Here is a 56,039-nt window from a genome sequence, read left to right as displayed (position 1 = left end):
ACGCGTGTAAACGCTATCTGCGATAGCCCTGGGCTGGCGTGCGGCCGAATCGGGCCGTCAGTTCGAGGCGATCGCGCGGCTCAGTCGCTCGGGCATGATGTGCTTCAGACAGTGCGTGTGCCCCAGTGGGCAGGTGCGCTGGAAACAGGGCGAGCAATCAAGCTCGAGATCGTGGATGACGGCGTTATCGCTCAACGGTGGCGTGTAGACCGGCGACGACGAGCCGTAGATGGCCTGGATGCGTGTGCCCACCGCGGCGGCGACGTGCATCAGCCCCGAATCGTTGGTGACCACCTGCTTGCAGGCGGCCAGCAGATCCACGGCGTCGCCCAGCTTGGTCCGGCCGCACAGATTGACAACGCCATCGAGTCCCCGGGCGATCTGCTCGCCGTCATCGGCATCCCTGGGCCCGCCCAGCACCCAGACGCCATAACCGCGCTTCGTGAGCACCTGGGCAAGTTCGCGGAAATAAGCCAATGGCCATTGCTTGGCGGGCCCGTATTCGGCGCCGGGCATCAGGCCGATGGCCGGGCCGTCACCGAGCCCGAAGGTCTCGCGAAGACGCCGCTGGCGGCCCGGGTCGACCCGCAAACGCGGCCGGGGGATGGCGAAATCGCCGCGTGCCGCCTGTTTTTCGTCGAGCCCCAGCGAGACGAAGCGCTTGACGGTCTGATCGAGCGTCGCCTTGTCGAGCTTGCGGCGCCGATTCAGCAACACCACGCGCTGCTCGCCGGTAAAGCCGATGCGCTCGGGGATCCGTGCCAGAAACGGCACCAGCGCCGACTTCCACGAGCGTGGCAGGACCAGTGCCCGATCGAAGCGACCGCGCAGCGAGCGGGCCACCGCGCGGCGCGCTTGCCAGCCGAACTCGCCATGCCCGACCTCCAGCGCGATCGCCTCGTCGACTTCGGGCATGCGCGCCAGGATCGGCTGCGACCAGGCCGGCGCCAGCACCCCCAGGGACGCTTCCGGGTAGCGCGTCTTGAGCGTCATGAACAGGCTCTGGGCCATGACCATGTCACCGACCCAGGAGGGGCCGACGATCAGGATGCGCGGCGCGGATGCGTCAGCCATTCAGCCAATCCAGGTAGGCGCCGACGCCCTCGCGCACGGTCTTGAACTCGGCGGTGTAGCCCGCCTCGCGCAGCCGCGAAATATCCGCGCGGGTATAGCTCTGATAGCGCCCCTTGAGCTCGTCGGGGAAGTCGATGTACTCGATCTCGCCGCGCCGGTAATGATCGATCACCGTCTCGGCGATCGCCTTGAAGGGCTCCGCGCGGCCGGTGCCCAGGTTGTAGATGCCCGAGACCTCGGGGTTGTCGAAAAACCACAGATTGACGTCGACCACGTCGCCGACGTAGACGAAGTCGCGGCTCTGCATGCCGGCATCAAAGCCTTCCCAGGCACCGAACAGCCGCGGATTCTGCCCCTGACTGACCTGGGTGTGGTGATGGTAAGCCACGCTGGCCATCTTGCCCTTGTGCTGCTCGCGCGGACCGTAGACATTGAAATAGCGAAAGCCCACCACCTGGCTGGTGAAGCTGCCCCAGCGTGCGCGCACGTACTGGTCGAACAGCAGCTTCGAGTAGCCATAGACGTTGAGCGGTTTCTCGTGCTCCGGCGCCTCGACGAACACCTCGCTGCCACCGTAGGTGGCCGCCGACGAGGCATACAGAAACGGGATGCGCTTGTGCTGGCAGTACGCCAGCAGCATCTTGGAGTACTCGAAGTTGTTGTCGAGCATGAACTGGCCGTCCCACTCGGTGGTATCCGAACAGGCGCCCTCGTGGAAGATCGCCTCGATCGGCGGCAAGTCGCTTTGCTCGCCGCGCAGCGCCGCTTCGACGCGCATGCGAAAATCTTCCTTGTCCAGGTAGTCGCCGAGGATGCAATCGGCGAGATTGACGAACTTGGTGCCATCGGTCAGGTCGTCGACCACCAGCACGTCGTCGCGGCCCCGTGCATTGAGCGCCTTCACCAGATTGGCGCCGATGAACCCGGCGCCGCCCGTCACTACGATCATTCGCGAATCCTCTTGATGGTTGCGACCCGCCACGGCCATGCGGCAGGCAATTCGGCGCGGTGCCTATAACCGATTACCCGCTAATTGTATACTTGGCGGTCCGCGAATTCATGGGCCAACGGTGACCCGCAATGACACAGTCGACGCCAGACGTCACAACCTTTCAGGGTTTGATCCTCGCCCTGCAGCAATACTGGGCCGGAAAGGGCTGCGTGATCATGCAGCCACTGGACATGGAAGTGGGCGCCGGCACCTTCCATCCGGCCACCTTCCTGCGCTCCATCGGTCCCGAGACCTGGAACGCCGCCTACGTGCAGCCTTCGCGCCGCCCGACCGACGGCCGCTATGGCGAGAATCCCAATCGCCTGCAGCACTATTATCAGTTTCAGGTGGTGATGAAGCCCTCGCCGGCCGATCTTCAGGAACTCTACCTCGGCTCGCTGGAGCGGCTCGGCATCGACCCGCTGGTCCACGACATTCGCTTCGTCGAGGACAACTGGGAGTCGCCCACCCTGGGCGCCTGGGGACTGGGCTGGGAAGTCTGGCTCAACGGCATGGAGGTGACCCAGTTCACCTACTTCCAGCAGGCCGGAGGCATCGAGTGCTTCCCGGTCACCGGCGAGCTGACCTATGGACTTGAGCGCATCGCCATGTACCTGCAGGACGTCGACAGCGTCTACGATCTGAGCTGGGCAATCGCCCCCGACGGCTCGCGGGTCACCTATGGCGACGTCTACCTGCAGAACGAGCGCGAACAGTCCGCCTACAACTTCGAGCATGCCGATGTCCCGGCGCTATTCGCGAGTTTCGATCACCTCGAGGGCGAATGCAGCAAGTTGATCGCGGCTAACCTGCCGCTGCCCGCCTACGAGATGGTGCTCAAGGCCTCGCACACCTTCAATCTGCTCGATGCTCGCCACGCCATCTCGGTCACCGAGCGCCAGCGCTACATCCTGCGCGTGCGCACCATGGCCCGCGATGTCGCCCAGGCCTATTACCAATCGCGCAAGGCCGCAGGCTTCCCGATGGCCCCCGAACCGCTGCGCCAGGAACTGCTGGCCGAACAGCCACTAGCCGAAAAGGGAGACGCTTGAGCATGGCTGCCAATACCCTACTGGTCGAACTGGGCGTCGAAGAGCTGCCGCCGGGTGCCATCGATTCGCTGGCCGACGCCTTCGCCGACGCTATCGCCAGCGGCCTGCGCGAGGCCGAGGTCGGCTTCGGCGAGGCTCGGGCCTATGCCACGCCGCGACGCCTGGCGGTACAGATTCAGGCCCTCGAAGCCAAGCAGCCCGACCGGCTGATCGAGCGTCGTGGGCCGGCGTTGGCCGCCGCCTTCAAGGATGGCGAACCGACCAAGGCCGCCCAGGGCTTTGCTCGCTCCTGCGGCGTCCAGGTCGATGAGCTCATCCAGCTCGAAACCGACAAGGGGACCTGGCTGGGCCATCGCTTCGAGCAGCCCGGCGCGACGGTCGATGAGCTGCTGCCGGCAATCATTCGGCAGAGCGTTGCCGGGCTGCCGGTGCCCAAGAACATGCGCTGGGGCGACTCGCGCATCGAGTTCTCGCGGCCGGTGCATTGGCTGGTGGTTCTCCATGGCCGTGATGTGGTCGAGGCCGAGGTGCTGGGATTGCACGCCGGGCGCGAGACTCGCGGCCATCGCTTCCATGCCCCCGCGGCCATCGCCCTGCCCCAGGCCGATGACTATGTGAGCGCCCTGGAGAATGCCTCCGTGCTGGTCGATCGTCAGATCCGTCGCGAGCGAATCCGCGAGCAGGTACTTGCCGAAGCCGAAGTCCAGGCGGCCACTGCGGTCATCGACGAGGATCTGCTCGACGAGGTCAATGGCCTGGTCGAATGGCCGGTGGCACTGGCCGGCAGCTTCGATGAACGCTTCCTCGAGGTGCCCGCCGAATGCCTGATCTCGTCGATGAAGGCCAACCAGAAATATTTCCACCTGCTCGACGCCGACGGTAAGCTCGAGCCCGGCTTCATCACCGTGGCCAATATCGACAGCCGTGATCCGCAACGGGTGATCGAGGGCAATGAACGGGTCATCCGCCCGCGCCTGGCCGACGCCGCCTTCTTCTACGAAACCGATCTCAGGCATAGCCTGGCCTCGCGCCAAGAGGGGCTGGCCAGCGTGGTCTTCCAGCAGCAGCTGGGCACCCTGGCCGACAAGGCCCGGCGCAGCGAAGCCCTTGCCCGCTACATTGCCGAGCGCATCGAAGGCGACCCGGAGCATGCCGCCAGGGCCGCGCAGCTCGCCAAGTGCGACTTGGCCAGTGAAATGGTGCTCGAGTTCCCCGAGCTGCAAGGCATCATGGGCTGCTATTATGCCCGCCACGATGGCGAACCCGAGGCAGTGGCTCAAGCGATCCATGAACAGTATCTGCCGCGCTTCGCCGGCGACGAGGTGCCCAGGAGCAAGACCGGGCTGGCGCTGGCATTGGCCGATCGGCTGGATACGCTCACCGGCATCTTCGGCATCGGCGCGCGGCCTACCGGCGCCAAGGATCCGTTCGCCCTGCGCCGGGCGGCAATAGGCGTGCTCAACATCCAGATCAAGGCCGAGCTCGACCTTGATCTGCGCGAACTGCTCGAGCAGGCCGCAGCCCAACATAGCCACCTGCCCCAGTCAGCGGGACTTGCCGAGGAAGTGCTCGAATACATGCTCGATCGCTTTCGCGCCTGGACGCAGGACGAAGGCATCGCCGTCGAGGTCTACCTCTCGGTACGCTCGCGTCCGGTCACGCGGCCGCTGGACTTCGCGCGCCGTATCCGCGCCGTGCATGCCTTCACTCAGCGCGAGGAGGCAGGCGCCCTGGCAGCCGCGAACAAGCGCGTCTCCAACATCCTGACCAAGCAGGCCGACGAGATCGCCGAGTCGGTGGATGCCTCGCTGCTCGCCGAGGACGCTGAACGAGCGCTCGCACAGGCCTTGGCAGAGCGCCGCCGGATAGTCGCCCCACTGTTCGCCGAGGCTCGTTACAGCGAAGCGCTGGACGCCCTGTCGATGCTGCGCGATCCCGTGGATGCCTTCTTCGATGACGTAATGGTGATGGCCGATGACAGCGCCGTCAGACGCAATCGCCTGGCCCTGCTCGCCGAGCTACAAGCTCTGTTCCTCGATGTGGCGGATATCGCGCAACTGCAGCAGTAGATCGTCTCTCGCTTCGGCGACTGCAGTACTTCGTAGACCGGCCCATCGGGGCTGGTCTTTTTGCATGTGTTTCACGTGAAACATTTTTACGCCATGCTTGTTTCACGTGAAACACTCGGATTAGATCAGGCCATGCCTATGCAACCATTATCCGGCCAGTCCCATGACCTGACGCCAAGCAAGGTGATCATTCTCGATCGCGACGGTGTCCTCAATGAGGACTCGGATGACTACATCAAGTCACTCGATGAGTGGCGGCCTTATGCGCAGGCCATCGAGGCGATCGCCCGGCTGACGCGACATGGTTGGACGATTGCCATCGCCACCAACCAGTCGGGAGTGGCCCGCGGTTATTACGATGAAACCACTCTGCAAATGATACACGACGATTTATGTGAGCGCGTATCGGCTGCGGGTGGCACAATCGCCCACATCGCCTACTGCCCCCATGGACCCGACGATGGCTGTGAATGCCGCAAGCCGAAAACCGGTCTTCTCGATCAGATCCAGCATAGCCTGAAGCTGGACAGTCTTCAGAACGCCTGGATGGTAGGCGACAGCCGCAGAGATCTGGAAGCGGGCATTGCCAAGGGCTGCCACCCGGTGCTGGTTCGCACGAGCAAGGGCAGGAGGACCGAAGCCAGGGGCAGCCTCGGGCAGGCACGGATCTTCGACGATCTTGCCGCCTTCGCCGATTATCTGATAGAAAACTGAATGCCCCCTTGGGGGGGCATGTGCGAGCCTCCCAATATGCATTGAGTCGCGACGCTCGATCGAGCAGCCCCACCGCCAACCAACGCGGCCCCATTTCTTGAGAGAGTGAATAAAAAAGCCCAGCGCTTGGCTGGGCTTGCGGTCACTCAACGTTGACCGTGGTGTTTCACGTGAAACATCACACGTCGAGGTTGGCAACCAGCGCGTTCTGCTCGATGAAGAATCGACGCGGTTCGACCTCGTCACCCATGAGCGTATTGAACATCATGTCGGCGGCCACCGCGTCCTCGATCGATACACGCAGCATGCGCCGAGTCTCGGGATCCATGGTGGTTTCCCAAAGCTGATCGGGATTCATCTCACCCAGGCCCTTATAGCGCTGGATGGAAAAGCCGCGCTGCGCTTCGGACATCAGCCAATCGAGCGCTTCGTAGAACGTATCGACTTTCTTGCTGCGTTCGCCACGCGCCACGTAGGCGCCCTCTCCCATGAGATCGTCAAGCGTCTCACCCAGCGCTGCCATTGCGCGGTAGTCGGCACTGCGGAAGAAGTCCGCGCCCCAGACGTACTCGGCAGTCACGCCATGGGCGGTCAGCGATACGCTCGGCAGGAATAAGCCCCGCTCATCGTCCTCCTGCAGATGAAAGACGTAGCGCGGCCCACCCTCGTAGGCAATCAGTGCATCCATCGCTTGCTGCAGGGAGTCAATCCAATGCTGCATGGTGACCCGGTCTCGCAGACTCTCTTCGCCATTCAGCGTCGCCGCGTGAACGATCTTGCGCAGCACTTCATGCGGGTAAACTCGCAGCAGGCGATCGATACGCTTCATCACGTCGCGATACTGATTGACCAGGGCCTCGAGATGCTCGCCGCTGATTCCCGGAGCATCCGCGTTGACATGCAGTCCCGCGCCGTCCAGAGCTGTCGTGGTCAGATAATCGAGCAACGCCTGCTCATCCTTGAGATACATCTCCTGCTTGCCGCGCTTGATCTTGTAGAGCGGCGGCTGGGCGATAAAGATGTGGCCGCGCTCGATCAGCTCCGGCATCTGACGGAAGAAGAACGTCAAGAGCAGTGTACGAATATGCGAACCATCGACGTCGGCGTCGGTCATGATGATGACCGAGTGATAGCGCAGCTTGTCGGGATTGAACTCCTCGCGACCGATGCCGCAGCCTAGCGCCGTGATCAATGTACCGACTTCGGCGGAAGACAGCATCTTGTCGAAGCGGGCCTTCTCGACATTGAGTATTTTGCCCTTGAGCGGCAGGATTGCCTGCGTACGGCGATCGCGACCCTGCTTGGCGCTCCCCCCTGCCGAGTCGCCCTCGACCAGGTACAGCTCGGAAAGGCTCGGGTCCTTTTCCTGACAATCAGCCAGCTTGCCCGGCAGGCCGGCAATATCCAGCGCACCCTTGCGACGCGTCATTTCCCGCGCCTTGCGCGCTGCCTCACGCGCACGCGCCGCATCGATCATCTTGTTGACGATCGACTTGGCTTCGTTGGGGTGCTCGGCCAGGTAGTCGGAAAATTGTCGACCCAGCTCTTGCTCGACAGCCGTCTTGACCTCAGAGGAGACCAGCTTTTCCTTGGTTTGCGAGGAAAACTTGGGATCCGGGACCTTGACGGAAATGATCGCGGTCAACCCTTCGCGCGCGTCATCGCCCGAAGTGTTGACCTTGGCCTTCTTGAGCACGCCCTCGGCTTCGATGTAGCTATTGAGCGAGCGAGTCAGCGCGGCACGGAAACCGGCCAGATGCGCCCCCCCGTCGCGCTGAGGGATGTTGTTGGTATAGCAGAAGATGTTCTCGGCGAAGGTGTCGTTCCACTGCATCGCCACCTCGACGGCAATGCCGTCCTCGCGCTCGACATTGAAGTGAAACACGGGATTCAGCGTCGATTTGTTGGTATTCAGATGATCGACGAAGGCCCGCAGGCCGCCCTCGTAGTGAAAGAGCTCTTCCTTGCCGCTGCGCTCATCCATCAAGCGAATGGCCACACCGGAATTCAGGAACGAAAGTTCGCGCAGCCGCTTGGCAAGAATATCGTAGTGGAATTCTATATGCGTAAACGTCTCCGCCGAGGGGCGGAAATGCACGCGCGTACCGCTCTTCTCGGTCTGCCCCACGACGGCAAGCGGCGCATCGGGCACGCCGTGATGGTAAAGCTGTTCGTGAACCTGACCAGCCCGCCAGATGGTCAGCTTGAGCTCTTCGGAAAGCGCGTTGACGACCGAGACGCCGACGCCGTGCAATCCCCCGGACACCTTGTAGGAATTGTCGTCGAACTTGCCCCCGGCATGCAGGACCGTCATGATCACTTCCGCCGCCGAGACGCCCTCTCCGCTGTGGATATCGGTCGGCACGCCGCGACCATTGTCGCTGACGGTGATCGACTCGTCGGGATGGATGACCACGCGTATCTCGCTGCAGAAACCGGCCAGCGCTTCGTCTATGGAGTTGTCCACCAGCTCGAACACCATGTGATGCAGCCCCGTCCCGTCATCGGTGTCGCCGATGTACATGCCGGGGCGCTTACGCACCGCATCCAACCCTTTCAGGACCTTGATGCTCGTTGAGTCGTAAGCTTGTTCGCTCATTGACTACTCCGTCGTGAAGTCTTTCGTTCCGTATGTCGCAAGCCGACCGTGTTTCACGTGAAACATCGCGACCGTTGTATCTGTCTGCCACAATCCTGCCAGTGCGCTCTGATCGACGCTGGTGATGAACGCCTGGCAGCCCATGCGCTCGAGCCAGCGACAGAAGACGCCGCGATGCTCGGCATCGAGCTCCGCCGGCAGGTCATCGATCAGATAGACGCAGGTGCGCCCCGTGGTCATTTCCAGCAAGCGCCCCTGGGCCAGCTTCATGGCACTGACCACCAGTTTCTGCTGACCTCGCGAGAGCACCTCTACCGCCGGCCGTCGCTCAATACGTATACGAAGGTCGGCACGCTGTGGACCTTGCTGAGTAAACCCCATCTGACGGTCGGTAACTCGCCCCTGGTCGAGGATTTCTGCCAGGTCGCGCTGGCGATCCCAGCCGCGGTAATAACGCAGCGTCAGGTCGGGGAGCGGCAAAAGTTCGGCGAGTGTCTCTTCGAAAATCGGGAGAAAGGCCGCCAGGTAGTCGTCGCGCAGAGCGTCAAGGCGGTTGCCCCAGTGCGCAAACTCGCGCTCCCAGACCGCAATCGATTGCTCATCGATTCTATCATGCCTGAGCAGCGCATTCCGATGTTTAAGCGCGCGCCGAGTACGCCTCCAGGCATCGAGGAAATCGTGTTCCACGTGAAACACACCCCAATCGAAGAACTCGCGCCGCGAAGCGGGTGCACCTTCGAGCAGGCGAAAGGCATCGGGGTTGATCAGTTGAAGTGGCAGCGCTTCGACTAGCTCGGCGACCCGAGCCACACGTTCACCGGCCATGCGCATCTCCAGCTCGCTCTGGGCGCGGTGTCTGCGCACACCCAGCGGCACAGGAGGATCGCCGGCCAGACGGCCATGCAAGGTAACGCTGTCGCCTTCATGATGAATGGCATGGCGGAGCTGTTGTGTCCGAAAGGAGCGTCCCATGCCAAGGATGTGAATCCCTTCAAGCAGGCTGGTCTTGCCGCTACCGTTGTCGCCGACGATGACATTGATCGACGGCGATGGGCGCATGTCGAGCGCCTCGAGGTTACGCAGCCCCTGAAAGGTCAAGTGATCAAGAGGCATCCGGGCACCGACTGAAAGCTCGCCCTGGAACGGTCGAAGCGGGCGAATCAGACATCAAGGTGCGCATTGCAGCACGATCACAGGCGCATCGGCATGACCACGTACAACGCATCCCCGCCGCCCGGCTCTTCCATGATGGCGCTACTGTTGGAGTCGGAGAGGGTCATCTGCACGCGATCCTCGTCGAGCGCGTTGAGCACATCGATCAGGTAGCCGACATTGAAACCGATTTCCAGCGCATTGCCGTCGTAGTCGATGGCAATATTTTCCTCGGCCTCTTCCTGCTCGGGATTGTTGGCCAGTACACGCAAGTTGCCCGCCTCGAGATTGAGACGCACGCCCCGGTACTTCTCGTTGGAAAGTATCGAGGTGCGCGAGAGCACCTGGCGCAGGTCAGCGCGATCGGCGATGAATACCTTGTCCCCGCCGCGGGGTATCACCCGCTCATAGTCGGGAAACTTACCGTCGATCAGCTTGGAGGTGAAGGTGAAGCTGCCGGTATGCGCGCGAATATGGCTGGCGCCCAGCGTTAGCTCGACCGGTTCGTCGCTGTCATCGAGCAGGCGCACCAGCTCGAGTATTCCCTTGCGCGGCACGATGAGCTTTTGCGTCGGCTCGACGCTCACCTCGACGCTGCGCGTGCACATCGCCAATCGATGACCATCGGTAGCCACGGTACGCACCAGGTTGTGGCCCAATTCCAGCAGCATGCCGTTGAGATAGTAACGCACATCCTGTTGCGCCATGGCGAAGGACGTGGCGTCGATAAGCTGCTTGAGACTGCCGCGCGGCAAGGTCAGCTCCTGGCTAGCCTGGCTGTCTTCGATATTGGGGAATTCGGCGACCGGCAACGTCGACAGCGTAAAGCGTGAGCGTCCCGAACGCAGGATCGCCCGCCCCTCCTCGAGAGTGAAGGCTATTTCAGCCTGCTCGGGCAACGACTTGCAGATATCCATCAGTTTGCGGGCCGGCACCGTGGCCGACCCCGGCTCATCGACCTGGCTGGGTTCGACCCGGCCGATCAGCTCGACTTCGAGATCGGTGCCGGTAAGCGCCAGTTGAGTGTCCTGGACCTCGATCAGCACGTTGGACAGCACCGGCAGGGTCTGGCGCCGTTCGACCACGCCGGCGACCAGCGATAACGGGCGCAGCAGGGCTTCACGGGAAATGGAAAATTTCATGAGGGCTCCACTCTTCTCCTGAGTTCCAAAGACGGGAACAGGCTGCGTTGGACGGCGTCATCAGCTGGTCAATAATCGCAGCAAGTTCTTGTAATCCTCGCGAATATCCGCGTTTTCTTCCTGCAGCGCCAAAATCTTGCGGCAGGCATGCAGCACCGTGGTGTGATCGCGTCCGCCAAAAGCGTCGCCGATTTCCGGCAGGCTGTGGTTGGTCAGTTCCTTGGCCAGGGCCATGGCGACCTGCCGCGGACGGGCGACCGAGCGCGAGCGGCGCTTGGAAAGCAGGTCCGCCAGCTTGATCTTGTAGTACTCGGCGACGGTACGCTGAATATTGTCCACCCCGACCTGCTTGTCCTGCAAAGCCAGCAGATCCTTGAGCGACTCGCGAATGAAATCCTGGGTAATCGGCTTGCCCATGAAATGGGAGTCGGCGATCACCTTTTTCAGCGCGCCCTCCAGCTCCCGCACATTGGAGCGTATCTTCTGGGCAATGAAGAAGGCCGCATCGTGAGGCAGCTCGACCTTTGCCTGATCGGCCTTCTTCATCAGGATCGCCACCCGCGTTTCCAGTTCGGGCGGTTCGATTGCCACCGTCAGGCCCCAGCCAAAACGCGACTTGAGCCGTTCCTCCACCCCGCTGATTTCCTTAGGGTAGCGGTCGGAGGTCAGGATCATCTGCTGACCGCCTTCCAGCAAAGCATTGAAAGTATGGAAAAATTCTTCCTGAGAGCGCTCCTTGCCGGCGAAGAACTGAATATCGTCGATCAATAGCGCATCGACGCTTCGGTAAAACCGCTTGAAATCATTGATGGCGTTGAGCTGCAGCGCCTTGACCATGTCGGCGACGAAGCGCTCGGAGTGCAGATAGACCACCTTGGCATTGTCGCGCAGGATAGCCAGCTGGTTGCCCACGGCGTGCATCAGGTGGGTCTTGCCCAGCCCTACCCCACCGTACAGGAACAGTGGATTGTAGGCACCGCCAGGGTTCTCCGACACCTGCCGCGAAGCGGCCCTGGCCAGCTGGTTGGACTTGCCCTCGACGAAGGTGTCGAAGGTGAAGTTGGGGTTGAGTCCGCTCTGGTGCTTGAGGCTGCCTTCCACCTGAACCTGACGCTCGCCCGCGGGCTGCTGAGTGGAACGCCGCGGGCCTTCGCCATTGTGCCTGTCGATTTCGCGCTCCTCGGCGTACTCGTCGCCGCGGGACGGGGTATGCACTGCCGGTGCGGGAGGCTGACGAAAACGACTGGCCGAGACCGGGTTGCCCAGATCCCGCGGTTGCGGACTCGGTGCAACGCGCCGGCTACCCACTGCCAAGCTCACCTTGGGCGGCTTGTTGGGCGCCAGCTCGCGCAGCAGTTCATTGATCCGTTTGAGGTACTTGTCGCTGACCCAGTCACGCACGAAACGATTGGGCGCCAGCAGACTGAGCTCGTTAGGCGTTGCGTCTTCCGCCTGCAGGGGGCGAATCCAGGTATTGAACTGCTGCGAGCTCAGCTCATCCTGCAGATAAGCCAGACATTGTTGCCAAAGAGCGACCGACACGCGACCTCACCATCCCGTTGCGAAAAGACCGAACATTGTATCGCCCTCACCGCAAGTTATCCACACGCGAAACGATGCGAGCCATGCTGTGGAAAACTACAGTATGGCTGGGTGGAGCGATACGGTATGACTGTGCGGATGCGTCTCGGCTGTGGATATTCCAGCAATCGGTACACAGCTTGACGCCCCTCCAGCCACTGGATCCGCGGACTTTGTCCACACCCTTGCTTTTATATTAACTATTTGATTTATAAAAATTAAATAAGGTTATAAACAGAAACCACCCCTACTATCAATAACAACAACTTCCAATGACACCTGTAATTATTGTAAGTGGCGCGGCAGCATCGCATAGCGAGTGCCCAATCCGCGATGCACCGGCACCGCAGGCATTCGCCGGCTATCGTCAACGCCGCGAGCGACAAGGCGGTGTGGAGAATTGCGCGCAGAAATTGCACCCGGCTTGCAAAGCCTCTAGAATTCCCGGCCTTGAACGAAATCCGCCCGGGTTCCATGCGGGAGCCGGGGCATCGGTCAATGTCAAATCAACCACGTGGGAATTCGCCGTCATGAAACGCACATTTCAACCCAGCGTACTGAAGCGCAAGCGTGTCCACGGCTTCCGTGCACGCATGGCCACCAAGAACGGCCGCCAGGTCCTGGCTCGCCGCCGTGCCAAGGGCCGCAAGCGTCTGAGCGCTTGATCGCGGCTCGCGAATGTCCGGTCAGGGCTTTCCCCGGCGACTGCGTCTGCTGACTGCCGGGGACTATCGGTACGTCTTCGAACACGCCTCGTACAAGGTACACGCCAAAGGGTTGCTGGTGTTGGCCAGAGACAACTCCCTGGATCATCCGCGCGTGGGCCTGGTCTTCAGCAAGAAGAACGTTCGCCGTGCCATAGATCGCAACCGTCTCAAGCGCTTGGTGCGCGAATCCATTCGCCTCCGGCAGCATCGCCTACCCGCTGTGGATATCGTTGTCCTGGCCCGCCGTGGCGTACACGAGCTAGACAATCCCACATTGCACCGCCAGCTTCACGGCTTGTGGCGACGTCTTGAAAAGGAGGCTGGCAAGCAGTCAGCTATGGCTTCAACCTCCTGAACCGGAACAGCGTGCCGACCAACCGCAGAATGATCCAATATCCCATCGGGCAGATCCCTAATGGACGTAAAACGACTCCTCCTCGTCATCCCGCTCGCGGTACTCGCCTATCTCTTGGTGATCCAGTGGAATGAGGATTATGGCCAGACCGCCGTCGAGACTGAAGCCCCTTCCTACAGCCAGTCGAACGTCCGCGATACGGATAACACCACCAACACCGAGACCGAGCAGGCCCTGGCGGCGCCTTCCAGTGACGCCAAGCAGGCCGGCAACAGCCCGGACATGGCCGAGAGCGCTCAGGACGACAATCGCCGCAGCCTGATCAGGGTGACGACCGATGCCCTCGATGTGCGTATCGACCCGCGTGGCGGCGATATCGTCTATGCGGCGTTGCCTAAGTACAAGGCGAGCCAGGATACCGAGCAGCCCTTCGTGCTGCTTTCGGATGGACAGGCACGCAGCTACGTCGCCAAGTCGGGCCTGCAACTCGAGGGACAGCAGGGGCGCATCTCGTTTGATGCCGAGAAGACGCGCTATACCCTCTCGGAAGGTCAGGATGCCCTGAACGTCGATTTGAGCGCCACCGTCAATGGCGTCGAGGTCATCAAGCGTCTGACCTTCAAGCGCGACAGCTACGCGGTAACGGTCAGCTATCTGCTGGCCAACCAGAGCGAAACGCCGGTTACCGCGCGATTCATCGGTCAGTTGGCCCGCGACAACAGTCCCGACCCCTCTGCAGGCGGCGGCGTAGGGATGAGCTCCTATCTGGGGGCGGCCTATTCCTCGCCCGACAATAATTACGAGAAGATCGATTTCGAAACGATCCAGCAAGGCCAGTTCAACAACCGCGATGTGCAGGGCGGCTGGGTCGCGATCATTCAGCACTATTTCACGTCAGCCTGGGTACCGAAGGACAACCAGCAGAACCTCTACTATGCGACCACCGACTCGCGTGATCGCAACGTGGTGGCCTTCGCCAGCCCTACCCAGACCATCGCCTCCGGCGGGAAAAGTACCCTCGAGGCGACGCTGTACATGGGCCCCAAGATTCAGGATCGGCTCGAGGCAGCAGCCCCCAACCTGGAGCTGACCGTCGATTTCGGCTGGCTGTGGTTCCTCGCCAATCCATTATTCTGGCTGCTCGATCAGATTCATAATGTACTGGGCAACTGGGGCTGGTCGATCGTCGTGCTGACGGTGATCGTCAAGATCGTGCTTTTCCCGCTTTCCGCGACGGCTTACAAGTCGATGGCCAAGATGCGTAAGCTGGGCCCCGAGATGCAGCGCATCAAGGAGCAGTACGGCAGCGATCGCCAGAAGATGTCCCAGGAAATGATGAAGTTCTACCAGAAGGAGAAGATCAATCCTCTGGGGGGCTGCCTGCCGATCGTCATTCAGATGCCGGTGTTCATCGCCCTGTACTGGATGCTCATGGAATCAGTCGAGCTGCGTCAAGCGCCGTTCATGCTGTGGATCAACGATCTGTCGGTCAAGGATCCATTATTCGTGCTGCCGATCATCATGGGTCTGACGATGTTCGTGCAGCAGCAGCTCAACCCGGCGCCGCCGGATCCGACCCAGGCGAAGATCATGAAGATGCTGCCGATCGTCTTCACCTTCTTCTTCCTGTGGTTCCCGGCCGGCCTGGTGCTCTACTGGATCGTCAACAACAGCATCTCGATCCTGCAGCAGTGGGTCATCACGCGGAAGATCGCCGGCGCGCCGGCGCCTGCCAAGGGCAAGTAGCCGCTCGAGCGTGCCGAGCTCCAGACCCCCGCCTCAGTGCGGGGGTCTGGCGTTGGAGCTTGACATCCGGCAATGGCCGACCGTAATTCAGGAAACGCGCATGCTCGATCAGCCGCTTTATACCCAGGACACCATCGCTGCCTTGGCCACGCCCCCTGGACGCGGCGGGGTTGGCATCATTCGCGTCTCGGGACCGGCCTGTCAGGCGATCGCCGAGGTCATGCTGGGCCACTGCCCGGCGCCCCGCCACGCCGCCTACGGCGCATTCACGGGGGCCAACGGCCAGGTCGTCGACGAGGGAATCGCCCTGTACTTTCCCGGCCCGCATTCGTTCACCGGCGAAGACGTGCTTGAACTGCACGGTCATGGCGGCACGGTGCTCATGGATCTGCTGCTCGAGCATTGCGTCACTCTGGGCGCCCGATTGGCCCGCCCGGGCGAGTTTTCCGAGCGGGCCTTTCTCAATGACAAGCTCGACCTGGCCCAGGCCGAAGCAATTGCCGACCTGATCGACGCCAGCTCGCGCGCCGCCGCGGAAAACGCCCTACGCTCGTTGCAAGGTGAATTCTCGAACCGTGTCGCCAGCTTGGTCGAGCGTCTGATCGAGCTGCGCATGCATGTCGAGGCGGCGATCGACTTCCCCGAGGAGGAGATCGATTTCCTCGCCGATGGCCGGATCGCCGCGAAGCTCGGTGAAGTCCAGGACGAGCTCGGCGAGGTCCGCCAGGCAGCCGGGCAGGGCGCGCTGATGCGCGAGGGCATGAACGTGGTGATCGCCGGCCGGCCCAACGCCGGCAAGTCGAGCCTGCTCAATGCCCTGACCCAGCAGGAAACGGCGATCGTCACCGAGATCGCCGGCACCACCCGGGACGTTCTGCGAGAGTATATCCATCTCGACGGCATGCCATTGCATGTCATCGACACGGCGGGGCTGCGCGACACGCCGGACGCGGTCGAGCAGATCGGCGTGGCACGTGCCTGGGCGGAGATCGAGAAGGCCGACCGAGTCTTGCTGCTGGTCGACGCCGCGACCGATGCGGCGACCGATCCGATGGCCATCTGGCCGGAATTCGTCTCGCGACTGCCCGACCCCGCTCGGTTGACGCTGGTGCGCAACAAGATCGACAGCAGCCACGAGCCGCCCGGAGTAGCGTTATCCACAACCCCGCCGATCGTTCGCCTGTCGGCGAAAACCGGTCAGGGCGTGGATAGTCTCAAGGAGCATCTAAAGTCGATCATGGGCTACTCGGCCACCGCCGAGGGACGTTTCTCGGCCCGCCGGCGTCATCTGGATGCCCTCGACCGGGCCGAACGGGCCCTGAGCAATGGCGAGGCCCAGCTTCAGGTCTACGCGGCCGGCGAACTGCTGGCCGAGGACTTGCGCGAGGCCCAGCAGGCGCTGGGTGAAATTACCGGCGAGTTCAGTGCCGACGACCTGCTGGGCAAGATCTTCGGCGAGTTCTGCATCGGGAAGTGAAACGGCCAAAAAGATCGAAAAGCATCCAACCCGGCGTAAACAACCTAACGGGCGTTTACAAAACAGGCGAGCGAAGGCAAGACAAGGCAGCCATCGTGCTGCTTGTGCTGGTGCCGCAGCTGGTGCTGTTCCTGCCCAACGCGATCTTCGGTCGCTGATGGGAGTGATGCCCGGCCGCTTCGGCGTAGCGTGACCGCCGCCCACCGCCGCATTGGCTAAAATACGCGCCTAAAAAAGCCCGGTCTCGCGACCGGGCCATAAGCGCTGCTTTCCTTGCGGCACATTCACGGGCATCCAGCCCGTGCATCCTTGGCACTGTGAGCCGTCCCGGCTCGGTCTTCCGTGCTGACGCCTTCCTTGCGTCGATGTAAGGCACTCTAGTCTCCCTATCGGGAATTCGAGCTAACCCAGGTTAAATTTCCCTGTAAGCGATTGCCGACAAGATATCTGTCCATGGCAGGAGAGCCCAAGCAAAGCGCGCATTCCATTGATAGTGCTTGCTAACGATGCTAGATGTTTCACGGAAAATCTTTTTTTGATCGCCCGAACAACGCCTTTTTATGTGTCCATATTCGCTTTTCATCGCACTTTCATCCCGGCAGCAGCCAGCGACGCCGCGGCTTGACCGGACGGGCACCGGGAAAGCGCGTCTCGACCAGGCGCATGGCGGCGGTGAGCACCAGGGTCATCGCCAGGTAGATGCCGGCGATCAGCAGCAGCGGCTCGTAGACCAGAAAGGTCTCGTCGCGTACCAGGTTGGCGGCCTTGAGCAGATCCATCATGGCGATCGTCGAGACCAGCGGCACCGACTTGAGCAGCAGGATCATCTCGCCGGTCAGCGTCGGCAGGCACAGCTGGAAGCCGCGCGGCAGCCACAACCGATAGAGGATCTGCCAGCGCGACAGGCCGAAGGCGCGACCCGCGGCCAGTTCGCCGTCCGGCACGCTGAGCAGCGCGCCGCGGATCACCTCGCCGGAATAGGCGCCGACGCTGATCGTGAAGGTCAGCGCGCCGTAGAAGAACGGGTCGCGCAGCAGCGGCCACAACAGGCTGTCCTGCACCCCGGGAATCGCCGGCAGCAGGCGGCCGACGCCGTCGTAGAAGAAGAACAGCTGGACCAGCAGCGGCGTGCCGCGGATCACCGTAGTGAAGCCGCGCACCAGCAGCGCCAGCGGCCGCGGGCCGCGAATCTGCGCCAGCGCCACGCCCACCGCGAGCGTCAGCCCCAGGCTGCCGGAAACGCCGACCAGCCACAGCGTATTGACGAAGCCCGTCCATAGATAGCGCTGATAGAACGGATCGGTCAGCCAGGAAAAGTCCATCGGGGTTCCTTGCGTAGCCCTCAGGCACCGACCTGGCCGCGGCGCACATGGCGCTCGGCACGGGCGAACAGGGCATTGGAGCCCAGCGTCATGACCAGGTAGAGCGCGCCGGCGACGGCATAGAACAGGAAATAGGCGCGGGTACTGGCGGCGGCCTGCTGAACGGTGAAGAACAGCTCCTCGAAGCCGATCACGCTGACCAGCGCGGTGTCCTTGACCAGGATCAGCCACAGGTTGGACATCCCCGGCAGGGCGTTGGGCAGCATCGCCGGGATCACGATGCGCCGGAAGCGGCTGGCGCGCGAGAAACCGTAGGCGTCGGCGGCCTCGAGCTGGCCGCGGGGGATCGCCAGGATCGCGCCGCGGAACACCTCGGTCATGTAGGCGCCCTGGACGAACGCCAGCACGCCGACCGCGGTGGCGAAGCCGCTGATCGCCAGTTGGCCGTCGCCGCCCAGCGCCGCATAGGCGGCGCTCAACGCCTGGCTGCCGGCGTAATACAGCAGGATGATCAGCAGCAGCTCGGGCACCGCGCGCACCAGCGTCGAATAGCCGGTGCCCAGCACGCGCAGCGCCGGCCATGGGCTCAGCCGTGCGCCGGCGCCGAGCAGTCCCAACACCAGGCCGATGGCATAGGCGAGCAGGGCGATCTCCACGGTGGTCAGCGCGCCCTGCAGGATCGGCCCCATCCAGGCCAGCAGGCCATCGCTCGACATGCTATCCATAAGCGGTTGTTCCGGTGGCGTGGCAGCGACGCACCCGGGCCGGGTGCGTCGCCAGGGCACGGCGATTAACTGCCGCAGATGTCGGTGTCGAAGTACTTACGCGACAGCGCCGCGCAGGTGCCGTCCTCGATCACCTGGGCGATCGCCGCGTTGAGGCCCTCACGCAGGGCATCGTCGGCCTGACGCAGGCCGATGCCCACGCCTTCGCCGAAGGCCGGATGACGCGGCGCGGTGGCGCGGATCTCGTAGCCCTGGGCCTCGTCGCGCTTGACGAACTCGGTCATCGCGACCTTGTCGGCGAGGATCGTATCGACACGCCCGGCGAGCAGGTCGCGGTTGGCCTGCTCCTGCTGGTCGTAGATCTTGATCTCGACGCCGCTGTCGGCCAGCGCGCGGCGCGCATAGCTGGCGTTGGTGGTCGCGCCCTGCACGCCCAGCACCTTGCCGTCGAGCCCGTCGGGAATCGCGAAGTCGGCGTCCTTGGCGGCGACATAGGCGCTCGGCGTGTAGTAGTACGGATCGGTGAAGTCGATGACCTTCTTGCGCTTGTCGGTGATCGACAGCGAATTCATGATCATGTCGATCTTGCCGCTCTCGAGCGCCGGGAAGATCCCGCCCCAGCCGGTCGGGGTGACCGCACAGTCGGCCTGCATCGCCTCGCACAGCGCCTGGCCGAGCTCGACCTCGAAACCGGTCCAGTCACCGTCGGCGCTCTTGTAGGTGAACGGCGGGTAGGGTTCGGCGGAGATGCCGATCTTCAGCGGTTCGGCGGCGTTGACGGTCAGCGCGGTCATCGTCGATAGCGCCAGCACGCCGGCGCTCAGGGCAGGAAGCAAGCTACGTTTCATCAAGCTACGTTTCATCAAGCTACGTTTCATCAAGGTTTCCCCTTGGTTGTTGTGACGAGCCGCAGCGGGCGGCCCGGAAAGAGACGCCGCCGAAGCCAGCGACGCTGGAACTCAGACGCTCAGGCGACGCTCGAGACGAACTGCCGGCAGCGTTCGCTGGCGGCGTTCTCGAACACCTCGCGCGGGCTGCCGCACTCCTCGACCACGCCCTGGTGCAGGAACACCACTTCGTCGGAGACCTCGCGGGCGAAGCTCATCTCGTGGGTGACCAGCAGCATGGTGCGGCCTTCTTCGGCGAGGCCGCCGATCACCGCCAGCACCTCACTGACCAGCTCGGGGTCGAGCGCCGAGGTGGGTTCGTCGAACAGCAGCACCCGGGGCTGCATGGCCAGCGCCCGGGCTATCGCCACGCGCTGTTGCTGGCCGCCGGAAAGATAGCCGGGGTAGGCGTCGCGCTTGTCGGCCAGCCCAACTCGTTCGAGGAAGTGCTCGCCGAGCTCGAGCGCCGCGCGCCGGCGCAGGCCGCGCACCCGCAGCGGCGCCTCGATGACGTTGCCGAGCACCGTCAGATGCGGCCACAGGTTGAATTGCTGGAAGACCATCGCGACCTGGGCGCGCAGACGCTGGATCTGGCGACGCTCGAGGCCGACGTTGTTGCCGGCGGCGTCGTGGGTGAAGCGGATCGCTTCGTCGGCGATGGTCAGCTCGCCGCGGTCGGGGGTCTCGAGCAGGTTCATGCAGCGCAGCAGGGTACTCTTGCCAGAGCCGCTGGAGCCGATGATCGAGACCACGCTGGCTTCGCGCACGCGCAGCGAGACATCCCTGAGGACCGTTTGCTCGGCGTAGCGCTTGACCAGGTGGCGGGCATCGATCGCCGGGGCGGTGTCATTGTTGTCGGTATGTTGGGTCATGGACGCTGTCGGGGGTGGCCGGTGGAAAGAGTGCGGCTCGGGGCAAGACGCGCCACGCAGCCGCTCGTTCGTTCAGTCGAGCGCCGTCGCCAGGCAGTCCCGGGCGCAGCGCTCGATGCGCCGGCAGGCCTCGTCCAGGCGCTCGGCGTCGACCGTCAGGCTCAAGCGCACGAAGCCCGCCGCCGAAGGACCGAAGGCCTCGCCGGCGAGCAGCGACACGCCGTGTTCGTCGAGCAGCCTGTCGGCGAAGCCTTGAGCGGTGAGCCCGGTGCGGCGGATGTCGATCATCATGAACATCCCCGCGGCGGGGCGCAGCACCTCGACCGCGCTGCTGCCTGTAAGCGCGCGGCATACCGTGTCGCGACGCGCGCGATAGGTCTCGCGCATCGTCGCCAGCTGCTCGGGCGGGTCGGCCAATGCCGCGCAGGCCGCGTCCTGGATGAACTCGGGGCTGCCGTAGAGCATGCACAGCGCCAGGTTGCTCAGGTGATTGATCAACGCCTCGGGGCCGATCACCCAGCCCAGCCGCCAGCCGGTCATGGCGTGCGACTTGGACAGGCTGTCGATCACCGCGGTGCGTTCGGCCATGCCCGCCAACGTAGCGGGGCACAGGTGCTCGCCCTCGAACACCAGATCGGCGTAGACCTCGTCGGAGATCAGCCACAGATCGCGGCGCTGGCACAGCTCGGCGATGCCCTGCCAGGTCTCGCGGCTCAGGCACTGGCCGGTGGGATTGTGCGGGCTGTTGACCAGCAGCGCCCGGGTGCGCGGGGTGACGGCGGCCTCGAGATCGGCCAGCCGCGGCTGGAAGCCTTCCCCGGCGCGCAGCGGCACGCGCACCAGCGTCGCGCCGGCGGCCTGCAGCGCAGCCTCGTAGGTCACGTACATCGGCTCGGGGACGATCACTTCGTCGCCGGGGTCGAGCAGGCACTGGGCGACCGCGTAGAGCCCGCATTGCGCCCCGGCCATCACCGCCACGTTGTCGGGCCCGGCACTACCGCCGCGGGCGCGGTGGCGGGCGGCGATCAGCTCGCGCAGGCGCGCCTTGCCCTGCACGTCGGCGTAGTGGGTGGCACCGGCGCGCAGGCTGGCGATGGCGCTGTCGACGATCGGCGCGGGAGTGACGAAGTCGGGATCGCCCACCGAGAGGATGATCACGTCGTCGCCGTCGGCCTGGCGCTCGAGGGCGCGATAATGAATGTCCCAGGCGGCGGCGCCTTCGCCGGCGATACGGGTGGTCAGGCTCGAGTAGTGCATGAAGTTCCTCGATTTGAACTGGTTATCGGCTGGGTCGTTGCCTCAGCGGCGTCGCCCCCAGCTCTCGGCATCGACCTCGATCAGCGTGGGCGCCGTGGCGGCCCAACTGGCGGCCAGCGCCTGGCCGAGCGCCTCGGGGTCATCGACCCGCGCCGCGTGACAGCCGAAGGCCTCGGCCAGGGTGGCCAGGTCGGGAGCCGGCAGGTCGACGCCCAACCGGGCGACCGCGTGCATGTCCATGTAGCGGCGAATCTCGCCGTAGCCGTCGTTGTTCCACACCACCACGGCCAGTGGCACGCCGGCGTCGCGGGCGGTGGCCAGCTCGCCGAGGGTGAACATCAGCCCACCGTCGCCGACCAGCGCGATCACCGGCCGCTCGGGGACGGCCAGCGTCGCGCCGAGCGCCGCGGGCAGGCCGTAGCCGAGCGTGCCGTAGCCGGTGGCGGCGTTGAACCAGCGCCGCGGCGCGGGCATCTCGACGATGAAGTTGCCGGCGTAGACCGGCCCGGTGGAGTCGCCGACGATGCTCGCCTCGGGCAGCGCGTCGCGCAGGGTGTCGAGAAGCTCGGCGTAGGGCGCCACGTCGTCGGCCTCGCGCAGTGCCAGGGCGGTCCGCGTCGCGCTGACCTGGGCCGCGGCGTCGCGCGCGGCGGCCACCGGCAAGCGCTCGAGCAGGCCGCGCATGACTTCGCCGGCATCGGCGAGCAGCGCCAGGTCGGCGGCCTGGTTGCGGGCCAGCTGCTGGGCGTCGATGTCCACGCGGATCAGCCGGCCGGTGAGCGCGAAGCCGTCGTCGAAGACCAGATCATAATCGGTTTCGCCGAGTTCGCTGCCCAACGCCAGGATCACGTCGGCCTTGGCGGCGAGTCGTCGCCCGGCCGGCAGGCTGGCGCAGGCGCCCAGATCGAGCGGATGATGCTCGCCGAGTACACCGCGGGCGTTGATGGTGGTCATGGTCGGCGCATCGAGACGCTCGACGAGCGCGCGGGCGTCCGCGGCGGCGTCCACACAGCCGCCGCCGAGCAGCACCAGCGGGCGTTCGGCGCCGGCCAGCCAGGCCGCGGCGGCATCGAGCCCGGCGGCGGCCGCGGCCGGCGGATAGACCGCGGCTCGCTTGATCGGCGTGTCGGCGACCGGCTGGGTCATCACGTCCAGCGGAATCTCGATGTGCACCGGGCCGGGGCGGGCGCTTTTGAACACCGCAAAGGCGCGGGCGACGATCTCGTCCAGCGCCTCGCCGGCGTGCAGGGTGTGGCTGAACACGCTGACCCCGGCCAGCGTGCGCTGCTGGTCGGGCAACTCGTGCAGGCGGCCCTGGCCGCGGCCCAGGGTGTCGCGACGGTTGACGCTGGAGATCACCAGCATGGGCACCGAGTCGGCCAGCGCCTGAGCCATCGCGGTGGCGATGTTGGTCATCCCCGGGCCACTGATGATCAAGCAGGCCGCCGGCTTGCCGCTGGCGCGGGCGTAGCCATCGGCCATGAACCCGGCGCCCTGCTCGTGGCGCGGCGTGACGTGGCGCAGCGGACTGTCCGCGAGGCCGCGGTAGAGCTCGATGGTGTGCACCCCGGGGATGCCGAACACGGTATCGATGCTGTGGGTCTCGAGCAGCTCGAGCAGGCGTTGCGCGCAGGTCGTCATGAGCGCACCTTGGTATCACTGGCCACGCCCGAGGTTTCCGCCGGTGCGTCACCAGGCGGTGCGCCACCAGACGGTGCGCCACCGAACGGCTCACGGGAGAAGATCCGCTCGACCATCGGCACGAAGTATTCCAGTGGCCGCGAGGGATAATCCGGGTCGAAGGCGCGCTGGTCCCACTCGTCGCAGAAGCGCGCGGTGCGCGCATAGGCCGGGTGGTCGCGGTAGGCCTCGCGGGCATGCGGGTCCAGGCCGTAGAAGGCGCGGTAGTGATAGCCCTGGAACAGCTCGTGGTGACGGATCATCCACACGTTGAGCGGATCGATGTAGGGCTCGAGGATCGCCGCGGCGATCTCGGCGTGATTGGCCGGCGCCAGGTCGTCGCCGATGTCGTGGAGCAGCGCGCAGACCACGGTCTCCTCGTCGATACCGGCATCGAGCGCGCGGCTGGCGGTCTGCAGGCAGTGCGCGTAGCGGTCGATCGGGTAGCCGTGGTTGTCGCCCTTGAGGCGCAGCAGATGCTCGAGCACCCGGCGGCTGGCGTCGTTCTGGTAGATCTGAAAGTGCGCGTCGATGATCGCCCAGTCGTCGGCGGTGCTTTCGTCGAAGCGCGTGAAGCGGGCCTGGTTCATCGAACCGGTCCTCCCTGGGTGGCGGCGCGAGGGGCATCGGCGTCGTTGGCGCCGACCGAACCGGCGAGCGTATGGCGCAGCACCTGACGGCGACTGGCGGTGCTGTCGCGATCGACATAGCCCTGGCGCATGTGACGCACGCCACCCTCGAGCTGATAGGCGGTGCGCCCATGCAGCAGCCGGTAGTTGTCCATGATCAGCATCTCGCCGGGGGCGAGCTTGAGGTACACGGTCAGCGCCGGGTCGGTGATCAGCGCATGAAAGCGCTGGCGCGCCGCGTAGTAGCGCTCCAGCGTCTCGGCGTCATAGGCGGCGACACGCTCGGTGCGATTGGAAAAGCGCACCCTGGCGAGCCGGCCGTGGCCGTCGAGCTCAATCAGCGGGCCTTCGCTTTCCAGCCGGGTGGTGGCATCGACGTAGCGAAAGCCGGGCGACAGCCGGGTCAGGCAGTCGAACGCCGTCGGGTCTTCCCGCTGCAAGCGGCGGGCCGCCATGAAGCCGTCGACCAGCGTGCTGTCGCCGCCCGCGGCGGCGTTGCTCAGGCAGTGCAGCCAGATGTAGCCGGGGATCGGATCGCGGTAGGGGTTGTCGGTGTGCGGCTCGAGCCCGCGCTGGGTCATGGTCAGGTCGTAGGCGTTGGCCACCGACTTGACGTCGGCGATGCCGCCCCAGTTGGTGCGCCGCAGCGGGCCGATGCGATCGATCAGCGGCTGCATGCCGTCCTCCTCGCCGGGCACCCCGGCGACGCGCACGAAACCGTAGCGCTGTAACTCGTCGAGCAGCCCCAGCAGCGCCCGGTCATCGGCCAGCGCGGCGGCGAAGTCGGCCTCGGGCAGGTGCGCGAGACTGGCGTCCCACAACAGCTGCGCGTCGTCGGCCGCGCCGCGCGAAGTGTCCCTCGGCGGACGGTCCTCGGCGAGCAGCGTGGATAACGCGAAGGCGGTGCGATGGCCGTCGCTGAACGCCAGGTGCAGCGTCTCGCCGTCGACGGCGGCAGACTCGAGGGTCAGGTCGAGCGGCAACTCGGCGGCCTCGATCAGCCGTTGGCCGGTCTGGGCATCCAGGGTCTCGCCGTCGGGGGCGCGCTCGCGCAGCCACAGCGCGGCGAAGTGCTGTTCGAGACCGGGGCCGCTGAGCGTCAGGCGGCGGCCCTGGGTAGTGACGATGGCGTCGACGGGATTGGACATGGCGGCGCGAACCTCCACAGCTGGCTGGGTCAAGGGAACCGGACGCGAATCCGAAGCGCTGTCGACACCATGACGGGTGCGACCTGATACTACCCTAGAGCCATGCGGAGTCAGTGATTTGCCTAAAATGGCCATATAATCGATCATTTTGGCCATGAAGGAGTTCGATTCGGCCCACTGGGCCCAGGCCTGGCCCTATCCGCGCCCCGATCTGCCGCCAGTGGCGCGCCCCGGCGAGGCCGAGCACACCGTCAGCGTGTGGCTGCTGCCCAAGTTCTCGATGCTGACGCTGTTCTGCCTGCTCGAGCCGCTGCGCGTCGCCAACCGCTTCGGCCGCACGCTGTTCGCCTGGCAGTTGCTGTCCAGCGGTGGCGAGGCGGTGGTCGCCAGCAACGGCGTGCGCATCGATGTCGATGGCGCGCTCGGCGGCGCCGGCGATTGCAAAATGCTGATGGCGATCTCGTCCTACGAGGCGGAGGCCACGGTGACCGCTGCCGACCGCGCGGTGCTGCGTCAGGTCGCCGCGCACGGCGGGCGGGTCGGCGGGCTGGACACCGCGCCGTTCATCCTTGCCCGCGCCGGGCTGCTCGAACAGCAGCGCGTGGCGCTGCACTGGGAGAGCGTGCCGGCGTTTCGCGAAGAGTTTGCGCAGCTGGCGATCAGCCCGGCGCGCTTCGAATTCGCCGGCCGGCGGCTGACCGGCTCCGGCGGCGCGGCGGGCATCGACATGATGCTGCAGTGGATCGAGTCCGATTACGGGCCGGCGCTGGCCAACGCGGTGGGTCGCCAACTCGTCCACCAGCGAGTTTCCGAGGAGGACGCGCTGCAAGGCCAGAGCCAGCATCGCCTCGACCGGCTGCCGCGCACGGTGGTGCGGGCGCTGGCGATCATGGAGACGCATCTCGGCCAGGCGCTGGCGATCCCCGAGATCTGCCGGCTGGTCGGCCAGTCGCAGCGTCAGTTGACGCGGCTGTTCGTCGGCCATTTCGGCGAGACGCCCAAGCAGTGCTACCTGGGCATGCGCCTCGACCTGGCGCGGCGGATTCTCGCCGATAGCCGCTGCCGGGTGACCGAGGCGGCGCTGGCCACCGGGTTCAGCAGCATGGCGCATTTTTCGAGGGTCTATCAGGCGCGCTTCGCCGAGCGCCCGAGCCGGACCGGCGAGCGCGGGACGAGCTGACCGGGCTAGCTACTAGGAAACAGCCTGGCGGTAGCGGGATTCCTCTACGGGACATGCTGCCCCAGCGCCTCGACGCGGCGCTGGCGGGCGGCCCGGCGCAGCATGCGCAGCCGCGAGCGCACTTCGTCGCGCTCCAGATAGCAACCCTGCAGCCAGCGGTGGCCGGACGCGCCTTCGAAGGCGTCGCGGGCATGCAGCAGGCGGCGGTTGTCGAAGATCACCAGATCGCCCGGGCAGTAATTGAAGCGCAGCGCGAAGCGCGGTTCGCGAAGCAGCCGCTGCAGTTGCATCAGCGCCTCGTAGGCCGGCTCGATCTCGTCGTATGGCGCCATCAGCGGCCCGCGCAGGAAGTCGGCAATGCGCACCTCGCTGAGCCGCCCCTCGGCGTCGAGCTGGATCATCGGGTTGAACCACACGTAGTCGCTGGTGCGCGCGGTATTGGCGTAGCACCACTTGACCCGGGTCAGCGTGGCGAACGCCGCGGGGTTCTGCCGGCGCAACGCCTCGGCCACCGCGAAGCCGTCCATCATCACCGCCTGGCCGCCCTCGACGCTGTTCTCCAGGCAGTGCAGCAGCTGCAGGCCCGGCTGGTACTCGCGGGTCGGCAGGTCGACGTGCGGCGGCAGGGCGATCGAGGTGTAGGCGTTGGAGTCCGGGTCGGGCTTGGCGCGCACGTCGAACAGCGTGCCGAAGTTGGTCGGCCGCGGCGGGCCGATGCGTCGGGCGATGGCGTCCAGGCTGCCCGGCGCGGTGGGCAGGTTGCTAAGCCGCACCAGGCCGTGGCTCAGCACGTTGCCGAGCGCTTGCTCGAGCAGCGCCTCGCCGGCTTCGGCGTGTTCGTCCTGGACCATCCACCCGGCGGCGTCGAGGCTCGGCGGGGCGTCGAGTTCGGCGGCGGTCCAGACCTCGACGGCGACCAGCGGCGCGTCGAATGCCTCGGTATTGTCGTAGTCGTGGGCGCGCAGCCAGCCCGGATGGAAACGCAGCGTGCGCGCTTCGGGGGCGAAGGTGACGCCGAGCGCGCCGGCGGCGTCGAGCCAGGCGGCGTCGATGGTCGGCCAGGCGGCGAGCCGCGACAGGTCGAGGATGCGCTCGCGGGTCGCCGGGTTGACGGTAGTCTCGTCGGCGGCGTTCTCGCGCAGCCACACGGCGTGATAGCGGCTGACCCGGCCATCGGCCCAGGTCAGCGTGACAAGCCGGGCGTCGTGGTCGACCCGCGCGAGGCCGACCTCGACCGGCCAGGCGTCGTAGTCCGGAGTCGCTGGCAGTGGCGGTGCGGCGGTGGTGGTCATGGCGGGCGTCTCTGAATGAAATGGCAATCTTCAGGATGCCGAGTCGTCGCGCCGTCGATTAGCCACCAGGCGACGGCTAGTTGTCATGAGTCGTCATCGGCGCGCGTCGCGTGGGCTCTCGGCATAGCGTTGGCGGTAGGCGCGCGAGAAGCTCGACGCCGAGGCGAAGCCGCAGGCCAGGCCGATGCCGAGGATGTCGTGATCGGTTTCCAGCAGCAACTGGCGGGCCCGCGTCAGGCGCAGGTTCAGGTAATGATCGCGCGGGCGCACATTCAGCTCGCGTTCGAACAGGCGCTGCAACTGGCGCAGCGAGATGCCCACCCGGCGCGCCACCGCTTCGATCGACAGCGGCGTCTCGATATGCGCCTCCATCAGCGCCACGGCCTCGATCAGCACGTGCTTGTGGGTGCCCAGGCGCTGGCTCAGCGCCATGCGCTGCTGATCGTGGGGCGTGCGCATGCGGGCGTGGATCAATTGTTCGGAGACCGCGGTGGCCAGCGCCTCGCCGTGACGCCGGGCGATCAGGTCGAGCGACATGTCCATCGCCGCCGCGCCGCCGGCGCAGGAGAAGCCGCGCGGGCCGAGCTCGAACAGCGCCTCGCGGGTCTCGATGGCGGGGAAGCGTTCGCGAAAGGCCGGCAGGCTTTCCCAGTGCAGGGTCACCCGCTGGCCGCGCAGCAGCCCGGCACTGGCCAGCACCACGCTGCCGGTATCGATGCCGCCGAGCACGCAGTCGGCGTTGGCCAGCCGGTTGAGCCAGCGGATCAGCGGCCGGCTCAGCGTCGCCTCGGGCTCGAAGCTGGCGCATACCGCGACGCTGGGCAGCGCCGGGGCGCTGGCGATGGCGTCGTCGGCGAGCAGGGTCATGGCGTTGCTGGCGGTGACCGGTGCGCCGTCCTGGCTGATCACCCGCCAGGCGAACAGCGCCCGCCCGGCGATGCGATTGGCGATGCGCAGCGGTTCGACCGCCGAGAAGAACGCCATCATCGAGAAGCGCGGCATCAGCAGAAAGCCGATCGGCTCGGGCAACGGGCCGGTGTAGTCCAGACGCATGAGTCGCTCGCAACGGGGTGGCCCGACGATGATAAGCGATCGTGCGCTGCGCTGCAGGCGATGGCTCAGTGCGTCGATTGGTTCAGTTAATCCGCGCTGCCGGTCAAAGGCTCCGCGGTGCGGCGCCTATTGGCGAGAATCGGGCTGCCGGTCGCGGGTCGCTGAGCAGCGTGTAGTCGACGTCCTGAAGCGCCTCGCCAAACAGAAGGTCTACAGGCTCACTCCCCGGTAAGCAGGCGTTCTTCAAGGGCGAATATGTGCGGGTCGTCGTGGCCGAGTTCGCGCAGCGCGCTGGCCAGGTTGAGCAGGTAGTCGCGGTTGGGACCGCTGGGTCCGTGAGCGCTGGCGATGCGCCGGGCCAGCGCGGCTTCCGGCTCGGGGCCGGCGAAGGCGGCGTTGTCCTCGCGGGCGATGTAGACCAGTCCTTCGTGACGCGCGCCATCGTCGAAGTAAAGCGGGGTGACGACCCGCAGATAGCCGTTCTTTTCGCGCACGTCGAGCGGCTTGAGGGTCTGCGGGGTGATGCGATAGGCCATGCCGTGGCACGCCGCTCCCGGCGCGCGGATCAACGTCGCCACCCGGCCGGGCGATTCGGGCGTGCCGCGGTGGTCGTGAGAGGCCTGCCAGAAGCGCCGCGCCCAGCCGAGGATATGCGCCGGACGACGCTCCAGGTAAGCGAAGTCGGCCTTCCAGATCAGCGAGCCATAGCCGAACAGCCACAGCGAGTCGTGGCCGTCGAAATGGGTCATCTGCTGGTTGAGCGTGGTGGTATCGAAGGACATGTGCGGCGCGGAACCTGAAAATCAACGGTGCCGTTACTCTGCGACAGGCCAGGGCGGCGGGCAAGCCGACCAAGCGTTAAACCGGGCGGTGCTCGGCGCCGTGTAATTGCTCCGCGGGTCCATTAGGATATTACCCTTTCGACGAGGCTGATTCCGTATCGGGCCGCCCTTCATCCGGCCATGACGGTAGCCGTCACTCATCCACGGGCAGCTTGCATGGCCGCATCGATACTCGACCGACACAGCGTGACCATCACCGGGCAGGGCGAGCGCACGCTGCTGTTGCTGCATGGTTTCGGTTGCGATCAGCGGGTCTGGGTACCGCTGGTTCGCGCCTTCGAGCCCGATTGGCGGGTAGCTCGCTACGATCAGGCCGGCTGTGGTCGCGCCCTCAAGACCGTCTATAGCCGGCACCGGCACGCCGCCCTGCAGGGGTATGCCGAGGATCTGCTGGCGGTCTGCGCGGCGCTCGGGGACCAAGCCGTCACCGTGGTCGGCCACTCGATCGGCGGCATCATCGCCATGCTGGCGGCCATCGAGGCGCCGCAGCGTTTCCGGCAACTGGTGATGCTCTGCGCCTCCAGCCGTTATCTGGACGACCCTCCCGATTACCGGGGCGGTTTCGACGCGGCGCAACTCGGCGAACTGCTGACGATGATGGAGCAGAACTACTTCGCCTGGGCGGGCTCGATGGCGGCCAACGTCATCGGTTCGCAGCGCAAGGATGTCGCCGAGCGTCACCTGCGCAACCAGTTCCTGGCCAATGACGCGCGCATCGCCCGCCAGTTCGCCGAGGTCACCTTCTACAGCGACACCCGCGATGCGCTGGGGCAACTGACGATCCCCACGCTGGTGATGCACACCGACGAGGATGCGGTGGTGCCACCCCAGGCGGCCGAATACCTGCACGCCAACATTCCCGATGCCCGCCTCGAGTGGCTGCCGTGTCGTGGGCATTATCCGCACATGAGCGATCCTGCATTGCTGGCCGAGCGGTTGCGGGCGCATCTGTAGCGCGAGGCGCGACCGGCGCTCCGAGGAAACCACGATGCAAGCGAAACAGGTTGCGGCATACTGGGACGAGTCCCCCTGTGGCATGCTGGTGACCGACCGTGAGGGATGGGTGCTGGCCGTCAACGCCCGGATCGAGGACTGGCTGGGCCGCGCGGATCTGGCCGGGACGTGCTTTGCCGACCTGCTGACGCCCGCGGCGCGTGCCTTCTACCACTGGCATGTGGCGCTCAGCGTCGAACGCCATCAGCAAGGCGATGAAATTCAGCTGGCACTCGCCACGCCTGACGAGCAAACGCTGCCGGTGCTGGGCGGTTTCCGGACCGCCGAGTACCTGGACCAGGCGTGTGTCCATTGGTCGCTGACGCCGGTCCCGCGCAGGAGCGGTCTCGAAGGAGAACTGATCGCGGCGCGCGAGGCGGCCGAAGCGGCACTTGATGAAAAGCAGCTGGCGATAGACGAGTTGCAGCGTCTCCAGGCGGAGCTCGAGGCGCACCATCAGGAGCTGTCTCGCCAGAACCGGCACCTGGAGGCGCACGCCTACAGCGACGGGCTGACGCGACTCAAGAATCGCCGCGCCTTCAGCGAAGCATTGACCGAGCGCACCCGGGCAGGGCCGGCCGCTGGACCTTTCGCATTGGCGTTGCTGGACATCGACCTTTTCAAGACGATCAACGACAGTCTCGGACATGCGGCGGGGGACCAGGTGCTGATGGAGCTCGCCCTGCTCATGCAGCGTGTCTTTCGCGACCAGGACCTGCTGTTTCGCATCGGCGGCGAGGAGTTCGCGATCTTCTTGCCCGGGGCCTCACCGGAACAGGCGTTGGGGGCGCTCGAGCGCTTGCGTCGGGCGGTGCGCGAGCATGCCTGGTCGGTCGCCGCGGTGACCGTCAGCGCCGGCATCGCCAATCACCAGCCTGGCGATGGCAGCGATTCGCTCTACCGGCGCGCCGACGATGCCCTCTACGCCGCCAAGCATGACGGTCGCGATCGCGTGTTGCATGCTGCCCTGCTGGGCCTGGAGCCTGCTCCGACGCGTTGATCGGCGTCCGCCAGGGTTATAGACGCTCGCCCGCTCGCCGCCACGGGGCGCTGCGTCAAGCGTTGCCGCGGAATCGATCCCGGATGCTTGCACATGCGCGGATTCCGTGTCGGCGACTCAGGGAATGCTCGGCAGCTCGATCTCGTCGCTGCGCCGGGCGCCTTCGGTCATCTGCTGGCACAGCCGCAGGAATTCGCGCATGCCGGTGCTCAGGTACTTGTGGCGATGCCAGATGAACGCGAACTGGCGTTTGAGATCGAGCTGCGGAGTGGCGATGGGCACCAGGCTGCCGCGGCGAAAGGCGTCGCGCAGCGCAAGGTGCGAGACGCAGCCGATGCCCAGACCGGACTCGACCGCACGCTTGATGCCTTCGGTGTGCTCGAGCTCGAGCAGGATGTTGAACCGCCCTCGGCGATGACGGGTGGCCTGTTCAAGAGTCAGCCGGGTCCCCGAGCCCTGCTCGCGCATGATCCAGGCCTCACGCAGCAACCGCTCGAGCGAGACATCGGCGGCACCGGCCAGCGGGTGGCGCGGCGAGCAGAAGACCGTCAACTCGTCTTCGACCCAGGGCTGCATGACGACGTCGGCATGCTGGCAATCGCCCTCGATCAGCCCCAGGTCGAGCTCGTGCTGAACGATGCGCTCGATGATCGACACCGTATTGCGCACCTGCAGGCGCACCCGGCTGCCGGGATGGCGCTGCATGAAGTCGCTGATCAACAGGGTCGCCAGGTAATTGCCGATGGTCAGCGTGGCGCCGACATCCAGCGAGCCGACGCCGCGCTGGCCACGCAGCAACTCCTCGATCTCTTCGCCGCGGTCGAGCAAGGCCACCGCTTTGGGCAGCAGTTGAAAGCCCAGCGCGTTGAGCTTGAGGCGCTTGCCGATGCGGTCGAGCAACTGGCAATCGAACTGCCGTTCGAGCTCGGCGAGCGCGGTGCTGGCGGCGGATTGCGAGAGTGCCAGTTCGCGGGCGGCGCGCGATACGCTCTGTTGCTGAGCGACGGCGACGAAGACTTCGAGCTGGCGCAGGGTGTAACGCATGGGAGTCTCGATGGCAAGTGCCATATCAATATTGCCGATAAGCGTTATCCAGACAACCCATTTAACAGATAATCACTACCGACTTAGAATGACGGTAACGAAATTAACGCTTTTTTATGCTTTTATGGAATATATTTGGAGGCTTCGATGAGCAAGTTTGCCCTGGAAGAAGTGCTGAGCGTCCATCACTGGAACGACACCCTGTTCAGCTTCCGCACCACGCGTGAACGCAGCCTGCGCTTCAAGAACGGGCAATTCGTGATGATCGGCCTGGAAGTCGCCGGCAAGCCATTGATGCGCGCCTACTCGATCGCCAGCCCCAACTACGAGGATCACCTCGAGTTCTTCAGCATCAAGGTGCCCGACGGTCCGCTGACCTCGCGCCTGCAGCACCTCAAGGTCGGCGATCAGATCATGGTCAGCCGCAAGCCCACCGGCACGCTGGTCACCGACGACCTGCTGCCGGGCCGCAATCTTTACATGCTCTCTACCGGCACCGGCCTGGCGCCGTTCATGAGCCTGATCCAGGACCCCGAGGCCTACGAGCGCTTCGACAAGATCGTGCTGATTCACGGCGTGCGCAGCGTCAGCGAACTCGCCTACGCCGATTTCATCGGCAAGGAACTGCCGGCGCACGAATACCTCGGCGAGGAGATCAGCGAGAAGCTGGTCTACTACCCCACGGTGACCCGCGAGGAGTTCCACACCATGGGCCGGCTCACCGACCATATCCGCAGCGGCAAGCTCGCCGAGGACACCGGTCTGCCGCCGCTCGATCCCAAGCAGGACCGGGCGATGATCTGCGGCAGCCCGGCGATGCTCGACGAGACCAGCGCGCTGCTCGACGACCTGGGCTTCAAGATCTCGCCGCGCATGGGCGAGCCCGGCGACTACGTGATCGAGCGGGCGTTCGTCGAGAAGTAACCGGCTTCGCCGGAGCTGTAAGCCATAAGCCGTAAGAAAAAGCCAAGTCAAAAGCTTTTTGCTTTTGACTTGGCTAGTGGTTGTGGTGCTATTTTGGCTTATAGCTTCGCGCTTAGACCGCATCCTTGCCGGTCTCGCCGGTACGAATCCGGATGACCTGCTCGAGCGGCGAGACGAAGATCTTGCCGTCGCCGATCTTGCCGGTGTTGGAAACCTGGGTGATGGCCTCGATGACCTGCTCGGCCATGGCATCGTCGACGGCGACTTCCAGCTTGACCTTGGGCAGGAAGTCGACCACGTATTCGGCGCCGCGATACAGCTCGGTATGGCCCTTCTGGCGACCGAAGCCCTTGACCTCGGTCACGGTGATGCCCTGAACGCCGATTTCGGACAGCGATTCACGGACATCGTCCAGCTTGAACGGCTTGATGATGGCGGTCACCAGTTTCATGCTCGTACTCCTCGCTAGGATGCGGGTATCGTCGCGCGCCTGACGGCCGCGCGGCCCCGGTTTGCGTCGGTCAATTTGCTATCAAGCATACACTGCTCGCTATCGGAATAAAAAAGACCCCCGAAGGGGGCCAGGGGAGCACGCCAGCTCACTCGTTGCGCCGGGGCTCGCTTGTCGAGCCCGGACACGCTCACTTGTTGCCGCCGCCGGCGGTAAACTCGGGATAGGCTTCGAGACCGCATTCGGCCAGGTCGACGCCTTCGTATTCTTCCTCTTCGCTGACCCGCACGCCCATGATCGCCTTGATGATCAGCCATACGACCAGGCTGGCGATAAAGACCCAGGCGAAGATGCCGATCGTGCCGATCAACTGCGCGCCGAAGGAAGCATCGGCGTTGCTGACGGGCACCACCATCACGCCCCAGATGCCGGCCACGCCGTGGGCCGAGATAGCACCGACCGGGTCATCGAGCTTGAGCTTGTCGAGGCCGACGATGGCGAACACCACCAGCAGGCCGCCGACGGCACCGATCAGCGTCGCACCCAGGGCGCTGGGTGACAGCGGATCGGCGGTGATCGATACCAGACCGGCGATCGCGCCGTTGAGCGCCATGGTCAGGTCGGCCTTGCGGAACCAGACCTTGGCCAGGATCAGCGCGGCGATGACGCCGCCGGCGGCGGCCGCATTGGTGTTGAGCAGTACCTGAGCCACGTTGTTGGCGGAAGCGACGTCGGAGACCTTCAATTCGGAGCCGCCATTGAAGCCGAACCAGCCCATCCACAGGATGAAGGTGCCCAGCGCGGCCAGAGGCATGTTGGCGCCGGGGATTGCGTAGATGGCGCCGTTCTTGCCGTACTTGCCCTTGCGCGGCCCGAGCACCAGCACGCCGGCCAATGCGGCGGAGGCGCCGGCCAGATGAACGATGCCGGAGCCGGCATAGTCGGAATAGCCCAGTTCGGAGAGCCAGCCACCGCCCCAGGTCCAGTAGCCCTCGATGGGGTAGATGACCGCGGTCATCACCACCGCGAAGGCCAGGAACGCCCACAGCTTCATGCGCTCGGCGACGGCGCCCGAGACGATCGACATGGCGGTCGCCACGAACACCACCTGAAAGAAAAAGTCGGCACGCGCCGAGTAGTAGGGCGCGTCATCGCCGCCAATCAAGACTGCATCGACGCCGTTCTCGCTGCCGATCAGAAAGCCGAGGCTGGGCAGGAAACCGCCGGCGCTGCTCGAATACATGATGTAGTAGCCGACCACCAGATACATCGTGCAGGCGATAGCGAACAGCACGACGTTCTTGGTCAGGATTTCTGCGGTGTTCTTCGAGCGTACCAGGCCCGCTTCCAGCATCGCGAAGCCGGCGGCCATCCACATCACCAGCACGCCACTGATGAGGAAGTAGAATGTATCGAGCGCGTAATTGAGCTCTGTCATCGTTATAGTCTCGCTGAATTCAGGAATGGCCCCGCGCCTCAAACGGCGTCGGCCCCGCGTTCGCCGGTGCGAATACGAATGACGTCTTCAAGCGGCGTGACGAACAGCTTGCCGTCGCCGATCTTGCCGCTGTTGGCGGCCTGGCTGACGGCCTCGAGCACGCCTTCCACACGGCTGTCGTCGACTGCGATCTCGATCTTCACCTTGGGCAGGAAATCGACCACGTACTCGGCACCCCGGTAGAGTTCGGTATGCCCTTTCTGACGACCGAAGCCCTTGACCTCGGTGACGGTGATGCCCTGCACGCCGTTATCGGCGAGCGCCTCCCGAACGTCGTCGAGCTTGAATGGCTTTATGATGGCGGTGATGAGTTTCATCCCTTGTCTCCCGTTGTCGGCTTGCGCCTGAAGCTATCAAGCGCAAGCCGTGCCAGTTCGTTTTTTCTGTAGTAATTTCATAGATCTGAACTGCCATCCGGTCAGTCTTATGGTGCAGTGAATCGCTTTGCTGCACTGCCAATCACCGTTTTGGTGCGCCGCTGCCGCAGCGATGCGCCATAACAGGGCATGCGTTGTCGAATTGCCTTGCGTATGCTGAGGAGAACCGCAACAAGGAGTGGGCCGATGATCAGTAGCGAACGGATCAGCCGCCTCGCCCAGCAGCTGGGCGAGCGCCTTCAGGATGCCTCTCACGCGCCCGAAGAGATCCAGCGCAACGTGCATAACGTGATGCGTGGAGCCTTCGATCGCATGGAGCTGGTGACCCGCGAGGACTTCGACATCCTGATGGATGTGCTTCAGCGCACCCGGGCACGGGTCGAGTCGCTGGAAAAGCAGGTCGCCGCGCTCGAAGCCAGTCTCGACGACAGTGCCGGCGCGCCGGGATCGCCGGCGATGGTCGCCGCCGACACGGCAGCGCCACCCGAGGACACGGCAGCGTCCAGCAAGACCGCTTCCGGAAATACATCATCCGCCAAGGGTACGGCGCCCCCCGAGGATACCGACGCCTCATCGCCCAAGCCGCCATAGCGCGGTCTCTTGCGTTGGCCTCGAGACTTGCAGTCCCCGCGCCGATCTGTATCACTAGGCCTGTATCAATGAACAGGCTGGAACAGGCACTGGGTGCGGGGTCGCTATCGTTTCTGGAAGGTGAACGAGAAACTTGGCATGCGACGTCGCTTGAGCATCCGCCGGGCAAGGAGCGGCCATGGCATTAGCCATCATCACCACGCGTGCGGGGCTGGGGCTGGACGCGCCCGAGGTCCTGGTCGAAGTCCATCTGTCCAACGGCCTGCCAGGCATGACCCTGGTCGGCCTGCCGGAAACCGCGGTTCGCGAGAGCCGTGAGCGGGTGCGCAGCGCACTGCTCAACGCCGGCTTCGAGTTTCCCACCACACGACGCATCACCATCAACCTGGCACCGGCCGACCTGCCCAAGGAAGGCGGACGCTTCGACCTGCCCATTGCGCTGGGCATCCTGGTGGCCTCCGAGCAGGTGCCGGCCACCGCCCTCGAGGGAGTGGAGTGTCTTGGCGAGCTGGCCCTCGACGGCCGGCTGCGTCCGGTTACCGGGGTGCTGCCGGCGGCGCTGGCGGTCAAGGCACGGGGGCGCGGATTGCTGGTCGCCGCAGGTAACGCCGACGAGGCCGCGCTGGCCGGCGACCTGCAGGTGCTGCCCGCCGAGCACCTTTCCCAGGTGGTCGCCCATCTGCTGGGCCAGGCCCGGCTCGAACCGCATTGGGTGACGACGCCGACGCTGCCCGAGCAGCCGCTGGCCGATCTGGCCGACGTGCGCGGTCAGTACCAGGCGCGCCGGGCGCTGGAGGTCGCGGCGGCGGGCGGCCACAACCTGCTGTTCTCGGGCCCGCCGGGCACCGGCAAGACCATGCTCGCCAGCCGCCTGCCGGGCATTCTGCCGCCGCTGTCGCCCGACGAGGCGCTCGAGGTCGCGGCGATCCGCTCGGTGTGCGGGCTCGACCTGCTCGAACGCTGGGGTGAGCGGCCGTTTCGCTCGCCGCACCACACCGCCAGCGGCGTGGCGCTGGTCGGCGGCGGTTCGCGGCCGCGCCCCGGCGAGATCTCGCTGGCGCATCAAGGAGTGCTGTTTCTCGACGAGCTGCCGCAATTCGACCGCAGCGTGCTCGAGGTGATGCGCGAGCCGCTGGAATCGGGGCAGATCCATATCGCGAGGGCCAGCCAGCAACGCAGCTTTCCGGCCAGTTTCCAGCTGGTGGCGGCGATGAACCCGTGTCCCTGCGGGCACCTGGGCGACCCGCGCCAGACTTGCGTGTGCACCCCGGCCCAGGTGCAGCGCTACCAGGGGCGGCTTTCCGGTCCGCTGCTCGATCGCATCGATCTGCAGGTCGAAGTGCCGGCAATCCCGCCCGACCAGCTCACCGCCGATACCCGTGGCGAAAGCTCCGTGCAGGTTCGCGAGCGAGTGCTGGCGGCCCGCGAGCGGCAACGCGCCCGGGGCTTTCTCAACGCACGCCTGCCGGGCCCCGAGCTCGAGGCAGCCTGTGCGCTGAGCGACACCGAGCGCGCCTGGCTGGCCGACGTGCTGACTCGGCTCAAGCTCTCGGCGCGCGCCTATCATCGCGTGCTGCGGGTGGCGCTGACGCTGGCCGACCTGGCCGGCGAGCCGCACCCGGGGCGCAGCCAGCTGCTCGAAGCGATCGGCTACCGTCAGCTCGATCGCCTGCGCAGCGGTCGCGATCGGCCTGCCACGGCGAGTAGTCCATGACATCGGTGTCACGCTAAGCTGATAGCCAGGGGCCAGGGTTGGCCCTTGTGGATCGCTGACGGCTTCTGCGCCATTAAGCGTCAGCCACGCCAACGCCAAGGAGGTTCGATGAACAGCACGGATAGCGATCTTGCAGCGATGGATGCCGCCGCTCTGATTGACGCCTACGAGCGGGGCCGGCTCTCGCCGGTGGAGGCGGTCGAGAACGCGCTGGCGCGTATCGATCGCCACAACCCCGCGATCAACGCCTTCTGTCATGTCGATCACCAGGGCGCGATGGCCGCCGCCCGCGACGCCGAAGCCCGCTGGCGGCGCGGCGAGCCGCTGAGCCCGGTGGACGGGCTGCCGGTGACGATGAAGGACCTGACCCGGGTGCGCGGCATGCCCGCCCGTGAAGGCACGCTGATCTCCGATCCCGCGCCGTGCGCGGAGGATTCGCCGCCGGCACGGCGGATGCGCGAAGGCGGCGCCGTCATCCTGGGCAAGACCACCACTCCCGAATTCGGCTGGAAAGGCGTTACCGACAGCCCGCTGACCGGCATCACCTGCAACCCCTGGAATACGCAGCTTACCCCCGGCGGCTCGTCGGGGGGCGCCGCCGCGGCCTGCGCGCTGAACCTGGGCGTGCTGCATCAGGGCGGCGATTCCGGCGGCTCGATCCGCATCCCCGCCGCCTTCACCGGCACGTTCGGCTTCAAGTCGACCTTCGGGCTGGTGCCGCAGTGGCCGCCCTGTTCATTGCCGTCGATGTCGCATATCGGGCCGATCACGCGCACGGTCGACGACGCGATCCGCATGCTCAACGTCATCGGCCGCTACGACTCTCGCGACAGTTATGCCGTCGCCGCGGCGCCGGCGGACTGGAGGGAGACCACCCGACAGACGCTTTCGGGGCTGCGCATCGGTCTGATCACCAAGGCGCGCCGGGTCGGGGTCGATCCGCAGATCACCGCGGCGATCGAGCGAGCGGCGCATACGCTCAGCGAGCTGGGCGCCGAGGTCGTGCCCAGCGATCTTGATCTGCATGAGGCGGGCGAGGCATTCAAGGTACTGTGGTTTTCCACCACCTGGCGGCTGTGCTATCAGCTGACCGAGGCCCAGCGTCACTTGATCAGCGAGGGGCTGCTGAAGAACGCCTGGCGCGGCGAGGGCTTCGATGCCAATGACGTGCACGCGGCGGAAGAGGCCCGGTGGGTCCTGACCTCGCGCTTCGAAGCCCGCTTTCGTGACGAATTCGACCTGTTCCTGATGCCCAGCGTCGCCGTTCTGCCATTCACCGCCGGCCTCGAAGTCCCGGATGGCAGCAGCATGCAGGACTGGATGGATTGGACGCCATTCAGCTATCCGTTCAACCTGACGCGCCAGCCGGCGGCATCGATCCCCTGCGGATTCAGCCGGGAGGGGTTGCCGATCGGCTGCCAACTGGTGGGGGCACGCTTTCGCGATCGCACCGTGCTGCGTGCCGCGCGTATATGGATGCGGTGCCGACGCATTTCCCCGACGTGCCGGGCGTCGCCACGCCGGGCGTCGCCACGCCTCGCGGCTGACGGAGAAGCCACGCCATGCCGCTGTCCCTCACGAATCTGCCGCTGGCCTGGAGCATCGGCCTGTTCTGCCTCTGTGCGCTGGTGATCGGCGTGATCGGTACGCGCCTGACCCATGTGGTCGACGACCTCGCCGATCGCACCGGCCTGGGCGAGGCCATCGCCGGCGCCCTGCTGCTGGGCGCGACGACCTCGTTGTCGGGCAGCGTCCTCTCGGTGACAGCGGGCTGGGCCGGCCAGGCCGAACTCGCGGTGAGCAACGCCGTGGGCGGCATCGCCGTACAGACGCTGTTTCTCACCGTCGCCGACATGTTCCTGCGGCGCGTCAATCTCGAGCATGCGGCCGCCTCCATCGGCAACCTGATGCAGGGCGCCTTGCTGGTCTGCATGCTGTCGCTGATCCTGGTGGGCAGCTTCTCGCCGGAGTGGACGCTGTGGGGCATCCATCCGATCACGCCGCTGATGGTGGTGGGCTATGCCTACGGGCTGCGCATCGTCAACGAGGCGCGTACCGCGCCGATGTGGATGCCCGCCCGCACCCGCGAGACGCGCGAGGATGTGCCCGACGAGGCGCTCCAGCAGCGCTCGCTGGCCTCCCTGTGGACGTCGTTTCTGATCATGGCGTTGATCCTGGGGGTCGCCGGGTGGCTGCTGCAACGCTCGGCGACGGTGATCGCCGAGGAGACCGGGCTCGGCCAGGTCGCCGTCGGGGTACTGCTGACGTCGATCACCACCTCGCTGCCGGAGCTGGTGACCTCGGTGACAGCGGTGCGGCGCGGGGCCCTGACGCTGGCCGTGGGAGGCATCATCGGCGGCAATGCCTACGACACGCTGTTTACCGCGATGTCGGACATCGCCTATCGCGAGGGCTCGATCTATCACGCCATCTCCAACCAGACGCTGCTGTGGGTGGCGCTGTCGATGGTCATGACCGGGGTGTTGATCATGGGCCTGGTGCGCCGCGAGAAGCATGGCCCGGGACGCATCGGCTTCGAGAGCGTGACCATTATCGGCCTTTATCTGGCCGGTGTGGCCATGGTGGTGTTCGGCGGCGCCAACGGCGGTTGAGAGGATGCTTACAAAAGGGCTGCACTCGGCAATACGGCGTTGAAATTATCCTCGAGCGCGAGTCCGATCAAAATACTCATTTACTATCTGTAAACTCGCGTGCGAGCCCAGTGCGCTTTTTCGTTCAATTTCGCCTTGTCTTGCCATTGTTCGCCTGTTTCGTAGACATCCTCTGAGCCGGGTGGCGTCACGCCGTCAGCGCGCCCTCCAGCGCGCCCAGGCGCCCCGGTTCGAGGGCGGCGGCGAGGGTACTGATGCGCAGCACATGGCCGAGCGCCGGGTGAGCGGGGCGATGGACGAGGGTGCCGGCATCGAGCAACTGGCGATGGATGCTGGCAGCCCGCTCGGCGTCGGCGAGACGCACGGCGATGAAGTTGGTGTCGCTGGGCGGCACGTCGCCGCCCAGACCGCGCAAGCGCTCGGTGAGGCGCTCGCGACAGGCGATGACCGCGTCGACGTGGGCGCGGGTCTCGTCGGGGTTGTCGAGCACGGTCTCGGCGGCGCTCAGCGCCAGCGACGAGACGGCATAGTGGATGCGCACCTTGGCCAGCATGGCCAGGGCCTCGGGCTCGGCGATCGCGTAGCCGATGCGCAGTCCCGCCAGTCCGTGGGCCTTGGAGAACGTGCGCAGGCGGATCGCCCCGGGCCACACCGCACCCGCCGAGGGCGCCGCGGCATCCCGGCGGAAGTCGTGATAGGCCTCGTCGAGCAGCAGCGTGCAGCTATCGGGCAGAGCGTCGCGCAGGGCGAGCACCGCAGCGTCGTCGTGCAGGTGGCCGCCGGGATTGTCGGGGTTGGCCAGATACACGAGATGCGCGTCTTCGCGATGCGCCCGCTCGGCAAGCGCCTCGAGATCGGGGGCGAGCAGCCCGGGAGCGTCCTGGTAGGCGACTTCGCTCAACCGACAACCCTGGCCTGCGGCGAAGTAGCCGAAGGTCGGATAGGTGCCGGCGCTGGCGATCACCGGGCTGCCGGGCTCGCAGCAGGCGCGCAGCGTCAGCGCGATCAGGCTGTCGGCGCCGGCGTCGACCAACAGCGACTCGAGCGGGCTGCCCAGCGCATCGCCCAGGCGCTGACGGACGCCGAGCGCTTCGGCGTCGCCGTAGGCGCGGGCGAGTTCGGCGAATTCGTCGCCGAAGCGCGCCGTCAATGCCCGGTGCGGCATGTCGAGCCCCTCGTTGGAGCCCAGACGATGCGGGATGCGGCGCCCCAGGCGTCGCTCGAGGGCCTTGAGGCCCGGGAAGGGGTTGGTCGGTCCCTGGCGGTCCTGCAGGTGGCGAGCGTAACGCGACATGACGGCTCCTTGTTTTGGCGAACGTGACGCGGCGCGGGCGAGCGATCCCGCTGAAGCCATTGTGACTCGGCTACCGGCCTGACAAAAGCGCCGAGGGCGCGTTTCGGATGCGCTTCGAGTACAAGTTTGGGGCGCGTTTAACGCGGTTGCGGGCGCTCTCCTATAGTGCCGAGGCATCGAGCGCGCCGGTGAGCGTCTGCTGCCAGCGGGGCTCGTCGTTGCCGGGCCGGCGCAGCGCGAGTTCCAGCCGGTAGGGCAGCAGCCGGCGGTCGGAGAGCGTCAGCGCCGGGCCTTCGGCGATCAGGCGGCTTTCCAGCAACCATTGATTGTCCGGTACATCGCGAGTGGTCCTGTCCGGCATCCAGTCGAGCACCTGGGGGCCCGCATCGACGGCCAGCAGGGCGCGGGTCAGGGTTTCGCCGAATTGCTCGGGTTCGATCGACAGCGCGGTATCGACCTCGGTCGGGGCGAGCAACAGTACGCGTTCGCCTTCCGGCACCCGCCACACCGGCGCGGCAAGGGTCGCCTCGGCGGCACGTTCGCCCAGCCCGTAGAGCGCCTGGCGGGCGGTCCTGGGCGGGCCCGGGTCGCTCGCGCAGCCGCTTAGAGCCAGCGCGATCAACAGCGCGATGAGCCATCCTGGCGCGCGCAGCGTCGGTGAATGTCGAGCATGGTATCGAGACATGTTCAGGGCGTCGTGGTGGGTTGATCGGCCGCGGCCGGGGCGCCGTGAAAGCCGGCGAGAAATGCATCGAGCTCGTCGAACAGCGGCTCGCGGATGAACGCCGACTCGTTGACCAGATGGTGACGCGCCTCGGGATGGCGGACCACCCGCGCCTGGGGAAACTTGCCGGTCAGCACTTCGAGATTCCATGCCCAGTCGACGGTCAGGTCCTGCTCGCCCTGCAGGATCAGCACCGGCAGGTCGCTGGCCGGCAGCGCCAGCATATGGCTCATCCAGCGGCGCATCGCGGTGACCCAGGTCAACGTCAGGCGGTCGGGCTGCAGGGGGTCGCTTTCGCGCAGGAAGGCGGCGAAGTCGGCGTCGTTGGAGTTGGCCTGGTAGCTCCGCGGGATCGAGCGGATGAACGGGCTGGCCAGGCGATGCAGCCAGCTCGACTGCGGCCAGCCCCATGGCCGCACCAGCGGCGCGAGCAGGGCGAGCCCCTGCCAGGGCGAGGCCGTGCCGCGACCCAGCGCGTCGGTGGCGAGGATCGCTGCGCCGGTACTCTGGCCGATGCCCACCCAGGGGTGAGGCGCCAGGTCTTCGCCGGTGAGTTGACGCTGCAGCGCCTGCAGGCAGGCGCCGTAGTCCTCGAAGTCGTCGATGGTCGCGCGCGCCCCGCTGGACAGGCCATGCCCCGGCAGGTCCCACAGCACCACGCGCCAGCCCTGGTCGAGCAGCCGTTCGAGCAGGTGGCGGTAGAGCCCCAGATGATCGAAATACCCGTGCACGACGAAGGCCGTGCCGCACGGTTGCTCGGGTGTCCATACCTGCGCCCACAGCCGGTAACGCTCGGTGTCGACGAACCCGGCGTAGAGGCCGACCCGGCGATCGAGCAGCGGCGCCAGACGATAGTGCGCCAGGTAGTCGCTCAACGCGCGCGGCGGCAAAGCGCTTATCCGCGCCAGCGGTCCGAGGGCCTGTAGGGATTCGAATTGGCTCATTGGGCTCCTTGTTGTACGCCTCCATGCTAGCGTCGATTGTGAACCAGCGCAGGCCTTGTGTCGCTAACCGATGACGCTCATTGGCCCTGCTCGCTTGCCCCTTGCGGGATTTTCTGAGCTAATGTGTGGAATGTATTTCCACAATTACCGCATGAAGGGCCATCGCATCGCGACGGCGTCATGCAGTGCAGCAGGAGGTAGCTTGCCATGACTCAACGTGTCACACGTCACCGCCTTCAGGTGGCCGCCGAACTCGATCGCTTCCTCAACGAGGCCGCGTTGCCCGACAGCGGGGTCGATCCCGACGACTTCTGGTCCGGGCTCGATGCGCTGGTACACGATCTGACTCCCAGGAACCGCGAACTGCTCGCCGAACGCGAGCGCCTGCAGGGCGAGCTGGATGCGTGGCACAAGGCACACCCCGGGCCGGTCCGCGATCTACGCAGTTACCGGGACTTCCTCAAGCGGATCGGCTACCTGGTCGATCCGCCAAGCAGCGTCGCGGCCACCACCCGCAATGTCGACGCCGCGGTCGCCGTACAGGCCGGCCCGCAGCTGGTGGTGCCGATGAGCAACGCCCGCTACGCCCTCAATGCCGCCAACGCGCGCTGGGGCAGCCTCTACGATGCACTCTACGGCAGCGACGTGATCGGCGAGGAGGGTGGCGCCGAGAAAAGCGGCGGCTATAACCCCAAGCGCGGCGAGAAGGTCATCGGCTACGCACGCAACGTGCTCGACCAGGCGGCGCCGCTGGCCGAAGGCTCGCATCGCGACGCCCAGCGCTACAGCGTCAGCGGCCGCCATCTCACGGTGACCTTGAAAGACGGGCGCGACGTGGGCCTCAAGCGCCCCGACCAGTTCCTCGGCTATCAGGGCGAGGCCAGCGCACCGACGGCGGTGCTGCTCGCCAATCATGGCCTGCACCTGGAAATTCAGTTCGACGCCGAGCACGCCATCGGCAAGACCGACCCGGCGCACGTCAAGGACGTGGCGCTCGAGGCGGCGGTGACCACCATCATGGACTGCGAGGACTCGGTGGCGGCGGTCGATGCCGAGGACAAGGTCGGCGTCTACGCCAACTGGCTGGGGCTGATGCGCGGCGATCTTACCGAGACCATCGACAAGGGCGGCAAGACCTTCACCCGCCGCTTGAGCCCCGACCGCGAGTACCGTGCGGCCGATGGCAGCGCGCTGAGCCTGCCCGGGCGCTCGCTGCTGTTCGTGCGCAACGTCGGCCATCTGATGACCACCCCGGCGGTGCTCGACGGCGACGGCAACGAGATCCCCGAGGGCATCCTCGACGGTTTGGTGACCAGCCTGATCGCGCTGCACGATCTTAACAAGGCCGACAAAAACGCGAGCGCGGCTTCGGGCGCCACTGACGGCGCCGCGATGAGAAACAGCCGTACCGGCTCGGTCTACATCGTCAAGCCCAAGATGCACGGCCCCCAGGAAGTGGCGTTCGCCAACGAGCTGTTCTCGCGCATCGAGGATGTGCTGGGCATGGCCCGCGACACGCTGAAGATCGGCATCATGGACGAGGAACGGCGCACCACCGTCAATCTCAAGGCCTGCATCGATGCGGCGCGCTCGCGGGTGGCATTCATCAATACCGGCTTCCTCGATCGCACCGGCGACGAGATGCATACCGCCATGGAAGCCGGGGCGATGCTGCGCAAGGGCGACATGAAGGGTGCGGCGTGGATCGCCGCCTACGAAAAGAACAACGTCCAGGTCGGGCTGACCTGCGGCCTGCGCGGACGCGCCCAGATCGGCAAGGGCATGTGGGCGATGCCCGACAAGATGGCGGCGATGCTCGAGCAGAAGATCGGCCATCCCAAGGCTGGCGCCAATACCGCCTGGGTACCGTCGCCGACCGCCGCGGTACTGCACGCGCTGCATTATCACCAGATCGACGTCGACGCCGTCCAGCAGGAACTCGAGCGCCAGGGCGAAGGCGACCTGCTCGACGACCTGTTGACGGTGCCGGTGGTCGAACGCGCCGACTGGGGCCGCGATGAGATCCAGCAGGAGCTCGACAACAACTGCCAGGGCATTCTCGGCTACGTGGTGCGCTGGGTCGAGCACGGCGTGGGCTGCTCCAAGGTACCCGACATCCACGACGTCGGCCTGATGGAGGACCGCGCCACACTGCGCATTTCCAGCCAGCACATCGCCAACTGGCTTTACCATGGCGTGGTCAGCGAGGCTCAGGTACGCGAGACGCTGGAACGCATGGCCAAGGTGGTCGACGACCAGAACGCCGGCGACCCGGAATACACCCCGATGACTGCCCATCTGGCCGACTCCAGCGCCTTCCAGGCCGCCTCCGACCTGATCTTCAAGGGTCGCAGCCAGCCGGCCGGTTATACCGAGCCGCTCTTGCATCACTGGCGCGCCGTGCACAAGGCGAAATCCTGAGCTGCGGGCTACGGGCTACGGGCTACGGGCTATGCAGGCCTGAGCGGGTGGGAGCGAATTTATTCGCGATGAATTGGCTCCATCGGTAACAAGTTCCCTCCCACGGGGCTATGGGTTATGAGCTGCTAGCAATGGGTAGGGGGTATCCTGATGCTCGCGGCTCGCGGTCTGTGCGGCGCTCGGCGCTTGCGCTATCGTGGGCGCAACCGCCGAGCGTCATCGAGCCCGCCAGGAGAAAGCCATGACCGTAATGACCGCCGCCGCCATCGAGGAATTTCTCGACGAGGTATTCCCCCATCGTCAGGGCACCATCGAAGGGGTCGACGAGATGCGCGCCACCATGAGCCTGGCGATCGAGGACGAGCATCTGCGTCCCGGCGCCTGTGTCTCCGGGCCGAGCATGATGGCGTTGGCGGATGTCTGTCTATACGTGGCGATCCTCGCTCAGATCGGTCCCGAGGCGATGGCGGTGACCAGCGACCTGAACTGCCACTTTCTGCGCCGTGCTCGCGGCGATCGCGACCTGATCGCCAATGCCCGGCTGGTCAAGCTCGGCCGGCGCCTGGCGGTGGGCGAGGTCGAGCTGTTCTCGGCCGGCGACGATCAGCCGGTGGCGCTGGTCACGGCGACCTACGTACTGCCCGATCAGGACGAGGACGACTGAATCATCTCGCCGGGCGAGCCCGCCCGGCGCAGACCGCCAGCGCCAGCCAGCCAGCCATCAGCAGCAGCCCACCCAGCGGCGTGACCGGCCCCAGCCAGCGAGCACCGGTCAGCACCAGCAGGTACAGCGAGCCCGAGAACAGCGCGGCTCCCGAAGCCCACAGCGCCAGCACCAGGCGCTGACCGCGCAGCGGCTGGATCTGACGCCAGACCAATACCCCGAGCATCGCCAGGGTATGCCAGACCTGGTAGCGCACGGCCGTGTCGAAGGTCTCGAGCAGACCCGGCGCGACGTCCCCCTGCAGGCCGTGGGCACCGAACGCGCCGGCGGCCACGCCGAGCAAACCGCTCAGCGCGACGCCAATCCAGGTAAACCGATGGGGCATGGCGAAGCACTCCTGACTTGGTGAATCATATAGGCCGTGAAAGCGCATCCGGTCGGCCGCGCAAAGCACCGAGGCTTTCGTCGTCGATGTGGCTCGCTATGATGCCGCCCGTCGACCCGCCTGGCGAGCCGGTATTCGATCCCAAGGTGCGCAACGAGCCCGAACAGGTCGATAGCGATGTCTGGCCGCCGCGAGATATCTGATTGCGGGATGTCTGCGGCAACGTTTGGCGTTAAAATGATGGCCCGTCTTCGGAACGGGCCGTTAACGCTTTGATCATTGGATGCACAGACGTCATGCAGATTCAGCTCAATGGCCAGCGCCATACGCTCGACGGCGAACCGACCCTCGACGACCTGGTCGCGACGCTGGGCCTGACGGGGCGGCGCATCGCGATCGAGGTCAACGAAGCGATCGTGCCGCGCAGCCAGCACACCGCGACCCGGCTGGCCGACGGCGACCGGGTCGAAGTGGTCCACGCCATCGGCGGTGGTTGATCGCCGCGGCAGGACGACCGCAGGTGCGCAGGCCACCGCGACTACTCTCGGAGCCATTATGACCGACCTTCAACTCGACCGGCCTTGGCGGGTCGCCGAACGTACGTTCCATTCGCGGCTGCTGGTCGGCACCGGCAAGTACCGCGATCTCGACGAGACCGCGGCGGCGGTCGCCGCCAGCGGCGCCGAGATCGTCACCTTCGCCGTGCGCCGCACCAATCTCGGCCAGAGTCCCGACGAGCCCAACCTGCTCGACGCCGTGTCCCCCGAGCGTTACACGCTGCTGCCCAATACCGCCGGCTGCTATACCGCCAAGGACGCCGTACGGACCTGCAAGCTGGCGCGGGAACTGCTCGACGGCCACAACCTGGTCAAGCTCGAGGTGCTGGGCGACGACCAGACGCTGTATCCCAACGTGGTCGAGACGCTCAAGGCCGCCGACGAGCTGGTCCGCGACGGCTTCGAGGTGATGGTCTACACCAGCGACGATCCGATCGTCGCCCGCGAACTCGAGGCGCTCGGCTGTAGCGCGGTAATGCCGCTGGGCTCACTGATCGGCTCGGGCCATGGCCTGCTCAACCCGGCGAATCTGGCGCTGATCGTCGACAACGCCAGCGTGCCGGTGCTGGTCGACGCCGGCATCGGCACCGCCTCCGACGCGGCGCTGGCGATGGAGATGGGCTGCGCCGGGGTGCTGATGAACTCGGCGATCGCTCACGCCCGCCACCCGATCGTCATGGCCGGGGCCATGAAGAAGGCCATCGAGGCCGGCCGCGAGGCCTTCCTTGCCGAGCGCATGCCGCGGCGCTCGCGCGCCGAGGCGTCATCGCCGGTCAGCGGGCGGATCAACTCCTGAGTGCATGAGATGAGTGACAACCCTTTGAGCGTCGAGAGCGAGACCTCGTCAGCCGGCGATTCGCCTCCGCGGCGCGGCATCAAGAGCTATGTGCTGCGCGCCGGACGCATGACCGTCGCCCAGACCCGCGGCCTCGAGGAGGTCTGGCCGCGTCTGGGACTGAGCGTCGTCGATGGCCCGCTGGATCTCGATGCCCTGTTCGGGCGCGCCGCGCCGCGGGTGGTGGAGATCGGCTTCGGCATGGGCGCCTCGCTGATCGAACAGGTGCAGGCCCACCCGGAAACCGACTTCATCGGCATCGAGGTGCACGCCCCGGGGGTCGGCAAGCTGCTCGACGAGGCCGACAAGCGCCAATTGAGCAACCTGCGGGTGTACCGCGAGGACGCCCTGGAGGTGCTGTCGCAGTGCATTCCCGAGGCCAGCCTCGACGGTCTGCAGCTATTCTTCCCCGATCCCTGGCCGAAGAAGAAGCATCACAAGCGGCGCATCGTCCAGCCGAGCTTCGTCGAACTGGTGCGCACCCGGCTCAGGCCCGGCGGCACACTGCACATGGCCACCGACTGGCAAGCCTATGCCGAACACATGGCCGAGGTCATGGCCGCGGCCCGCGGCTACCGCAACACCGCGGCCGAGGGCGATTACGTGGCGCGCCCCGCGTTTCGCCCGCTGACCAAGTTCGAAAGCCGCGGTGCGAAGCTCGGTCATGGCGTATGGGACCTGCTTTTCGCGCGGACCGATTGAGAAAAACCGCCGCCGCTGCATGCCGTCCCGAGGCCGCTCATCGAGCGGCCTTTTCATGCGTCTGACAGGGGCGGCGCTCGATAAAAAAACCGCCCGGGAGGGCGGCTGTAAGACCGTGACTAGCTTGATGAGGAGATAACCATGGCAGGAACCTGACATTCGCTGCGATGGTCCGTGGCGCTTTGGCAAACGCCACAATCAAAAGGTAATAGTTCTCATTTGTTCTGTCAATCTAAAAGAGACATATTTTCAACAAGTCCTCGCGCCAATCGCCGGCCGCCGGATTCGCGCTAGCCGGTCAGCGCCAGCCAGGCCGGCAGGCTGAGCATGGCGAGTAGCGTCTGGCCAGTGATCAGCGCCGCCATCAATTCGGCATCACCGCCCAGTTGGCGCGCCAGGATATAGGCCGAGGTGGCGGTGGGCAGGGCGGCGAAGAGCAATGCGACGTCACGGCTGACCGGGTCGAGCCCGGTCAGCCAGGCCAGCGCCAGCACCAGGGCCGGCATCAACAACAGCTTGACCAGGTTGGCGCTCCACACGCCGCGATCGAGGCGCGCCAGCGCGCGTGGGCGAAGCGCCACGCCCACCGCCACCAGGCCGAGTGGCAGTGCAGCGCGACCCAGCAGGCCGACGGCCTGCTCGCTCCACCCTGGCAGCCCAAGGCCCGATAGATTGAGGGCAATGCCAATGAGGCAGGCCAGGATCAGCGGGTTGCGGGTCAGCGCCGCGAAGCTCTTGGCAAGGCTCGACGGGCCCAGAGTGCCGGCGGCGATGAAGCACGCCACGCACAGCACGTTGATCACCGGTACCATCAGCGCCACCGCCACCGCGGCGACCGTCGCCCCGGCGTTGCCATGCAGGGCAGCCGCACCGGCAACGCCGACGTAGGTATTGAAGCGCAATGCGCCCTGGAACACCGACGTGAACGCCGCCGCGTCGAGTCCCAGCGCGGGACGGGCCCACCACAGCGCGACCGCGAAGCCGGCGATGGCACCCAGCAGCACGATGGCCACGCGACCCACCGGAACCTGGGAGACATCGGCGGTGGCCAGCGTGGAAACCAGCATGGCAGGAAACAGCAGAAAATAGATCAGGCGCTCCATCTGCACCCAGAAATCGCCGCCGGGCAGGCGTCGCCAGCCGAGCAGGGCGCCCAGCAGGATCAATAGAAACAGCGGACCCAGGGCGCCTTGAACGCTGCTCATCGAACTCTCCTTCTGGCTGCGAGGCCGGGCGCCGTGGCTTGATGCCTTGACCCTCATCACGCGGAGATCCACAAAAAACCCCCGCACGGCTGGCATGCGGGGGTGAGCGAACCTTTCGCGGCTGACTCGCTTGGGCGTGCTTAGCCGTTCTGGTCACTATTGCCGGCGTTGGCGCTATCACCCTGGCCCTGATTGCTTTCGTTCTGGCTCTGGCTGTTTCCTGACTGGCCTGAAGCCTTCGCCTCGGCCTTGGTCACGTCAAGCAGCTCGACCTTGAAGGCCAGCGCCTGGTTAGGGCCGATCGGGCCGCCGGTTCCGGCCGGGCCGTAGGCCAGGTCGGACGGCAGATAGACCATCCAGGTATCGCCAACGCTCATCATCTTCAGCGCTTCCTGCCAACCGGGGATGACCTGATCGACGCGGAACTCGACCGGCTCGCCACGCTCGTAGGAACTGTCGAAGACAGTGCCATCGATCAGCTTGCCTTCGTAATCGACCTTGACGGTATCGTTGGCATCCGGCGAGGCGCCATCACCTGATTCGAGCACCTTGTACTGCAGACCCGAGTCGGTGACCTTGACGCCGTCCTTCTTGGCGTTTTCGGCGAGGAACTCTTCGCTCTCGGCCTTGTTCTGCTCGGCGGCCTGCTTGGCCTGCTTCTGACGTTCGGCGTTCTGCTGCTGCTGGAACTGGGTCAGCGCCTGAGTCATCTCCTCCTTGCTCATCTGCAGATCGTCGCCGGCATAGACGTCCTCGACGGCCTGCGTGAAGCTGGCGATATCCAGGTCCTGGATATCCTGGGAGAGACTCTGGCCGAGCGTTACGCCGATGCTGTAGCTGAGCTTCTGCTGGTCGCTCTGGGGAGCGGCGAGGGCCCACGGCGCGCTGGCCAGTAGCGTCAAGGCAACGGCGGTCACCTGAATTTTCATGAAATCTCCTCGTTATCGTGGTTCGGCATGCGATGTACAGTCTTTCGGTGGGCGATGGCTCGCAGCCGCCCAACCGCTAGTGGGACTCTAACAGGGCGTGTCAGGTTCCGCATCCATGCACATCCCCGCTTACGGACCCCGACTTGACATTGCCATGGCTTTGCTCTTCTCTGGATTAACATCGACAACGAAAGGGGAACGTGATGCAAATGCGCAATTTCATGATCGGTGTTACCGCCTTGGGTATGGTGGGTACCGCTTCTTCGGCATTCGCCGAAACTTGGCGCTTCGGCCTCGAGGAGACCGAAGGCAGCGTTCAGTACAGCTACGCCGAAGAATTCAAGAAGATGATCGAGGAGAAGAGCGAAGGTGACATCACCGTGCAGCTTCTCCCCTATGGATCCTGGGGATCGAACTACACGGCGCTTTACGATGCCATCCAGAACGGTTCGATACAGATCGGTTTCGGCTCGGGCTTTCTCGGTGGCACGGTGCCCGAAAGCCAGCTGATGAGCCTCAACTTCGTCATGCCGAACGACCAGCTTCAAACGGCGCAGATACTCAACTCCGATGAGTTCCTGAAAAGCGATCCGTGGCAGCAGTCATTCCGTGAGCGTGATCTGGTTCCGCTGGCTGCCCTGCCCGAGGGTTACCAGGTCTGGACTGCCAACAAGGAGATCCGCACCCCGGAAGACATGCAGGGGTTGCAGATTCGCGTCATGGACAACAGCCTGCTGCGCAAGACTTACCAGGCCTACGGCGCATCGCCGATCACCATCGCTTACGGTGAGTTGTACAGCGCTCTGCAGCAGGGCCAGGCGGAAGGCAATATCCAGCCGGTTTTCGCCCACGAGAACATGGGCTTCTACGAAGTTCAGGACTACATGATCTTCGCCGACCAGTCGCAGTTCATCGCCAATCTGATCGGTAACCTCGATTGGTATGAAGGGCTGTCCGACGAGCAGCGTCAGACCCTCGACACCACGCTGGATGAAATGGTCCAGAAAGGCCACGACATCCAGACCCAGTTCAATACCGAGCGTCTTGATACCATCAAGGAAAAGAGCGATATCAACATCATCAAGCTGACTGATGAAGAACGCGCCAAGTTCCGCGAACTCGCCAAGCCGGTTCGCCAGGTCTATGTCGATTTGGTCGGTGAGCGTGGCAAGCAGTCGCTGGATATCCTGCTCGAGCAGATCAAGCAGAGCCAATCCGGCAACCAGGACTCCTGATAGCGAGACCCGCGCGTCGGCCAGGGTAGCTGGCTAGTCGACCCCCTGCCCGGAAGCGAGAGCTTCCGGGCAGTTTCGTTTGTCTGTACGAAGATTTCGCTCCAGGCACAGGGTTGGCCGTGGCATTAACTTTTCACCAGATAACCAGGCGGCGCGGCCGTATGGTGGCATGAGCGTGGGTCAGCGCGGAGAGCGGCCCGGCGCCGGGCCGGGCCGACGGGATCAATCGCCGCCCAGCGAGGGCAGTAGCAGGGAGATCTGCGGGAACAGAATTAGCACCAGGGTTGCCAATGCCAGGATAGCGATGAACGGCGGCGTGCCACGAATCACGTCCATGTAGGGCCGGCGGAACACGGCGATGGCCGTGAAGATGTCGACGCCGAAGGGCGGTGTCGCCGAGCCGATGGCTGCCTGCAGCGTGACGATCACGCCGACCTGCAACGGATCGAGCCCGGTGGATTGTACCAGCGGCTTGAAGATCGGCACCAGAATCAGGATGACCACGATCGGGTCGACGAACATGCAGCCGATAAAGAAAGCGACGGCAATCAGCAAAAGGGCCAGGAACTGATTGTCGCCGATGCCTTCGATGAGCGGGCCCAGGATCTTCTCCGGCACGCCGGCCGTACCCAGTGTCTGGGAGAAGGCGGCGCCAACGGCGACAAGGATGAAGACCACGGCGGTAATCATGCCGGTGGACAGGGCGAGGCTGCCGAGATCGCGGATCGAGACCTTGCGATAGATGATGACTTCGAGAATAAAGGCATAGGCCACGGCCACCGCGGAGGCCTCGACGGCACTGAAGAAGCCGCCGTAGATGCCTCCCACCACCAACACCGGAAAGCCCATCGGCAAAATCACCCGACGCATGGAGCGCAGGCGCTCGTTCCAGCTTGCCTGGGGCTCCGGAGTGATGCCTTTGAGGCGTGAGTCGATGTAACAATAGATCGCAAACATCGCCAGGATCAGCAACCCTGGCAGGATACCGGCCAGGAACAGATCGCCGATCGATATCTTCATCACCACGCCATAGATAATGAAGCCGATGCTGGGGGGAATCAGCAGGGCGATATCGCTAGAGTTGATGATCAGTGCCAGGGAGAAGTGGTCAGAGTAGCCCTTGGCCAGCAATCGCGGGCGCATGGGGGTACCTATGGCCACCACCGTAGCCTGCGTGGAACCGGAGACGGCGCCGAACAGGGCGCAGGCGGCAGCGGTGGTGATGGGCAGGCCGCCGCGAATGTGCCGGGTGAAGGTGTCGACCACATCCAGGAGCCGGTTGGCCGTATGGCCCTTGGTGAGGATGTCGGCGGCAAAGATGAACATGGGCACCGCCGCCAGCACCCAACTGCCCACACCGTTGATCATCCAGCTGACCGCTTGCTCGGGGCCGAAGAAGGTCATCCCGGTAAACATCATGAATAGCGTGCCTACGGCCAGGGGGACCATCATCGGGAACCCCAGCAGCAGTAACACGAGCATGGTCACACCTAGCCAAGTCAGCATGAAAAAGTCCTCGCATTTTTAGGGTCTTGGTGTAGTCGAGGAATCAAACGCCGCGCGAATCATCGCGATCGGGAGTTTGTTCGCCATCGTCCGTGGGAACCTCGGAATAGGTCTCCTTCTCGGTGAACGAACGGTAGATGTCGTCGCTCATGAGATTGCGCGCGATGGTCAGGACGTATTGGATGCCGGCCAGGGTGAAGCCGATGGGCAGCGCGAGGTAGATGGTCCACATGGGGATGCGAAGCGATGCACTGACCCGCCCGCGATCCTTCAATACCATTACGTAATCGATGGATTTATAGGCGAAATAAAACATCAATGCGGCCGTGCCCAGGCAAATCAAAATCAGCAGTGCCTTGCGTAGCCGGCCGCTGAGCAGATCGTAGATTGCCGACATGCTGATATGCCGGGCGTTGCGTGCGGCGTAGCCGATGCCGACGAAGGTAATGAGGATGATCAGCATCTCGGTGATTTCGTAGGTACCGGCAATGCCTTGCCCGAACACGAGAGTGCCAACCACATTGCTACTCATCAATGCGGCCATGACGAGTATGCTGCCACCGACGATAATGCGCTCGATCACGCCAAGCCCCCGATCGAGACCACCCAGGATGCGTAGCAGACCACCGGGGCGTTTCTGGCTATCGCCGGAGGACGGAGATGATGGAGTCATGTCGCAAGCTTTCCTTGTATTTGTCAGGATTGGCGCGCCGAGGGTGGCGGACATCCCGCTGAAAGTCACCGACAGCGTGGTCCATGGCCGAAGACACACCGCTTACCTTGAAGTTACAGGCTTTGTGGCGACAGTGCTACACGTCGTCCGGGCATGAAGTGCACGCAGACCGACCGCCAGTATCGCCAGCGAGCCGGCGAGCGCATCGTCGAGGGGGCCTCCCAAATGTCGGGCCAGGCGGCTATGCAGGTCACCGTCCCTGGCGCGCCAGGGCCGAACCCCGGCTGCGCACCGCGTCAAGGCCTGCAATTGCTCCAGAGCCTGGCGCTCGGCCATCAGCTCAGCGTGTTTGAGCCGTTCCCGCCAGTCATCCAATGGCGAGCCCGGCCGGGCCAGTGACTTGAGGGCGCGACGCCGGGCGCGCAGGGGACGGGTGTAGTGGGCCTGATGAGCGCGGACCGGCGCCAGAACCTGGCGGACGTTCGGAGTCGTCACTAGGCCAAGCTGATCCAGCCAGCCCAGCCACAATAGCTCGCAGACGTCGGCATCGGCCCGATCCTGCAGATCGAGGCAGGCGCTGGCGGTCGCCGGATCGGCATAGATCGCCAGGGCATAGCGCCAGAGCGCATCCGGGGCAGTCACGGCGAAGGGGGATTGGGTACCATGGTCGGTCATTAGCGACGACGGACAGCGTGTCCTGAAGCCTTACAGAGGATGTTTACAAAATAGGCGAACGAAGGCAAGACAAGGCGAAATTAAGTGAAAAAGCGCAGTTTACGAAGGGTAAATGAGCATTTTGAGGGCAATTTCAACGCCGTATTGCCGAGTGCAGGCATTTTGTAAGCACCCTCTTAGAGTCGACGGGAGAACATCATGATCGCATTACGCCAGCTGGCCCTGCAACGCGGCACCCAGCCGCTGTTCGAGGATGCCGAGCTGACCCTGCACCACGGTCACAAGGCCGGCATCGTCGGTGCCAACGGCAGCGGCAAGTCGAGCCTGTTCAAGCTGCTGCTCGGCGAACTGGCTCCCGATCGCGGCGAGGTCAGCCTGTCCGGCGGCCAGCGCATCGCCCACATGGCCCAGGAGGTCGAGTCGCTTTCGCGCCCGATCCTCGCCTACGTGCTCGACGGCGACCGCGAGCTGCGGCGTACCCAGGCCGCGCTCGAGATCGCCAGCGCCAACGGCGAGGCCCATCGCGAGGCCGAGCTGCAC

At 65.2% G+C, this 56,039-nt stretch carries 52 protein-coding genes (1 of these 52 only partly in view); 22 read left to right on the top strand and 30 right to left on the bottom strand.

Going from position 1 to position 56,039, the window contains the following annotated elements:
* Positions 1-57: 57 nt before the first annotated feature.
* Positions 58-1,074, bottom strand: coding sequence for a lipopolysaccharide heptosyltransferase II (waaF, locus tag K7I12_RS03230; protein ID WP_031384868.1), 1,017 nt, complete (start codon positions 1,072-1,074; stop codon positions 58-60).
* The gene (gene rfaD / locus K7I12_RS03225; RefSeq protein ID WP_031384869.1) at positions 1,067-2,023 is read right to left on the bottom strand and encodes an ADP-glyceromanno-heptose 6-epimerase; all 957 of its coding nucleotides are present in this window, start codon (positions 2,021-2,023) and stop codon (positions 1,067-1,069) included. Before rfaD ends, waaF begins: the two co-directional genes overlap by 8 nt.
* 131 nt (positions 2,024-2,154) lie before the next feature.
* Here rfaD and glyQ point away from each other — a divergent pair, with 131 nt between their 5' ends.
* The 3 genes from glyQ (at position 2,155) to gmhB (ending at position 5,900) form a co-directional block, all read left to right on the top strand.
* On the top strand, positions 2,155-3,117 hold the full coding sequence (gene glyQ, locus K7I12_RS03220; RefSeq protein WP_031384870.1) for a glycine--tRNA ligase subunit alpha: 963 nt from the start codon (positions 2,155-2,157) through the stop codon (positions 3,115-3,117).
* 2 nt (positions 3,118-3,119) lie between these two features.
* Entirely contained in the window at positions 3,120-5,186 is a 2,067-nt protein-coding gene (gene glyS / locus K7I12_RS03215) for a glycine--tRNA ligase subunit beta (protein WP_031384871.1), read from the top strand.
* A gap of 138 nt (positions 5,187-5,324) precedes the next feature.
* On the top strand, positions 5,325-5,900 hold the full coding sequence (gmhB, locus tag K7I12_RS03210; RefSeq protein WP_231663027.1) for a D-glycero-beta-D-manno-heptose 1,7-bisphosphate 7-phosphatase: 576 nt from the start codon (positions 5,325-5,327) through the stop codon (positions 5,898-5,900).
* A gap of 178 nt (positions 5,901-6,078) precedes the next feature.
* Here gmhB and gyrB read toward each other — a convergent pair whose 3' ends face one another.
* The 4 genes from gyrB to dnaA all read right to left on the bottom strand — a co-directional run bounded on the left by gyrB (position 6,079) and on the right by dnaA (position 12,335).
* Entirely contained in the window at positions 6,079-8,499 is a 2,421-nt protein-coding gene (gene gyrB / locus K7I12_RS03205; RefSeq protein ID WP_031384873.1) for a DNA topoisomerase (ATP-hydrolyzing) subunit B, read from the bottom strand.
* A 3-nt stretch (positions 8,500-8,502) separates the two neighbouring features.
* Positions 8,503-9,612, bottom strand: a complete 1,110-nt coding sequence (recF, locus tag K7I12_RS03200) for a DNA replication/repair protein RecF (RefSeq protein ID WP_231662982.1) — start codon at positions 9,610-9,612, stop codon at positions 8,503-8,505.
* Between the two features lie 77 nt (positions 9,613-9,689).
* On the bottom strand, positions 9,690-10,793 hold the full coding sequence (gene dnaN / locus K7I12_RS03195; protein ID WP_031384875.1) for a DNA polymerase III subunit beta: 1,104 nt from the start codon (positions 10,791-10,793) through the stop codon (positions 9,690-9,692).
* A 60-nt stretch (positions 10,794-10,853) separates the two neighbouring features.
* Complete coding sequence (gene dnaA, locus K7I12_RS03190; RefSeq protein ID WP_031384876.1) at positions 10,854-12,335, bottom strand: chromosomal replication initiator protein DnaA; 1,482 nt, start codon at positions 12,333-12,335, stop codon at positions 10,854-10,856.
* Between the two features lie 569 nt (positions 12,336-12,904).
* Here dnaA and rpmH point away from each other — a divergent pair.
* From rpmH to mnmE, 4 genes are all read left to right on the top strand, one after another.
* Complete coding sequence (gene rpmH / locus K7I12_RS03185; RefSeq protein WP_011508608.1) at positions 12,905-13,039, top strand: 50S ribosomal protein L34; 135 nt, start codon at positions 12,905-12,907, stop codon at positions 13,037-13,039.
* Positions 13,040-13,052: 13 nt separating this feature from the next.
* Entirely contained in the window at positions 13,053-13,436 is a 384-nt protein-coding gene (gene rnpA / locus K7I12_RS03180; RefSeq protein WP_031384877.1) for a ribonuclease P protein component, read from the top strand.
* Between the two features lie 60 nt (positions 13,437-13,496).
* Positions 13,497-15,182, top strand: coding sequence for a membrane protein insertase YidC (gene yidC, locus K7I12_RS03175; RefSeq protein ID WP_031384878.1), 1,686 nt, complete (start codon positions 13,497-13,499; stop codon positions 15,180-15,182).
* Positions 15,183-15,282: 100 nt separating this feature from the next.
* Positions 15,283-16,659, top strand: a complete 1,377-nt coding sequence (gene mnmE / locus K7I12_RS03170) for a tRNA uridine-5-carboxymethylaminomethyl(34) synthesis GTPase MnmE (protein WP_031384879.1) — start codon at positions 15,283-15,285, stop codon at positions 16,657-16,659.
* A gap of 590 nt (positions 16,660-17,249) precedes the next feature.
* Here the strand turns inward: mnmE and K7I12_RS03165 are convergent.
* The 8 genes from K7I12_RS03165 to tmpA form a co-directional block, all read right to left on the bottom strand.
* The gene (locus tag K7I12_RS03165) at positions 17,250-17,981 is read right to left on the bottom strand and encodes an ABC transporter permease (RefSeq protein ID WP_231662981.1); all 732 of its coding nucleotides are present in this window, start codon (positions 17,979-17,981) and stop codon (positions 17,250-17,252) included.
* Between the two features lie 20 nt (positions 17,982-18,001).
* Complete coding sequence (locus tag K7I12_RS03160) at positions 18,002-18,706, bottom strand: ABC transporter permease (protein ID WP_031384881.1); 705 nt, start codon at positions 18,704-18,706, stop codon at positions 18,002-18,004.
* A gap of 65 nt (positions 18,707-18,771) precedes the next feature.
* Entirely contained in the window at positions 18,772-19,554 is a 783-nt protein-coding gene (locus tag K7I12_RS03155) for a transporter substrate-binding domain-containing protein (protein ID WP_031384882.1), read from the bottom strand.
* 119 nt (positions 19,555-19,673) lie between these two features.
* Complete coding sequence (locus K7I12_RS03150; protein ID WP_231662980.1) at positions 19,674-20,465, bottom strand: ABC transporter ATP-binding protein; 792 nt, start codon at positions 20,463-20,465, stop codon at positions 19,674-19,676.
* A gap of 72 nt (positions 20,466-20,537) precedes the next feature.
* A complete protein-coding gene (locus K7I12_RS03145) occupies positions 20,538-21,722 on the bottom strand; it encodes a pyridoxal phosphate-dependent aminotransferase (RefSeq protein WP_231662979.1) in 1,185 nt (394 codons plus the stop codon).
* Positions 21,723-21,764: 42 nt separating this feature from the next.
* The gene (locus K7I12_RS03140; protein ID WP_231662978.1) at positions 21,765-23,363 is read right to left on the bottom strand and encodes a 5-guanidino-2-oxopentanoate decarboxylase; all 1,599 of its coding nucleotides are present in this window, start codon (positions 23,361-23,363) and stop codon (positions 21,765-21,767) included.
* A complete protein-coding gene (locus tag K7I12_RS03135; RefSeq protein WP_051907532.1) occupies positions 23,360-23,992 on the bottom strand; it encodes an HD domain-containing protein in 633 nt (210 codons plus the stop codon). Before K7I12_RS03135 ends, K7I12_RS03140 begins: the two co-directional genes overlap by 4 nt.
* Positions 23,989-25,179, bottom strand: a complete 1,191-nt coding sequence (gene tmpA / locus K7I12_RS03130) for a 2-trimethylaminoethylphosphonate dioxygenase (RefSeq protein ID WP_051907533.1) — start codon at positions 25,177-25,179, stop codon at positions 23,989-23,991. Before tmpA ends, K7I12_RS03135 begins: the two co-directional genes overlap by 4 nt.
* A 154-nt stretch (positions 25,180-25,333) precedes the next feature.
* Here tmpA and K7I12_RS03125 point away from each other — a divergent pair, with 154 nt between their 5' ends.
* Positions 25,334-26,359 carry a GlxA family transcriptional regulator gene (locus K7I12_RS03125; RefSeq protein WP_051907534.1) on the top strand — a complete coding sequence of 342 codons (1,026 nt, stop codon included), beginning with the start codon at positions 25,334-25,336 and terminating at the stop codon, positions 26,357-26,359.
* Between the two features lie 44 nt (positions 26,360-26,403).
* Here K7I12_RS03125 and K7I12_RS03120 read toward each other — a convergent pair whose 3' ends face one another.
* The 3 genes from K7I12_RS03120 to K7I12_RS03110 form a co-directional block, all read right to left on the bottom strand.
* The gene (locus tag K7I12_RS03120; RefSeq protein WP_231662976.1) at positions 26,404-27,651 is read right to left on the bottom strand and encodes a TauD/TfdA family dioxygenase; all 1,248 of its coding nucleotides are present in this window, start codon (positions 27,649-27,651) and stop codon (positions 26,404-26,406) included.
* Positions 27,652-27,744: 93 nt separating this feature from the next.
* Complete coding sequence (locus K7I12_RS03115; protein ID WP_231662975.1) at positions 27,745-28,704, bottom strand: GlxA family transcriptional regulator; 960 nt, start codon at positions 28,702-28,704, stop codon at positions 27,745-27,747.
* Between the two features lie 218 nt (positions 28,705-28,922).
* Positions 28,923-29,486 (bottom strand): gamma-glutamylcyclotransferase, encoded by a 564-nt coding sequence (locus tag K7I12_RS03110; protein WP_031384891.1) that lies wholly within the window; start codon positions 29,484-29,486, stop codon positions 28,923-28,925.
* 216 nt (positions 29,487-29,702) lie between these two features.
* Between K7I12_RS03110 and K7I12_RS03105 the strand changes: the two genes are divergently transcribed.
* Positions 29,703-30,500, top strand: coding sequence for an alpha/beta fold hydrolase (locus tag K7I12_RS03105; protein WP_031384892.1), 798 nt, complete (start codon positions 29,703-29,705; stop codon positions 30,498-30,500).
* Between the two features lie 34 nt (positions 30,501-30,534).
* Positions 30,535-31,539: a sensor domain-containing diguanylate cyclase gene (locus K7I12_RS03100; protein WP_084173610.1), complete on the top strand. Its 1,005-nt coding sequence runs from the start codon at positions 30,535-30,537 to the stop codon at positions 31,537-31,539.
* Between the two features lie 117 nt (positions 31,540-31,656).
* Here the strand turns inward: K7I12_RS03100 and K7I12_RS03095 are convergent, their stop codons facing one another.
* Positions 31,657-32,583: a LysR family transcriptional regulator gene (locus K7I12_RS03095; RefSeq protein WP_031384894.1), complete on the bottom strand. Its 927-nt coding sequence runs from the start codon at positions 32,581-32,583 to the stop codon at positions 31,657-31,659.
* A gap of 147 nt (positions 32,584-32,730) precedes the next feature.
* Between K7I12_RS03095 and K7I12_RS03090 the strand changes: the two genes are divergently transcribed.
* A complete protein-coding gene (locus K7I12_RS03090; protein WP_031384895.1) occupies positions 32,731-33,507 on the top strand; it encodes a ferredoxin--NADP reductase in 777 nt (258 codons plus the stop codon).
* A 112-nt stretch (positions 33,508-33,619) separates the two neighbouring features.
* Here the strand turns inward: K7I12_RS03090 and K7I12_RS03085 are convergent, their stop codons facing one another.
* The 3 genes from K7I12_RS03085 to K7I12_RS03075 form a co-directional block, all read right to left on the bottom strand.
* The gene (locus K7I12_RS03085; protein WP_136068168.1) at positions 33,620-33,958 is read right to left on the bottom strand and encodes a P-II family nitrogen regulator; all 339 of its coding nucleotides are present in this window, start codon (positions 33,956-33,958) and stop codon (positions 33,620-33,622) included.
* Positions 33,959-34,148: 190 nt separating this feature from the next.
* A complete protein-coding gene (locus tag K7I12_RS03080; RefSeq protein WP_231662974.1) occupies positions 34,149-35,396 on the bottom strand; it encodes an ammonium transporter in 1,248 nt (415 codons plus the stop codon).
* 38 nt (positions 35,397-35,434) lie between these two features.
* Positions 35,435-35,773, bottom strand: coding sequence for a P-II family nitrogen regulator (locus K7I12_RS03075; protein ID WP_031384898.1), 339 nt, complete (start codon positions 35,771-35,773; stop codon positions 35,435-35,437).
* Between the two features lie 246 nt (positions 35,774-36,019).
* On the opposite strand from K7I12_RS03075, the gene K7I12_RS03070 reads away from it, so the two are divergent.
* The 4 genes from K7I12_RS03070 to K7I12_RS03055 all read left to right on the top strand — a co-directional run bounded on the left by K7I12_RS03070 (position 36,020) and on the right by K7I12_RS03055 (position 40,750).
* The gene (locus K7I12_RS03070; RefSeq protein WP_035575386.1) at positions 36,020-36,424 is read left to right on the top strand and encodes an accessory factor UbiK family protein; all 405 of its coding nucleotides are present in this window, start codon (positions 36,020-36,022) and stop codon (positions 36,422-36,424) included.
* 178 nt (positions 36,425-36,602) lie between these two features.
* Positions 36,603-38,138, top strand: coding sequence for a YifB family Mg chelatase-like AAA ATPase (locus K7I12_RS03065; protein WP_031384900.1), 1,536 nt, complete (start codon positions 36,603-36,605; stop codon positions 38,136-38,138).
* Positions 38,139-38,246: 108 nt separating this feature from the next.
* A complete protein-coding gene (locus tag K7I12_RS03060) occupies positions 38,247-39,770 on the top strand; it encodes an amidase (RefSeq protein ID WP_231662973.1) in 1,524 nt (507 codons plus the stop codon).
* On the top strand, positions 39,701-40,750 hold the full coding sequence (locus K7I12_RS03055; RefSeq protein WP_031384902.1) for a sodium:calcium antiporter: 1,050 nt from the start codon (positions 39,701-39,703) through the stop codon (positions 40,748-40,750). Before K7I12_RS03060 ends, K7I12_RS03055 begins: the two co-directional genes overlap by 70 nt.
* Before the next feature lie 187 nt (positions 40,751-40,937).
* Here K7I12_RS03055 and K7I12_RS03050 read toward each other — a convergent pair whose 3' ends face one another.
* From K7I12_RS03050 to K7I12_RS03040, 3 genes are all read right to left on the bottom strand, one after another.
* On the bottom strand, positions 40,938-42,044 hold the full coding sequence (locus K7I12_RS03050) for an aminotransferase class I/II-fold pyridoxal phosphate-dependent enzyme (RefSeq protein ID WP_231662972.1): 1,107 nt from the start codon (positions 42,042-42,044) through the stop codon (positions 40,938-40,940).
* A 160-nt stretch (positions 42,045-42,204) separates the two neighbouring features.
* On the bottom strand, positions 42,205-42,729 hold the full coding sequence (locus K7I12_RS03045) for a hypothetical protein (RefSeq protein ID WP_231662971.1): 525 nt from the start codon (positions 42,727-42,729) through the stop codon (positions 42,205-42,207).
* A 2-nt stretch (positions 42,730-42,731) separates the two neighbouring features.
* Positions 42,732-43,712 carry an alpha/beta hydrolase gene (locus tag K7I12_RS03040; protein WP_231662969.1) on the bottom strand — a complete coding sequence of 327 codons (981 nt, stop codon included), beginning with the start codon at positions 43,710-43,712 and terminating at the stop codon, positions 42,732-42,734.
* A 207-nt stretch (positions 43,713-43,919) separates the two neighbouring features.
* On the opposite strand from K7I12_RS03040, the gene K7I12_RS03035 reads away from it, so the two are divergent.
* Positions 43,920-46,133 (top strand): malate synthase G, encoded by a 2,214-nt coding sequence (locus K7I12_RS03035; protein ID WP_031384906.1) that lies wholly within the window; start codon positions 43,920-43,922, stop codon positions 46,131-46,133.
* Between the two features lie 241 nt (positions 46,134-46,374).
* On the top strand, positions 46,375-46,797 hold the full coding sequence (locus K7I12_RS03030; RefSeq protein WP_031384907.1) for a PaaI family thioesterase: 423 nt from the start codon (positions 46,375-46,377) through the stop codon (positions 46,795-46,797).
* A 1-nt stretch (position 46,798) separates the two neighbouring features.
* On the opposite strand, the gene K7I12_RS03025 is transcribed toward K7I12_RS03030, so the two are convergent.
* Positions 46,799-47,182 (bottom strand): DUF423 domain-containing protein, encoded by a 384-nt coding sequence (locus K7I12_RS03025; protein WP_031384908.1) that lies wholly within the window; start codon positions 47,180-47,182, stop codon positions 46,799-46,801.
* 296 nt (positions 47,183-47,478) lie between these two features.
* On the opposite strand from K7I12_RS03025, the gene thiS reads away from it, so the two are divergent.
* Genes thiS through trmB form a run of 3 tightly spaced genes read left to right on the top strand, consistent with a single transcriptional unit; the run spans position 47,479 to position 49,276 of the window.
* Complete coding sequence (gene thiS, locus K7I12_RS03020) at positions 47,479-47,679, top strand: sulfur carrier protein ThiS (RefSeq protein ID WP_031384909.1); 201 nt, start codon at positions 47,479-47,481, stop codon at positions 47,677-47,679.
* A gap of 58 nt (positions 47,680-47,737) precedes the next feature.
* Positions 47,738-48,535, top strand: coding sequence for a thiazole synthase (locus K7I12_RS03015; protein WP_031384910.1), 798 nt, complete (start codon positions 47,738-47,740; stop codon positions 48,533-48,535).
* Positions 48,536-48,544: 9 nt separating this feature from the next.
* Entirely contained in the window at positions 48,545-49,276 is a 732-nt protein-coding gene (gene trmB / locus K7I12_RS03010; protein ID WP_231662968.1) for a tRNA (guanosine(46)-N7)-methyltransferase TrmB, read from the top strand.
* Between the two features lie 290 nt (positions 49,277-49,566).
* On the opposite strand, the gene K7I12_RS03005 is transcribed toward trmB, so the two are convergent.
* Both K7I12_RS03005 and K7I12_RS03000 read right to left on the bottom strand, forming a co-directional pair.
* Positions 49,567-50,481, bottom strand: coding sequence for an AEC family transporter (locus tag K7I12_RS03005; RefSeq protein ID WP_231662967.1), 915 nt, complete (start codon positions 50,479-50,481; stop codon positions 49,567-49,569).
* Between the two features lie 140 nt (positions 50,482-50,621).
* Complete coding sequence (locus K7I12_RS03000) at positions 50,622-51,410, bottom strand: FKBP-type peptidyl-prolyl cis-trans isomerase (protein ID WP_231662966.1); 789 nt, start codon at positions 51,408-51,410, stop codon at positions 50,622-50,624.
* A gap of 203 nt (positions 51,411-51,613) precedes the next feature.
* On the opposite strand from K7I12_RS03000, the gene dctP reads away from it, so the two are divergent.
* A complete protein-coding gene (gene dctP, locus K7I12_RS02995; RefSeq protein WP_031384914.1) occupies positions 51,614-52,645 on the top strand; it encodes a TRAP transporter substrate-binding protein DctP in 1,032 nt (343 codons plus the stop codon).
* 222 nt (positions 52,646-52,867) lie between these two features.
* Here dctP and K7I12_RS02990 read toward each other — a convergent pair whose 3' ends face one another.
* From K7I12_RS02990 to K7I12_RS02980, 3 genes are all read right to left on the bottom strand, one after another.
* Positions 52,868-54,151 (bottom strand): TRAP transporter large permease, encoded by a 1,284-nt coding sequence (locus K7I12_RS02990; protein WP_031384915.1) that lies wholly within the window; start codon positions 54,149-54,151, stop codon positions 52,868-52,870.
* A 43-nt stretch (positions 54,152-54,194) separates the two neighbouring features.
* Entirely contained in the window at positions 54,195-54,824 is a 630-nt protein-coding gene (locus K7I12_RS02985) for a TRAP transporter small permease (RefSeq protein WP_231662965.1), read from the bottom strand.
* 102 nt (positions 54,825-54,926) lie between these two features.
* A complete protein-coding gene (locus K7I12_RS02980; protein WP_051907540.1) occupies positions 54,927-55,499 on the bottom strand; it encodes a TIGR02444 family protein in 573 nt (190 codons plus the stop codon).
* A gap of 198 nt (positions 55,500-55,697) precedes the next feature.
* On the opposite strand from K7I12_RS02980, the gene K7I12_RS02975 reads away from it, so the two are divergent.
* Positions 55,698-56,039: the 5' end (the start) of an ATP-binding cassette domain-containing protein gene (locus K7I12_RS02975; protein WP_231662964.1), read on the top strand. The gene runs 1,593 nt beyond the window's last position; the window shows 342 of its 1,935 coding nt (coding positions 1-342); the start codon lies at positions 55,698-55,700; its stop codon lies off the right edge, out of view.

It is taken from the genome of Halomonas sp. IOP_31 (genome assembly GCF_021151495.1).
GTDB lineage: Bacteria > Pseudomonadota > Gammaproteobacteria > Pseudomonadales > Halomonadaceae > Modicisalibacter > Modicisalibacter zincidurans.
The sequence above is the reverse complement of the archived record's forward strand: the minus strand, read 5'-3'. Positions and strand labels throughout refer to the sequence as shown.

What these genes read in the sequence shown, in the direction of transcription:
- K7I12_RS03005 (WP_231662967.1), bottom strand. Translation starts at nt 50,481, where the DNA reads ATGAGCAGCGTTCAAGGCGCCCTGGGTCCGCTGTTTCTATTGATCCTG.
- glyQ (WP_031384870.1), top strand. Translation starts at nt 2,155, where the DNA reads ATGACACAGTCGACGCCAGACGTCACAACCTTTCAGGGTTTGATCCTC.
- K7I12_RS03015 (WP_031384910.1), top strand. Translation starts at nt 47,738, where the DNA reads ATGACCGACCTTCAACTCGACCGGCCTTGGCGGGTCGCCGAACGTACG.
- recF (WP_231662982.1), bottom strand. Translation starts at nt 9,612, where the DNA reads ATGCCTCTTGATCACTTGACCTTTCAGGGGCTGCGTAACCTCGAGGCG.
- K7I12_RS02990 (WP_031384915.1), bottom strand. Translation starts at nt 54,151, where the DNA reads ATGCTGACTTGGCTAGGTGTGACCATGCTCGTGTTACTGCTGCTGGGG.
- K7I12_RS03140 (WP_231662978.1), bottom strand. Translation starts at nt 23,363, where the DNA reads ATGACGACCTGCGCGCAACGCCTGCTCGAGCTGCTCGAGACCCACAGC.
- K7I12_RS03070 (WP_035575386.1), top strand. Translation starts at nt 36,020, where the DNA reads ATGATCAGTAGCGAACGGATCAGCCGCCTCGCCCAGCAGCTGGGCGAG.
- K7I12_RS03045 (WP_231662971.1), bottom strand. Translation starts at nt 42,729, where the DNA reads ATGTCTCGATACCATGCTCGACATTCACCGACGCTGCGCGCGCCAGGA.
- K7I12_RS03120 (WP_231662976.1), bottom strand. Translation starts at nt 27,651, where the DNA reads ATGACCACCACCGCCGCACCGCCACTGCCAGCGACTCCGGACTACGAC.
- K7I12_RS03050 (WP_231662972.1), bottom strand. Translation starts at nt 42,044, where the DNA reads ATGTCGCGTTACGCTCGCCACCTGCAGGACCGCCAGGGACCGACCAAC.
- waaF (WP_031384868.1), bottom strand. Translation starts at nt 1,074, where the DNA reads ATGGCTGACGCATCCGCGCCGCGCATCCTGATCGTCGGCCCCTCCTGG.
- gyrB (WP_031384873.1), bottom strand. Translation starts at nt 8,499, where the DNA reads ATGAGCGAACAAGCTTACGACTCAACGAGCATCAAGGTCCTGAAAGGG.
- K7I12_RS03100 (WP_084173610.1), top strand. Translation starts at nt 30,535, where the DNA reads ATGCAAGCGAAACAGGTTGCGGCATACTGGGACGAGTCCCCCTGTGGC.
- K7I12_RS02985 (WP_231662965.1), bottom strand. Translation starts at nt 54,824, where the DNA reads ATGACTCCATCATCTCCGTCCTCCGGCGATAGCCAGAAACGCCCCGGT.
- K7I12_RS03060 (WP_231662973.1), top strand. Translation starts at nt 38,247, where the DNA reads ATGAACAGCACGGATAGCGATCTTGCAGCGATGGATGCCGCCGCTCTG.
- rnpA (WP_031384877.1), top strand. Translation starts at nt 13,053, where the DNA reads ATGTCCGGTCAGGGCTTTCCCCGGCGACTGCGTCTGCTGACTGCCGGG.
- gmhB (WP_231663027.1), top strand. Translation starts at nt 5,325, where the DNA reads ATGCAACCATTATCCGGCCAGTCCCATGACCTGACGCCAAGCAAGGTG.
- K7I12_RS03085 (WP_136068168.1), bottom strand. Translation starts at nt 33,958, where the DNA reads ATGAAACTGGTGACCGCCATCATCAAGCCGTTCAAGCTGGACGATGTC.
- yidC (WP_031384878.1), top strand. Translation starts at nt 13,497, where the DNA reads ATGGACGTAAAACGACTCCTCCTCGTCATCCCGCTCGCGGTACTCGCC.
- K7I12_RS03145 (WP_231662979.1), bottom strand. Translation starts at nt 21,722, where the DNA reads ATGCACTACTCGAGCCTGACCACCCGTATCGCCGGCGAAGGCGCCGCC.
- K7I12_RS03095 (WP_031384894.1), bottom strand. Translation starts at nt 32,583, where the DNA reads ATGCGTTACACCCTGCGCCAGCTCGAAGTCTTCGTCGCCGTCGCTCAG.
- K7I12_RS03135 (WP_051907532.1), bottom strand. Translation starts at nt 23,992, where the DNA reads ATGAACCAGGCCCGCTTCACGCGCTTCGACGAAAGCACCGCCGACGAC.
- K7I12_RS03155 (WP_031384882.1), bottom strand. Translation starts at nt 19,554, where the DNA reads ATGAAACGTAGCTTGCTTCCTGCCCTGAGCGCCGGCGTGCTGGCGCTA.
- K7I12_RS03115 (WP_231662975.1), bottom strand. Translation starts at nt 28,704, where the DNA reads ATGCGTCTGGACTACACCGGCCCGTTGCCCGAGCCGATCGGCTTTCTG.
- K7I12_RS03075 (WP_031384898.1), bottom strand. Translation starts at nt 35,773, where the DNA reads ATGAAACTCATCACCGCCATCATAAAGCCATTCAAGCTCGACGACGTT.
- K7I12_RS03125 (WP_051907534.1), top strand. Translation starts at nt 25,334, where the DNA reads ATGAAGGAGTTCGATTCGGCCCACTGGGCCCAGGCCTGGCCCTATCCG.
- K7I12_RS03030 (WP_031384907.1), top strand. Translation starts at nt 46,375, where the DNA reads ATGACCGTAATGACCGCCGCCGCCATCGAGGAATTTCTCGACGAGGTA.
- K7I12_RS03160 (WP_031384881.1), bottom strand. Translation starts at nt 18,706, where the DNA reads ATGGATAGCATGTCGAGCGATGGCCTGCTGGCCTGGATGGGGCCGATC.
- glyS (WP_031384871.1), top strand. Translation starts at nt 3,120, where the DNA reads ATGGCTGCCAATACCCTACTGGTCGAACTGGGCGTCGAAGAGCTGCCG.
- dnaN (WP_031384875.1), bottom strand. Translation starts at nt 10,793, where the DNA reads ATGAAATTTTCCATTTCCCGTGAAGCCCTGCTGCGCCCGTTATCGCTG.
- K7I12_RS03035 (WP_031384906.1), top strand. Translation starts at nt 43,920, where the DNA reads ATGACTCAACGTGTCACACGTCACCGCCTTCAGGTGGCCGCCGAACTC.
- K7I12_RS03165 (WP_231662981.1), bottom strand. Translation starts at nt 17,981, where the DNA reads ATGGACTTTTCCTGGCTGACCGATCCGTTCTATCAGCGCTATCTATGG.
- K7I12_RS03150 (WP_231662980.1), bottom strand. Translation starts at nt 20,465, where the DNA reads ATGACCCAACATACCGACAACAATGACACCGCCCCGGCGATCGATGCC.
- K7I12_RS03025 (WP_031384908.1), bottom strand. Translation starts at nt 47,182, where the DNA reads ATGCCCCATCGGTTTACCTGGATTGGCGTCGCGCTGAGCGGTTTGCTC.
- mnmE (WP_031384879.1), top strand. Translation starts at nt 15,283, where the DNA reads ATGCTCGATCAGCCGCTTTATACCCAGGACACCATCGCTGCCTTGGCC.
- dctP (WP_031384914.1), top strand. Translation starts at nt 51,614, where the DNA reads ATGCAAATGCGCAATTTCATGATCGGTGTTACCGCCTTGGGTATGGTG.
- rfaD (WP_031384869.1), bottom strand. Translation starts at nt 2,023, where the DNA reads ATGATCGTAGTGACGGGCGGCGCCGGGTTCATCGGCGCCAATCTGGTG.
- K7I12_RS03065 (WP_031384900.1), top strand. Translation starts at nt 36,603, where the DNA reads ATGGCATTAGCCATCATCACCACGCGTGCGGGGCTGGGGCTGGACGCG.
- K7I12_RS03000 (WP_231662966.1), bottom strand. Translation starts at nt 51,410, where the DNA reads ATGAAAATTCAGGTGACCGCCGTTGCCTTGACGCTACTGGCCAGCGCG.
- K7I12_RS02980 (WP_051907540.1), bottom strand. Translation starts at nt 55,499, where the DNA reads ATGACCGACCATGGTACCCAATCCCCCTTCGCCGTGACTGCCCCGGAT.
- rpmH (WP_011508608.1), top strand. Translation starts at nt 12,905, where the DNA reads ATGAAACGCACATTTCAACCCAGCGTACTGAAGCGCAAGCGTGTCCAC.
- tmpA (WP_051907533.1), bottom strand. Translation starts at nt 25,179, where the DNA reads ATGTCCAATCCCGTCGACGCCATCGTCACTACCCAGGGCCGCCGCCTG.
- K7I12_RS03055 (WP_031384902.1), top strand. Translation starts at nt 39,701, where the DNA reads ATGCCGCTGTCCCTCACGAATCTGCCGCTGGCCTGGAGCATCGGCCTG.
- K7I12_RS03110 (WP_031384891.1), bottom strand. Translation starts at nt 29,486, where the DNA reads ATGTCCTTCGATACCACCACGCTCAACCAGCAGATGACCCATTTCGAC.
- K7I12_RS03080 (WP_231662974.1), bottom strand. Translation starts at nt 35,396, where the DNA reads ATGACAGAGCTCAATTACGCGCTCGATACATTCTACTTCCTCATCAGT.
- thiS (WP_031384909.1), top strand. Translation starts at nt 47,479, where the DNA reads ATGCAGATTCAGCTCAATGGCCAGCGCCATACGCTCGACGGCGAACCG.
- K7I12_RS03040 (WP_231662969.1), bottom strand. Translation starts at nt 43,712, where the DNA reads ATGAGCCAATTCGAATCCCTACAGGCCCTCGGACCGCTGGCGCGGATA.
- trmB (WP_231662968.1), top strand. Translation starts at nt 48,545, where the DNA reads ATGAGTGACAACCCTTTGAGCGTCGAGAGCGAGACCTCGTCAGCCGGC.
- K7I12_RS03090 (WP_031384895.1), top strand. Translation starts at nt 32,731, where the DNA reads ATGAGCAAGTTTGCCCTGGAAGAAGTGCTGAGCGTCCATCACTGGAAC.
- K7I12_RS03105 (WP_031384892.1), top strand. Translation starts at nt 29,703, where the DNA reads ATGGCCGCATCGATACTCGACCGACACAGCGTGACCATCACCGGGCAG.